Source organism: Trinickia symbiotica, from assembly GCF_003028655.1.
Lineage (GTDB): Bacteria > Pseudomonadota > Gammaproteobacteria > Burkholderiales > Burkholderiaceae > Trinickia > Trinickia symbiotica_A.
The window spans coordinates 55208-112878 of sequence record NZ_PYUC01000014.1 but is presented as its reverse complement, the minus strand read 5'-3'; the positions used below and the strand labels follow the sequence as shown (position 1 = coordinate 112878).

At 63.4% G+C, this 57671-nt stretch carries 48 protein-coding genes (2 of these 48 running past the window's edge); 39 read left to right on the top strand and 9 right to left on the bottom strand.

What is annotated here, in order from left to right; genetic code table 11:
- The 4 genes from C9I57_RS25000 to C9I57_RS24985 form a co-directional block, all read right to left on the bottom strand.
- Positions 1-496: the start of a methyl-accepting chemotaxis protein gene (locus C9I57_RS25000; protein ID WP_107153271.1), read on the bottom strand. The gene continues 1061 nt to the left of window position 1, outside the view; 496 of the gene's 1557 nt are visible here — the first part of the coding sequence; it begins with the start codon at positions 494-496; the stop codon falls past the left edge of the window.
- A gap of 103 nt (positions 497-599) precedes the next feature.
- Positions 600-1889, bottom strand: coding sequence for an MFS transporter (locus C9I57_RS24995; RefSeq protein WP_107153319.1), 1290 nt, complete (start codon positions 1887-1889; stop codon positions 600-602).
- Between the two features lie 111 nt (positions 1890-2000).
- On the bottom strand, positions 2001-5033 hold the full coding sequence (locus tag C9I57_RS24990; protein ID WP_107153270.1) for an FAD-binding and (Fe-S)-binding domain-containing protein: 3033 nt from the start codon (positions 5031-5033) through the stop codon (positions 2001-2003).
- A 55-nt stretch (positions 5034-5088) separates the two neighbouring features.
- Positions 5089-6309, bottom strand: coding sequence for a pyridoxal-phosphate-dependent aminotransferase family protein (locus C9I57_RS24985; RefSeq protein ID WP_107153269.1), 1221 nt, complete (start codon positions 6307-6309; stop codon positions 5089-5091).
- A 149-nt stretch (positions 6310-6458) separates the two neighbouring features.
- On the opposite strand from C9I57_RS24985, the gene C9I57_RS24980 reads away from it, so the two are divergent.
- The 16 genes from C9I57_RS24980 to C9I57_RS24905 all read left to right on the top strand — a co-directional run bounded on the left by C9I57_RS24980 (position 6459) and on the right by C9I57_RS24905 (position 28303).
- Complete coding sequence (locus tag C9I57_RS24980; protein ID WP_107153268.1) at positions 6459-7181, top strand: GntR family transcriptional regulator; 723 nt, start codon at positions 6459-6461, stop codon at positions 7179-7181.
- Positions 7182-7393: 212 nt separating this feature from the next.
- Positions 7394-8164, top strand: a complete 771-nt coding sequence (rfbF, locus tag C9I57_RS24975) for a glucose-1-phosphate cytidylyltransferase (protein ID WP_107153267.1) — start codon at positions 7394-7396, stop codon at positions 8162-8164.
- Positions 8161-9240: a CDP-glucose 4,6-dehydratase gene (rfbG, locus tag C9I57_RS24970; protein WP_107153318.1), complete on the top strand. Its 1080-nt coding sequence runs from the start codon at positions 8161-8163 to the stop codon at positions 9238-9240. The genes rfbF and rfbG overlap by 4 nt, the downstream gene beginning before the upstream one ends.
- Complete coding sequence (gene rfbH / locus C9I57_RS24965) at positions 9219-10562, top strand: lipopolysaccharide biosynthesis protein RfbH (protein WP_219909909.1); 1344 nt, start codon at positions 9219-9221, stop codon at positions 10560-10562. Before rfbG ends, rfbH begins: the two co-directional genes overlap by 22 nt.
- Positions 10563-10579: 17 nt before the next feature.
- On the top strand, positions 10580-11749 hold the full coding sequence (locus C9I57_RS24960; RefSeq protein ID WP_107153266.1) for an NAD-dependent epimerase/dehydratase family protein: 1170 nt from the start codon (positions 10580-10582) through the stop codon (positions 11747-11749).
- 7 nt (positions 11750-11756) lie between these two features.
- Positions 11757-13565, top strand: a complete 1809-nt coding sequence (locus C9I57_RS24955; RefSeq protein ID WP_107153265.1) for a thiamine pyrophosphate-binding protein — start codon at positions 11757-11759, stop codon at positions 13563-13565.
- A 50-nt stretch (positions 13566-13615) separates the two neighbouring features.
- Positions 13616-14836 carry a UDP-4-amino-4,6-dideoxy-N-acetyl-beta-L-altrosamine transaminase gene (pseC, locus tag C9I57_RS24950; RefSeq protein WP_107153264.1) on the top strand — a complete coding sequence of 407 codons (1221 nt, stop codon included), beginning with the start codon at positions 13616-13618 and terminating at the stop codon, positions 14834-14836.
- Entirely contained in the window at positions 14833-15993 is a 1161-nt protein-coding gene (gene pseG / locus C9I57_RS24945) for a UDP-2,4-diacetamido-2,4,6-trideoxy-beta-L-altropyranose hydrolase (protein ID WP_107153263.1), read from the top strand. Before pseC ends, pseG begins: the two co-directional genes overlap by 4 nt.
- Complete coding sequence (pseH, locus tag C9I57_RS24940) at positions 15990-16562, top strand: UDP-4-amino-4,6-dideoxy-N-acetyl-beta-L-altrosamine N-acetyltransferase (protein WP_107153262.1); 573 nt, start codon at positions 15990-15992, stop codon at positions 16560-16562. The genes pseG and pseH overlap by 4 nt, the downstream gene beginning before the upstream one ends.
- Positions 16559-17626 carry a pseudaminic acid synthase gene (pseI, locus tag C9I57_RS24935; RefSeq protein ID WP_258187809.1) on the top strand — a complete coding sequence of 356 codons (1068 nt, stop codon included), beginning with the start codon at positions 16559-16561 and terminating at the stop codon, positions 17624-17626. The genes pseH and pseI overlap by 4 nt, the downstream gene beginning before the upstream one ends.
- Positions 17627-17935: 309 nt before the next feature.
- A complete protein-coding gene (gene pseB / locus C9I57_RS24930; protein WP_107153260.1) occupies positions 17936-18979 on the top strand; it encodes a UDP-N-acetylglucosamine 4,6-dehydratase (inverting) in 1044 nt (347 codons plus the stop codon).
- A gap of 55 nt (positions 18980-19034) precedes the next feature.
- Positions 19035-19997 carry a glycosyltransferase family 2 protein gene (locus tag C9I57_RS24925; protein ID WP_181321945.1) on the top strand — a complete coding sequence of 321 codons (963 nt, stop codon included), beginning with the start codon at positions 19035-19037 and terminating at the stop codon, positions 19995-19997.
- Between the two features lie 213 nt (positions 19998-20210).
- Complete coding sequence (locus C9I57_RS24920) at positions 20211-21917, top strand: glycosyltransferase family 2 protein (RefSeq protein ID WP_107153258.1); 1707 nt, start codon at positions 20211-20213, stop codon at positions 21915-21917.
- On the top strand, positions 21907-23934 hold the full coding sequence (locus C9I57_RS24915; protein ID WP_107153257.1) for an O-linked N-acetylglucosamine transferase, SPINDLY family protein: 2028 nt from the start codon (positions 21907-21909) through the stop codon (positions 23932-23934). Before C9I57_RS24920 ends, C9I57_RS24915 begins: the two co-directional genes overlap by 11 nt.
- Entirely contained in the window at positions 23931-26324 is a 2394-nt protein-coding gene (locus C9I57_RS24910) for a tetratricopeptide repeat protein (RefSeq protein ID WP_107153316.1), read from the top strand. The genes C9I57_RS24915 and C9I57_RS24910 overlap by 4 nt, the downstream gene beginning before the upstream one ends.
- Positions 26321-28303: an O-linked N-acetylglucosamine transferase, SPINDLY family protein gene (locus C9I57_RS24905; protein WP_107153256.1), complete on the top strand. Its 1983-nt coding sequence runs from the start codon at positions 26321-26323 to the stop codon at positions 28301-28303. The genes C9I57_RS24910 and C9I57_RS24905 overlap by 4 nt, the downstream gene beginning before the upstream one ends.
- A 4-nt stretch (positions 28304-28307) precedes the next feature.
- Here C9I57_RS24905 and fliT read toward each other — a convergent pair whose 3' ends face one another.
- The 3 genes from fliT to C9I57_RS24890 all read right to left on the bottom strand — a co-directional run bounded on the left by fliT (position 28308) and on the right by C9I57_RS24890 (position 31121).
- Entirely contained in the window at positions 28308-28607 is a 300-nt protein-coding gene (gene fliT / locus C9I57_RS24900) for a flagellar protein FliT (protein ID WP_107153255.1), read from the bottom strand.
- A gap of 18 nt (positions 28608-28625) precedes the next feature.
- The gene (fliD, locus tag C9I57_RS24895) at positions 28626-30095 is read right to left on the bottom strand and encodes a flagellar filament capping protein FliD (protein ID WP_107153254.1); all 1470 of its coding nucleotides are present in this window, start codon (positions 30093-30095) and stop codon (positions 28626-28628) included.
- Positions 30096-30290: 195 nt separating this feature from the next.
- Positions 30291-31121 (bottom strand): flagellin domain-containing protein, encoded by an 831-nt coding sequence (locus tag C9I57_RS24890; RefSeq protein WP_107153253.1) that lies wholly within the window; start codon positions 31119-31121, stop codon positions 30291-30293.
- Positions 31122-31661: 540 nt separating this feature from the next.
- Here C9I57_RS24890 and rpsU point away from each other — a divergent pair.
- Positions 31662-31874 carry a 30S ribosomal protein S21 gene (rpsU, locus tag C9I57_RS24885; protein ID WP_018441477.1) on the top strand — a complete coding sequence of 71 codons (213 nt, stop codon included), beginning with the start codon at positions 31662-31664 and terminating at the stop codon, positions 31872-31874.
- Between the two features lie 255 nt (positions 31875-32129).
- Here rpsU and C9I57_RS24880 read toward each other — a convergent pair whose 3' ends face one another.
- The gene (locus C9I57_RS24880) at positions 32130-32732 is read right to left on the bottom strand and encodes a DNA-3-methyladenine glycosylase I (protein ID WP_107153252.1); all 603 of its coding nucleotides are present in this window, start codon (positions 32730-32732) and stop codon (positions 32130-32132) included.
- 251 nt (positions 32733-32983) lie between these two features.
- Between C9I57_RS24880 and C9I57_RS24870 the strand changes: the two genes are divergently transcribed.
- From C9I57_RS24870 to C9I57_RS24860, 3 genes are all read left to right on the top strand, one after another.
- Entirely contained in the window at positions 32984-33907 is a 924-nt protein-coding gene (locus C9I57_RS24870) for a BadF/BadG/BcrA/BcrD ATPase family protein (RefSeq protein ID WP_107153250.1), read from the top strand.
- A gap of 40 nt (positions 33908-33947) precedes the next feature.
- A complete protein-coding gene (locus tag C9I57_RS24865; protein ID WP_107153315.1) occupies positions 33948-34769 on the top strand; it encodes a Cof-type HAD-IIB family hydrolase in 822 nt (273 codons plus the stop codon).
- 333 nt (positions 34770-35102) lie between these two features.
- The gene (locus C9I57_RS24860) at positions 35103-35414 is read left to right on the top strand and encodes an H-NS histone family protein (protein ID WP_107153249.1); all 312 of its coding nucleotides are present in this window, start codon (positions 35103-35105) and stop codon (positions 35412-35414) included.
- A gap of 77 nt (positions 35415-35491) precedes the next feature.
- Here the strand turns inward: C9I57_RS24860 and C9I57_RS24855 are convergent, their stop codons facing one another.
- Positions 35492-36559 (bottom strand): glycosyltransferase family 4 protein, encoded by a 1068-nt coding sequence (locus tag C9I57_RS24855; RefSeq protein ID WP_107153248.1) that lies wholly within the window; start codon positions 36557-36559, stop codon positions 35492-35494.
- Between the two features lie 577 nt (positions 36560-37136).
- Here C9I57_RS24855 and flhD point away from each other — a divergent pair.
- The 19 genes from flhD to C9I57_RS24760 all read left to right on the top strand — a co-directional run.
- Positions 37137-37457 carry a flagellar transcriptional regulator FlhD gene (gene flhD, locus C9I57_RS24850; protein ID WP_258187808.1) on the top strand — a complete coding sequence of 107 codons (321 nt, stop codon included), beginning with the start codon at positions 37137-37139 and terminating at the stop codon, positions 37455-37457.
- A gap of 186 nt (positions 37458-37643) precedes the next feature.
- Complete coding sequence (gene flhC, locus C9I57_RS24845; protein WP_018441485.1) at positions 37644-38201, top strand: flagellar transcriptional regulator FlhC; 558 nt, start codon at positions 37644-37646, stop codon at positions 38199-38201.
- A gap of 193 nt (positions 38202-38394) precedes the next feature.
- Positions 38395-39255 carry a flagellar motor stator protein MotA gene (motA, locus tag C9I57_RS24840; protein ID WP_018441486.1) on the top strand — a complete coding sequence of 287 codons (861 nt, stop codon included), beginning with the start codon at positions 38395-38397 and terminating at the stop codon, positions 39253-39255.
- Between the two features lie 57 nt (positions 39256-39312).
- On the top strand, positions 39313-40320 hold the full coding sequence (motB, locus tag C9I57_RS24835) for a flagellar motor protein MotB (protein ID WP_107153247.1): 1008 nt from the start codon (positions 39313-39315) through the stop codon (positions 40318-40320).
- A 7-nt stretch (positions 40321-40327) separates the two neighbouring features.
- Positions 40328-40699 (top strand): response regulator, encoded by a 372-nt coding sequence (locus C9I57_RS24830; protein WP_018441488.1) that lies wholly within the window; start codon positions 40328-40330, stop codon positions 40697-40699.
- A gap of 20 nt (positions 40700-40719) precedes the next feature.
- A complete protein-coding gene (gene cheA / locus C9I57_RS24825; RefSeq protein ID WP_107153246.1) occupies positions 40720-43056 on the top strand; it encodes a chemotaxis protein CheA in 2337 nt (778 codons plus the stop codon).
- A 27-nt stretch (positions 43057-43083) separates the two neighbouring features.
- On the top strand, positions 43084-43614 hold the full coding sequence (cheW, locus tag C9I57_RS24820; protein WP_018441490.1) for a chemotaxis protein CheW: 531 nt from the start codon (positions 43084-43086) through the stop codon (positions 43612-43614).
- 76 nt (positions 43615-43690) lie between these two features.
- Positions 43691-45679: a methyl-accepting chemotaxis protein gene (locus C9I57_RS24815; RefSeq protein ID WP_107153245.1), complete on the top strand. Its 1989-nt coding sequence runs from the start codon at positions 43691-43693 to the stop codon at positions 45677-45679.
- A 98-nt stretch (positions 45680-45777) separates the two neighbouring features.
- Positions 45778-46758 (top strand): CheR family methyltransferase, encoded by a 981-nt coding sequence (locus tag C9I57_RS24810; protein WP_107153244.1) that lies wholly within the window; start codon positions 45778-45780, stop codon positions 46756-46758.
- Entirely contained in the window at positions 46755-47534 is a 780-nt protein-coding gene (gene cheD, locus C9I57_RS24805; RefSeq protein ID WP_107153243.1) for a chemoreceptor glutamine deamidase CheD, read from the top strand. The genes C9I57_RS24810 and cheD overlap by 4 nt, the downstream gene beginning before the upstream one ends.
- 5 nt (positions 47535-47539) lie before the next feature.
- A complete protein-coding gene (locus tag C9I57_RS24800; protein WP_181321944.1) occupies positions 47540-48616 on the top strand; it encodes a protein-glutamate methylesterase/protein-glutamine glutaminase in 1077 nt (358 codons plus the stop codon).
- Between the two features lie 95 nt (positions 48617-48711).
- The gene (gene cheY / locus C9I57_RS24795; RefSeq protein WP_018441495.1) at positions 48712-49107 is read left to right on the top strand and encodes a chemotaxis response regulator CheY; all 396 of its coding nucleotides are present in this window, start codon (positions 48712-48714) and stop codon (positions 49105-49107) included.
- 1 nt (position 49108) lies between these two features.
- On the top strand, positions 49109-49825 hold the full coding sequence (gene cheZ, locus C9I57_RS24790; RefSeq protein WP_107153241.1) for a protein phosphatase CheZ: 717 nt from the start codon (positions 49109-49111) through the stop codon (positions 49823-49825).
- Positions 49826-50046: 221 nt separating this feature from the next.
- Entirely contained in the window at positions 50047-50556 is a 510-nt protein-coding gene (locus tag C9I57_RS24785; RefSeq protein WP_107153240.1) for a DUF2844 domain-containing protein, read from the top strand.
- 181 nt (positions 50557-50737) lie between these two features.
- Positions 50738-51850, top strand: a complete 1113-nt coding sequence (locus C9I57_RS24780; RefSeq protein WP_258187807.1) for a DUF3443 domain-containing protein — start codon at positions 50738-50740, stop codon at positions 51848-51850.
- A 368-nt stretch (positions 51851-52218) separates the two neighbouring features.
- On the top strand, positions 52219-53457 hold the full coding sequence (flhB, locus tag C9I57_RS24775; RefSeq protein ID WP_258187806.1) for a flagellar biosynthesis protein FlhB: 1239 nt from the start codon (positions 52219-52221) through the stop codon (positions 53455-53457).
- The gene (gene flhA / locus C9I57_RS24770) at positions 53454-55556 is read left to right on the top strand and encodes a flagellar biosynthesis protein FlhA (protein ID WP_258187805.1); all 2103 of its coding nucleotides are present in this window, start codon (positions 53454-53456) and stop codon (positions 55554-55556) included. Before flhB ends, flhA begins: the two co-directional genes overlap by 4 nt.
- Complete coding sequence (gene flhF / locus C9I57_RS24765; protein ID WP_107153237.1) at positions 55553-57607, top strand: flagellar biosynthesis protein FlhF; 2055 nt, start codon at positions 55553-55555, stop codon at positions 57605-57607. Before flhA ends, flhF begins: the two co-directional genes overlap by 4 nt.
- Positions 57600-57671: the 5' portion of a MinD/ParA family ATP-binding protein gene (locus tag C9I57_RS24760; protein WP_107153236.1), read on the top strand. Its footprint extends 801 nt past the window's final position; 72 of the gene's 873 nt are visible here — the first part of the coding sequence; its start codon is at positions 57600-57602; the stop codon falls past the right edge of the window. The genes flhF and C9I57_RS24760 overlap by 8 nt, the downstream gene beginning before the upstream one ends.

Genomic DNA, 57671 nt, shown 5'->3' with positions numbered 1-57671 from the left:
CCTTTTCGTAGCCGTTATAGAGAAAGGGCAGCTTATGCGACTGCAGTTCCAGGAACGTATTGCGGTCTCCCGCTTTCAGCGCGGCCATTGCAGGCTCGACGCCGTCATGCAGGAGCGCATCGCGCTTGTCCTTCATGTCCTGCAAAAGACGCTGCACATTATCGTCGTCGCCCGCGATGCTCACATAGTGAGCAAGCAGCTTGTTCGACAACTGCAAGTACTTATCGAATCGCGTCAGAACCGCTTCGGCGCCCTTCTGATCGTTCAAATCGGTTAAAGACGCGTAAGTCGCAAGGGCAAGCCGCAGGCGCAGCAGCTGCCCCGCGCTGCCCTCCAGATCGGCGACGGCGGGGGTATCGATCGTGTACATCTGCTGTAGCGACTCGTTGCTCGCGCGCAGCGAGAGCAATCCCGCTGCGGCCCCGATCAGCAAAACGACCGCAAAAAAAGCGACTAACGCCGTCAAGCATGCGCGAATCGACAGCTTCTTCAACATCGGTTATCTCCCGTAATCTCTCAGTGGCCCCGGCAGGAAACAGTGCCTCATGAATTACGGCAGATTCAGGAAAAACTTAACCGAGTTAAGGAATTTCCTACGATTACACGAGCTTGCGCACCCCTTCGGCTTTAACGTCGCGCTCCTCGACATCGAGCGTCCGATTGGGCTGCATCGTGAACGAAAGGACGATGCCGAGCGCCATCAATGCCATCGAAATGATGAACGGCAGATTCCAGTTCCCGGTGCGGTCGATGAGGAAGCCGCCCACGACGGGGCTCACGATCGCCGCAAGCGCCGAGCCGGTGTTCATGACGCCGCTCGCAATTCCGGAGTGCTTCGGCGCGATGTCCATCGGCACTGCCCACATCGGCCCGATCGTCATCTCGTTGAAGAAGAACCCCGCGCTCAGGCAACACGCGGCGAGCGTGATCGACAGATCGGACACGAACATGATCGGCGCGAGCGAGAGCAGGGTGAGGAACATGCAGATGCCGACCATCAAATTGCGCGCCATGCGCACGTTGCCGCTCTTCTTGAGGATCGCGTCGGTGAGCGAGCCGCCGAGCCAATCGCCGAGCACGCCGGCGAAAAAGACGCCCGAGGCGAAGAGCGCCGACTTCGTGAGCTGCATGTGATAGTTGTGCAGGAAGTACTGCGGAATCCAGCTCAGGAAGAGCCAGAGCACCCAGCCGTAGCAGAAGTAGACGGCAGTGACGGGCGCCATACGGGCGAAGAGACGCCGCCACGGCGTCGCTGGCCGATCCTTCGCGCCCGAGTAGGTCGGCAACGCGGCGCATTCGTCTTCGGTGATGCGCGGATGCTCGCGTGGATTGTCGCGGAAATACCAGATCCAGACGACCGCCCAGAGGAAGCTCAAGATGCCGGTGATGATGAACGCGCCGCGCCAGTTCGTCGCGACCATAAGCCAGCCGATGACCGGCGGCGCGACGGCATTGCCGATGCGCGACGCCGCGTGCGTGATGCCCTGCGCCATCCCGCGCTTCTCGGGCGGCATCCAGTTCGACATCGCGCGCGTGGCGGTCGGGAACGTCGCCCCTTCGCCAAGACCAAGCAGCAAGCGCGCGACCAGCATCGAGGCGAGGCCGCCCGCGAGCCCGGTCAGCACCGTGGCGCCCGCCCAGATGATGCCGCACAGGGCGAGCGTGCGGCGCGGGCCGAACCGGTCGCCCACCCAGCCGCCGATGATCTGGAACACGAGATACGGATAGGCGAACGCGGAAAACACGAGGCCGATCTGCGTATGCGAGAGGCGCATCTCCGGACCGAACGCGCTCGCCGCCGTGCTGACGTTCACACGATCGACGTACGTGATGAAGTACATCACGCATAGAAGCAAGAGCACTCGCATCGTGGCACGACGAAACATCATGGTCTCCTTGCTAAATAGTGCTGCGTTCATGAGCTTCAATTCGAACTGCCGAATTCGACTACGACTGCTTACTACTTCTTTCGCTCCGCTCGTCGCCGTGCGGGCATTGGTTCAATCGTCCCGCAACGCCTGCGCCAGGACGCGCGCCACATGCAGTGCCTCTCTTTGCGCTCCGTCGGCGATTTGATGACGACAACTCGTGCCATCGGCGACGACGAGCGCATCGCCCGCTTCACGCACGGCCGGCAACAGCGACAGCTCGGCCATTGCCATCGATGTTTGGTAATGCTCGGCCTCATAGCCGAAGCTGCCGGCCATTCCGCAACAGGACGATTCGATCGTCGTGACTTCGAGCCGGGGAATCCAACCGAGCACGACCTCGACAGGACGCAATGCATCGAACGCTTTCTGGTGGCAGTGGCCGTGAACGAACGCTTTCGCATGCGAGAGCGGCTTCAGATCGAGCGTGAGGCGCTGCGCGGCCTTTTCGCGTACGAGGAACTCCTCGAAGAGAAACGAGGCGGCGGCAAGACGCTTCGCCACGTCGCCGAAGCCGTAAGCGAGGAACTCGTCGCGCACCGTCAGCAGGCAAGACGGTTCGAGACCGACGATCGGCATGCCCCGATCGATGTAGGGCATGAGCGCGTCGAGCGTGCGTCGCGCTTCAGCCTTGGCCTCGTCCACACGCCCCGCTGAAAGGAAGGTCCGCCCGCAGCAAAGCGGGCGCTCGCCGTCTCTCGTGTTGAAGTGCACCGTATAGCCGGCCGCCTCGAGCACACGCCGCGCGGCCCGCGCATTGCCGGGCTCCATATAGTTGTTGAACGTGTCGACGAAGAGCAACACCTCTTTGCCGCGGCTTACCGGCCGATTGCTTAGGACTGCAGACGAAAGGAATGGGCGAGTGAAGCGAGGGAACGCCCGCATCGGAGCGAGGCCCAGCCGCCGCTTGACGGCGCGCGCGAATGCCGGCGCTTTCTCAATCGCGGCGAGGAGCGCGGGCGCGCGGCTCGCGAGCGGCGCATAGCGCGGCAGGAACGCGACTAGCCGGTCGCGCAGCGTCGTGCCGTGCTCCGCATTCCATGCGGCACGCGCCTCGATCTTGAGTCGTGCCATATCGACGCCGGTCGGGCAGTCGCGCTTGCAGCCTTTGCACGAGACACAGAGGTCCAGCACTTCCTTCACGTCGCGGCTCGCGAGCGCGTTGCGCCCATCGTCCGCGAGTTGGCCCGAGAGCGCGAGCCTTAGCGTGTTCGCGCGGCCGCGCGTCAGATGCTGCTCATCGCGCGTCACGCGGTAGCTCGGGCACATCGTGCCCGCGTCGAACTTGCGGCAATGGCCGTTGTTGTTGCACATTTCGACGGCTTTCGCGAGGCCGCCGGTCGCGTCGCCGCCTGAGCCGGCCGGACCTTCGTCGCCCGTGAGCGGATCGCGCGTGACGTTCCAGCGCGACCAGTCGAGCCGCGGCTGCCATGCGCGTTCGCGATAGCTCGGCGAAAAGCGAAAGTTGACGGGATCGTCCATGCGCGGCGGATCGACGATCCGGTTCGGACTCATCCGGTTCTCGGGATCGAAGAGCGCCTTGATCTCGCGGAACGCCGCGTTGATGCGCGGCCCATATTGCCAGGCCACCCACTCGCCACGGCACAGCCCGTCGCCGTGCTCGCCCGAATACGCGCCCTTGTACTCGCGCACCATCGCGGCGGCTTCTTCGGCGATCGCGCGCATCTTGTTCGCGCCGTCGCGACGCATGTCGAGAATCGGCCGCACGTGCAGCGTGCCGACACTCGCATGCGCATACCAGGTGCCTTCGGTGCCGTGCTTATGGAAGACTTCGGTCAGCCGGCGCGTGTACTCGGCCAGATTTTCGAGCGGGACGGCGCAGTCTTCGATGAACGAGACGGGCTTGCCGTCGCCCTTCATGCTCATCATGATGTTGAGCCCGGCCTTGCGGACTTCCCACAGTGCCTTTTGCTGCGCGGCGTCGGGCATCTCAACGACCGAGCCCGGCAGGCCGAGATCGCCCATCAACTCGACGAGGCGCGCGAGCTTCGTCAGCTGCACGGCTTTGTCATCGCCGGCGAACTCCACGAGAAGGATGGCTTGCGGCGAACCCTTCAACGCTTTTTCGATGACGGGGCGGAACGCGGCGTTCGACATCGACAGGTCGATCATCGTGCGGTCGACGAGCTCAACGGCCGACGGCCCAAGCTTCACGATGTGCTGCGTCATGTCCATCGCCGCGTAGAACGTCGGGAAATTCACGACGCCGAGTACTTTGTGCGTGGGCAGCGGAGCCAGTTTCAGCGTGAGCTGCCGGCTGAACGCAAGGGTGCCTTCCGAGCCGACGAGCAGATTCACGAGATTCGGCTCGCCGTCGCGGGTGTAGGGCAGCGGGTTCTGGCAGTCAAAAAGATCGAGGTTGTAGCCCGCCACACGCCGTAGCACTTTCGGCATGCGCTCGCGCAACTCGTCGCGCTCGCGCTCGGCGATGCGGCGCACCCCTGCGATCAGCTCGCGCGTGCGTGCATCGTTCGACATCTTCGAGAGCGCGGCGAAGCGCGTCTCGTCACCATTGGCCAGCACCGCGTCAATCGCTTCGACGTTGTGCACCATGATGCCGTACTCGATGGAGCGGGAGCCGCATGAGTTGTTGCCGGCCATGCCGCCGATCGTGCATTGCGCGCCCGTCGAAACATCGACGGGAAACCAGAGTCCGGAGGGCTTGAGCCACGCGTTAAGATGGTCGAGCACGATGCCGGGCTCGACGGTGACGGTGCGCGCGTCTTTGTCGAAATCGACGATCCGGTTGAGCCATTTGCTCGTATCGACGACGAGCGCTTCGCCGACCGCTTGACCGCACTGGCTGGTTCCGGCGCCGCGCGCGAGCACGGCGGCCTTGCTGTCGCGCGCGATTTCGAGCGCCAGGCGCAGGTCTGCCTGGTCCTTCGGCACGACCACGCCGATCGGCATGATCTGATAGATCGACGCGTCGGTCGCATAGCGGCCGCGCGAGGCGCGGTCGAACAGGACATCGCCCCGCAGTTCTTTGGTGAGCCGAGCCGCGAGCGGCGTCAACGCGGCGCGCGCGGAGGCGGGCATCAGTCGGATCGGTTGGACGAGTCCCGGCGAATGATCTTTACGCATCGATATCGCGATCGGTTGAGTCAGGCGAGGGCCAGCTCGATGATGGACATGACGATTACGCCGCGACCTTCAGCTTAGGCTTCGCGACATGCTTCACGAGGTAATCCATCGCCGCGGCCAAGCCGCTGCCGGCGAGCTTCACGCCGGCCAATTGCAAGCCCATTTCGCAACCGGAAAGCGTGGCCATCAGCGTGAGATCGTTGCATTCGCCGAGATGGCCGATGCGGAACATGCGGCCCTTGACCTTGCCGAGCCCTGTGCCGAGCGACATGTCGAAGTGCTCGTAGATGAGCTTGCGCACGGCGTCCGCATCGACGCCCTCGGGCATCACGACGCCGGTCAGCACGGGCGAATAGACAGCCGGATCGGCGCACTGGATATCGAGCCCCCACGCGGTGACGGCCGCGCGGCATGCCGCCGCGAGCCGCTGATGGCGCGCGAAGACGTTCTCGAGCCCCTCCTCGAGGATCATGTCGAGCGACTCCGACAGCCCGTAGAGCAGGTTCGTGTTCGGCGTGTAAGGCCAATACCCCTGCTGGTTCATTTCGATGATTTCGGACCAGCCCCAGAACGCACGCGGCAGCTTTGCGGTGCGGCTCGCTTCGAGCGCTTTCTTCGATACGGCGTTGAAGCTGATGCCGGGCGGCAGCATCAATCCTTTTTGCGAGCCGGACACGGTTACGTCCACGCCCCATTCGTCGTGGCGATAGTCGGCCGATGCGAGGCCCGAGATCGTATCGACGAGCAAAAGCGCCGGGTGCTTCGCCGCGTCGATGGCGCGCCGCACGGCCGCGATGTCGGAGGTCACCCCCGTCGACGTCTCGTTGTGCACCACGCAGACCGCCTTGATCGCGTGCGCCGCGTCGCCTTTCAGCCGCGCTTCGATCATGTCGGCCTGCACGCCTCGACGCCAACCCTCGATGCCAGGCAGCCCGAGAAACTCCGGCTTCAATCCGAGGTTTTCAGCCATCTTCTTCCATAGCGTCGCGAAGTGGCCGGTTTCGTACATCAGCACCGCGTCGCCAGGGGAGAGCGTGTTGCAAAGCGCCGCTTCCCACGCCCCTGTGCCCGAGGCTGGATAGATCACCACGGGCTGCGTCGTCTTGAAGATCTTCTTGATGCCTTCCAGGACTTTCAGCCCTAGAGCGCCGAACTCCGGCCCGCGATGGTCGATCGTCGGGTAGCTCATCGCCCGCAGGATACGGTCCGGGACCGGGCTCGGACCGGGAATCTGCAAGAAGTGGCGGCCCGCGGGATGGAAGTCGAGCTTCAGCATGGTGCAAGATCCTTTGAATTTTGCATGCAAAAAACTTTAGCCTACGATTGAGGGGAAGGAAAGCGATGTGTGACCTAGGGAAATCCCTGCCAGCGTGCCCGTACCGGCCGGTGCGTAAAATCGGGATCAAAGTAATCGCGGAGTAATGTATGCAAGAGGCGGACACGCCGCGCGGCAAGGTCGTGGTGCCCTTGTTGCCGAAAGTCGAGCGTCAGCGTCTCCACGACATGGTGGTCGAGCATCTTCGGACCTTCATCGTCGAAGGCGTGCTCGCGCCGGGGATGAAGCTCAACGAGCGCGAGCTCTGCGAGCGGCTCGGTATTTCACGCACGCCACTGCGCGAGGCGCTGAAGGTGCTCGCGGCCGAGGGGCTCGTCGATATCTCACCGAATCGCGGCGCCTCGGTATCGAGGATGTCCGAGGGCGAGATTCGGGAAATGTTCGAGCTGATGAGCGGTCTGGAGGCGTTTTCGGGTGAGCTCGCTTGCGAGCGGATCACGGCCGCGGAGCTTGCAGCCATCAAGGCGCTTCATTACGAAATGCTTGCTTGTCGTGAGCAGAACGATCTTTCGGGGTACTACGCGCGCAATCAGGCCATTCATGATCGGATCAACGAGGCGGCGCGCAATACGGCGCTTCGGCAGGTGTATGTATCGATGAATCGGCGGTTGCAGGCGCTACGCTTCCGGTCGAACTTTTCGACGGCGAAGTGGGACAGCGCGATTCATGATCATGAGGAAATGATTCGGGCGCTCGAGGCCCGGGATGGGAAGCGGATGGGCGCCATTCTGCGCGCGCATTTATTGGCCAAGCGGGATGCGGTGTTGGCGCAGGAGGCGGGGGAGCAAAAGGGGGCTCGCGCCCTGGACTGACGGCGATTCGCCACTCGATCTCATCTGCCACGTGAGAGGGGGGCACTCAGGCCGGACCTTCGATCCGGTCACGAATAGAACAATCAACCTTCACTGTATCGCGCTGCCGATACGCCGGAATTGAGGCCCAATCGGGGCGCTGATCGATGAATACCGGCGCGCCGCCCCCTCATAGAATCGCGAGATCGAAACTGGAATGGCGAAGGTGGCTCGTGAAAGCGGTGATTCTGGCGGGCGGGCTTGGGACGAGGCTAATGGAGGAGACGACGGCAAAGCCGAAGCCGCTCGTCGAGGTCGGCGGCAAGCCGGTACTCTGGCACATCATGAAGGTCTATGCAGCGCACGGTATCCACGAATTCATTGTTTGCGCCGGCTATAAGGGCTACCTGATCAAGGAATATTTCGCCAATTACATGATGCATAACGCGGACGTTACGTTCGACATCGCACGCGGCGCGTTTGACGTCCATCATCACACCGCTGAGCCCTGGAGGGTCACGGTGGTCGACACCGGCGAGAAGACGATGACCGGGGGGCGTCTGAAGCGCATTCGTCCGTATCTCAATCGCGATGACTTCTGCATGACCTATGGCGACGGTATTGGCGATATCGACATTTCTTCGCTCATTGACTATCACCGCGGGCATGGTTGCGACGCTACTGTTACGGCTGCGCAACCTCCCGGCCGATTTGGTGCCCTCCATCTCGACGGTGAGCAAGTGGTCTCCTTCAAGGAAAAACCGCAGGGCGATGGCGGCTGGGTCAATGCAGGATTTTTCGTGCTCAATCCGCGGGTTCTCGACTACATCGACGGCGACGACACGCTGTGGGAGCAGGAGCCGATCGAGCGCCTCACCCGCGAAGGTCAGCTACGCTCGTACTTTCACCATGGCTTCTGGCAGCCTATGGACACGCTGCGCGACAAAACGATGCTGGACACACTTTGGAGCAGCGGGTCCGCACCGTGGAAGTGCTGGACATGAGCGCTACGTCGTTCTGGCGCGACAGACGCGTCTTCGTCACGGGGCACACGGGGTTCAAGGGGAGTTGGCTCGCGCTTTGGCTCGGCTTGTACGGCGCCCGGACGACAGGCTACGCCCTTCCGCCACCGACGACACCCTGCCTGTATGACCTCGCGGGCGTCAGTCGGCATCTGCACTCGATCATCGCCGACATCAACGATGCCGAACAATTGGCCAAAGCGGTTCGCACCGCCGAGCCCGAAATCGTTTTTCATCTGGCTGCCCAGCCTCTTGTTCGCGACAGCTATGCGCATCCGGTCGAGACGTTTGCCACGAATGTCATGGGCACCGTTCGTCTGCTCGAAGCGGTGCGCTCGATGCCGTCCGTGCGAGCCGTGATCGTCGTGACGACCGACAAGTGCTACAGGAACGAAGAATGGGTCTGGGGATACCGGGAAACCGACGCACTTGGCGGACGCGACCCCTACAGCGCGAGCAAGGCGGCTGCGGAACTGGTGGCCCACGCGTACCGCTCATCGTTTTTCGGACAAGGTCCTATCGTCGCGACCGCGAGGGCCGGGAATGTATGCGGCGGCGGGGATTTCGCTCGAGACCGGCTATTGCCTGACTTCGTCCGTGCGATCGAGAGAGGCAGCAGTCTGGATATCCGCAACCCCGAGGCCGTGCGCCCGTGGCAGTTCGTCCTCGAACCGTTGCGCGGATACCTAGAAATCGCAGAGCGCGCCTGGCGCGGCCAGACGGAAGTTGCGGAAGCCTGGAACTTCGGTCCCGATGAACAAAGTGCGCGTTCGGTGCGCGATGTAGTCGAAATCTTTGCCTCGCTGTGCGGTGAACACCGTCCTGCGGATATCCGCTTTGACGCCTGCGGGCCGGGGCCGCATGAAGCGACGTTGCTGAAGCTTGACACTGCGAAGGCTCGTGCGCGCCTGGCGTGGCGGCCCTGCCTCGACTTCGAGACCACGCTCGCACTTACGGCGCGCTGGTATCGCGGCTACCTCGAGCGTGATGATTTGCGTGCCCTCTCGGAGCGACAACTCGAACAATACATCCGCCAATCAGACCGACGCGAGAAGTGAACTTGACGAACGAACAACACGCGCTGCGGCGCGAAATCCTCGAATTGGTGGATCGATATGCGCAGCTCAGTTGCGCGCCCAAGCCGTTCGTGCCTGGCGACAGCCCGATTGCCCCGGCGGGCAAGGTCATCGGCGCGAGCGAGCTCAAGAACATGGTCGAGGCCTCGCTCGACGGCTGGCTTACTACGGGTCGTTTCAACGAGCAATTCGAGGCCGAATTGGCACGCGTGACCGGCGTCCCGTATGTGTCTACGGTCAACTCGGGCTCGTCGGCGAATTTGCTGGCATTCTCCGCGTTAACCTCTCCTCGTCTCGGCGACCGCGCGATACGCCCCGGCGATGAAGTGATCGGTGTCGCGGCCGGGTTTCCCACCACGGTGAATCCCATCCTGCAATTTGGCGCGGTGCCGGTGTTCGTCGACGTGGATATCCCAACCTACAACGTCGATTCATCACTCATCGAGGCGGCGATTTCCTCGAAGACGAAGGCGATCATGCTCGCCCATACGCTGGGCAATCCGTACAACCTGAATGTAGTCACCGATCTTTGCAGGAAATACGGACTTTGGCTCATCGAAGACTGTTGCGACGCTCTTGGTGCGACGTACGATGGCCGGCGCGTCGGAACATTCGGTGATATCGCCACGTTGAGCTTTTATCCAGCGCATCACATCACGATGGGAGAGGGCGGTGCTGTTCTTACGCGTGACCCTCAATTGAAGGCCATCGTTGACTCGTTTCGCGATTGGGGGCGTGACTGCTACTGCCAGCCGGGGCGGGACAATACCTGCGGCAAGCGCTTTTGCCAGAAGCTCGGCGAGCTACCCGCCGGCTACGATCATAAATACACCTATTCGCATCTGGGCTACAACCTCAAGATCACCGATATGCAGGCTGCATGCGGACTGGCGCAGCTTGACCGACTGCAAGGCTTCATCGAGCGCAGACGGCGCAATTTCGCGTTCCTTCGCGAGCGTCTCGAGAATGCCGAGGAGTTTCTGGTTTTGCCCGAACCCACGCCTGGCAGCAATCCGTCGTGGTTCGGTTTTCCCATCACGTTGCGCGAGAATGCACCGGTGACGCGCGCCGATCTACTGATGTATCTCGACCAGAAAAAGGTCGGCACCCGCTTGCTTTTCGGTGGCAATTTGCTCAAGCAACCCTACATGAGGGGCCGAAACTATCGCGTCGCGTCCGCATTGACTCAGACCGAAGTGGTGATGCATCGGACCTTCTGGATCGGTGTCTATCCTGGACTCGACGAGTCCATGCTCGACTATTCGGCGCTCGCGATCGAGCAGTTTCTCGGTGTCACATTCTGACGGAAGGTTGATGCGCAATGACGAGGCGCCAATACTCCAGCCCGCTTACGGATGACGTCGCGCCTGTCCTGCGCGACAGCGAACCGCTGTGGCGCCTACTGGACGGTGCATATGTGCTGATAACGGGGGGTACGGGTTTCGTTGGTTGCTGGCTGCTTGAGACGGCGCTCTGGGCACGCTCGCGATTTGGCATCGAACTTCGAATCGACATTGTCGCTCGCCGCCCGGAGCGGCTCACTGCAGTCGCTCCTCATCTCGCGGCTAATCCGGCCGTTGGCCTCGTGCGCGGCGATATTCGTAGTGGCGACCTGCCGCGGAGCGCAGGATACGTTGGCAAGCCGCACGGAACGGATGATCGCCGCGACGGCAATTACACCCACGTGATTCATGCCGCCACCGAAACCAATGTCGCGCTTGACAACCCGCCCCCGCTAGCCGCGTTCGATGCAAGCGTGACCGGCACGCGCCATGTGCTCGACCTCTGCGATCGTGAGGCGGTTCAACGTTTTCTCTTGATCAGTTCGGGGGCGGTTTACGGGCGCGGCCATGACTTTGGCCGGCCGCTCAGAGAAACCGACCCGCTGGCCGGAGTGCGAGGGGATTTGGCGGGAGCCTACGCCTTAGGCAAAGCTGCAGCGGAATTTCTCGCGATGGCCTCCGGCACCGCCCAAGGATTCACCGCCGTTGTGGCGCGTTGCTTTTCATTTATCGGCCCGTACCAGCCATTCGACTCGGGATTTGCCGTGGCCAACTTCATCCGCGACGCACTTGCGGGCAAGCCCATCCTGATCAAGGGCGACGGTACGCCGATGCGCTCCTACCTCTATGGCGCGGACATGGCTCTCTGGCTCTGGACCATCTTGTTGCGCGGCCAGCATGGCGAAATTTTCAACGTCGGGTCAGACAGGCCGATGTCGATTGGCGATTTAGCGCGGCGGATCGCTCACGAAGTCGCGGCGGCATTGCCGGTCCGCGAGCACCCGGTGGTGGTCGCCGGTGCGCCCACCGGTCGCCCGCCCGAAATGTTCGTGCCTGACGTGGATCTCGCCCGGACGCGCCTCGGACTAGAGGTGCTCACGCCACTCGACGTCGCGATCCGTCGTACTGCCCATTGGGCCACCTGTGAAGGTGTGCCGGATCACGCGAAGTCTTGTGCTTTGCGTCCGTTGCCCCCTCCGAACCCGTGAAACGCTCATGAAACTTTCTGACTACGTTATGGACTACCTCGCGTGCCAGGGCACGGACGCGATTTTTACGGTTACCGGCGGCGGGATTATGCATCTGGTCGATTCGCTTGGCCGCAGCGAGTCGATTCGTTACGTCTGCAACTATCACGAGCAGGCGTGCGCAATTGCAGCGGAATCATACGCGCGCGCGACCGGACGCCCTGGTGTCTGCCTTGTGACGACTGGTCCGGGCAGTACCAACGCCCTATCGGCCATTGCCGGCGCCTGGGTCGATTCGGTGCCGGTCATCGTCATTTCAGGGCAGGTCCGACGCGAGCTAATTGCCGATTATTCGTGCGTTCGGCAGATGGGGCCGCAAGAGATCAATATCATCGACATGGTGCGACCGGTCACTAAGTATGCTGTGACCGTCATGGACCCGTCGGCCATTGGGACGGAACTCGACAAGGCATTCTCTATTGCATCGAGCGGCCGACCGGGCCCTGTTTGGATTAATGTCCCGCTCGATGTGCAGGGCGCGCCGGTGAACCTGCCCGCGCCGCAAAAACTTGCTCGGGTAGCAGGCGTCGCGCCCAGTGAAGAAGATCTGCGACGTGTTGTCGACTTGCTGTGCAAAGCATCGCGGCCTGCGATCGTATTCGGCAACGGGATTCACTACGCAGGGGCTGAAAAAGAGGCTCTTACTCTGGTCGATCGGCTAGGCATCCCGGTGCTCACGACGCTGGGCGGCCTCGATATCATTGGTGACGACCATCCGCTATTTGCGGGACGCTTTGGCCCGGGCGGACAACGCCACGCCAACTTTGTGGTCCAGACCTGCGATCTGCTGCTGACGATTGGCGCTAGCATGTCGGTTACCAACATAGGCTTCAACACGGACTCGTTTTCACCGAATTCGACCAAGATCGTAGTCAATGCCGACGTCGACGAGATCCGTAAGATGCGGCCTACGCCTGACGTGGGCGTCACGGCCGACGCAGGCAGCTTTATCCGTGCGTTGCTCGAAGCGTGCGCGAACCGGAGATTGGACGTCGATCCCGACTGGCCTGCCGCTTGTGCTGAATGGAAGCGGCGCTACCCAACCGTGACACCCGAACAGCGTGCTGACCGGGAGTACGTGAACAGCTATCTGTTCGTCGATCGCCTGTCGGACCACTTGCGCGCTGACGATTTCGTGCTGACGGGTAACGCGCTCGACGCTGCATCGGTGATTCAGGCGTTCAAGGTCAAGCTGGGCCAGCGCGTATACACGAATATCAACTACGGTGCGATGGGGTGGGACTTGCCTGCGGCGGTTGGTGCGGCAGTCGCGCGGCGGTGTGTCCGGGGCTCCCGCACGATCCTTGTGACGGGTGACGGCAGTATCCAGTTCAACATTCAGGAACTGATGACAGTCGGCCTGAACCGGCTCAACATCAAGATTTTCGTGCTCAACAATGACGGCTACCAATCGATCCGCGCGACCCAGACGAATCACTTCGCGGGTCACCTCGTCGGTGCGGACTCGAGTTCGGGCGTCGGCAATCCGCGCTTCGAGAGTCTTGCGGCGGCCTATGGCCTCAATTATTGCCGCATCGAAAATCACGATGAACTGGACGCAAGGCTGGAGGCCTGCCTCGCCGAACCGGGGCCGACGATCTGCGAACTCAATGTCTCGCCGAGCCAGCCACGTTCGCCGCGTCTGATGTCACGCCGCACAGCAGATGGAAAGATGGAATCGCCTGCCCTCGAGGACATGTATCCCTTCCTGCCGAAGGAAGAGATTCAACAGAACCTCCGGCGATTCGCAAATGCGTCCACTCGCAGCCCGGGCTGACGCAAATCGCTCATCAGCCTGCAGCGACCGGCAATGAAAAGGAGTAGTCAGTGATCCCATATGGACGCCAGGACGTCACGGCCGCCGATATCGATGCTGTCACGGAAGTACTGCGCTCGCCGTTCCTGACCCAAGGACCTGCCGTGCCGCGTTTCGAAAACGCGATTAGCGCGTATACGGGCGCGCAATATGCGGTCGCCGTCAACAGCGCGACCTCGGCGCTCCATATCGCCTGTCTCGCGCTCGGTCTCGGCCCGGGTGACCGGCTTTGGACTACGCCCGTTACTTTTGTCGCCTCTGCGAATTGCGGTCTGTACTGCGGTGCGTCCGTGGATTTCGTTGATATCGATCCTGCTACCTGCAACATGAGTCCGCAGGCGTTACGAATCAAGCTGGAACGTGCCCGCGAGCAGGCCGCGCTGCCGAAGGTCGTCGTACCCGTCGATCTTTGCGGCCACCCGTGCGACATGGCCGAAATCCGGGCGCTCGCGGACGAATACGGCTTCAGGATAATCGAGGACGCCTCGCACGCAGTAGGCGCCCGCTATCGCGGCAAGCCCGTCGGCTGCGGGGACTATGCAGACATTACGGTGTTCAGCTTCCATCCCGTCAAGATCGTGACGACGGCGGAAGGTGGTGTCGCGGTTACCAACGACGCGACGCTCGCACAGCGCATGGCGATGCTCCGCAGCCATGGCATCACGCGCGATCAGGGAGCGATGAGCGAGCCAAGTCACGGCCCCTGGTACTACGAGCAGATTGAACTCGGCTACAACTACCGAATGACCGAATTGCAGGCTGCGCTTGGTGCGAGCCAGCTCGAGCGCCTCGACGCCTACGTTGAGCGTCGGCATGACCTCGCGCGCCGCTACGATCGCCTCCTCGACGGACTTCCCGTCAGAACGCCGACCCGGCTCGACGAGGGCTATTCGAGCTTGCATCTCTACGTTATTCGCCTTGTACTCGACGAGCATCGGACTGTCTCAGGTTGCACGCATCGAGAAGTGTTCGAAGCGCTGCGCGAGGCCGGAATCGGCGTGAACCTCCACTACATCCCCGTTCACATTCATCCGTACTATCGAAAGCTCGGATTCAGGTATGGTGATTTCCCTGCGTCCGAACAGTACTATCGGGAGGCAATCAGCTTGCCGTTATTCGCGACGCTCAAGGAGACCGAACAGGATCAGATCATCGATGCGCTATGGGCGGTTCTTATGCCATCGGGTACACGTAGTACGTCGATAGGCGCCGGAGCTGGGGATTCCGTGTGAGCACGCCACGCGCAACGCGGGGTGCCGGTGCGTCGAGAACCGCGGCCGGGATTCGCATCGCGATTCGTGCTGACGCGTCGATCAGCATCGGCAGCGGCCATATCATGCGTTGTCTTGCCCTCGCCGATGGCCTGCGTGCCGAGGGAGCCGAACCACAGTTCATCACTCGCGCCCACGACGGCAATCTCGATGCGTTGATCGAAGCGCGAGGCTATCGCGTCCACTCCCTTCGAGGCGATGTCGGCGTGACGCGCAGCGAGCATGTCGCATCCGGCGAGCCACCTCACGCCGTGTTGCTCGGTTGCGATTGGCACAGGGATCTTGCCGACACCGCGCGAGTGCTTGAATCCATCGGAGGTGTCGATTGGCTCGTAATCGACCACTACGCGCTCGACGCTCGCTGGCATGAGCCTGTGAGGAAATTTGCTGACCGGCTCTTCGTCATCGACGACCTCGCTGACCGGGATCACGACGCAGATCTTCTGCTCGATCAGAACCTAGTCGAGCATTCGCAGCAACGCTACCATTCACGAACGGGACCGGGATGCGAGCGGCTGCTAGGTGCGCGGTATGCGCTGTTGCGGCCGGAATTCGCAGCACTGCGCAAGAGAGCCAAGCTTCACGTTATCGAGGGAAAGCCTCGCTTGCTGGTGTTCTTCGGCGGCGTCGACGCGACAGACGAAACCGGCAAGTTTCTCGACGCGTGGTCCGGTAATGAAGCGGCGCGCTTCGTCGCCGATGTAGTGATCGGCGCTCGTCACCCGCGTCGATCACTTCACGAGCAATGCAGGCGGCCCGGAGTGACCGTTCACGGTTACGTTCCTGCGATGGCCGAACTGATGGCGGGTGCGGACTATGCGTTCGGCGCATCGGGAACCAGCAACTGGGAGCGTTTTTGCCTAGGCGTCAATGCGGCTGTCGTCTCGATCGCCCACAATCAGACGGCCATTGCACGATACCTAGGCGAGCAGGGCTGGTTCGACAGTCTGGGCGATGCGCGCGACACCACGCCCGAAACGTACCGCAGGGCGCTGCTCACGCTCGATCCGGCTTCGCCGGCAGCGCTCGCGCGCCGCGAGCGGCTCATGCAGGCAGTCGACGGCCTCGGCGTGCAACGTGTGGTGCGACGCATGCTTGGCAAGCCGGAGGCCCTATGAGCAGGGCAACGCGCAGCGATAGTGGCGACAGCTTGCGCTTACTTCGAGAAGCCGACCTCGAGCAGGTTCTCGCCTGGCGAAATACACCCGAAGTACGTGCCGTCATGTACACGAGCCGCGAGATCGATTGGGCCGAACACGCGGCGTGGTTCGAACGTCTCCAGCGAGACCGGTCGAGATGTACGTGTGTCTTCATGGCGGACGGTGAACCGATGGGCGTCGTCAACTTCACTCACATCGATACGATGATCGGCGAAGCGCACTGGGGCTTCTACGTGCGCCCGGGAGCGCCGAAAGGCATCGGTATCCGACTTGGTCGGGTCGCGCTGGCACACGCATTCGAGCTCCTGAAGCTGAACCGACTGATAGGTGAGGTGCTGGCGTCGAACGAGGCTTCGCTTCGCTTCCATCGCAAGCTCGGATTCGAGCTCGAGCAGATTCTCGGCGCGCACCATCGTGATGGCAACACAGCGCAGGACGTCCACGTTTTCAGCCTGGCGCGCGCGGCTTGGCGGCGGGACCGCGCTACCGACAAGCGTGCCCCAGCATTTCTCGGAGAAACCCCATGAGTTCTAACGCTTCGCCGAAGATGCGAATCGCGGGCCGCGCGATTGGCCGCGAATATCCGCCGTACATCATCGCCGAGATGTCGGCCAATCACAACGGCAGTCTCGACAACGCGTTCAAGCTTATCGAGGCGGCGCGCGCGGCAGGTGCGGATGCCGTGAAACTGCAGACCTATCGAGCCGATACGATCACGCTAGACAGTGACCGCCCCGAATTCCAAATAAGCAGCGGGCTGTGGGCCGGGACGTCGCTGTATCGGCTCTACGAAAATGCCCATACCCCATGGGAGTGGCATAAACCGCTGTTCGAGAGGGCGCGCGCGCAAGGCATCACGATCTTCAGTTCGCCGTTCGACACGACGGCCGTCGACTTGCTCGAGGATCTCAATGCGCCAGCCTACAAAATTGCCTCGTTCGAGGCGGTCGATCTACCGCTGATCCGCTACGTCGCTCGCACGGGCAAGCCGATGATCATTTCAACAGGCATGGCAAGCGCCGAGGAGATAGCCGAGGCAATCGATGCCGCGTACTGCGGGGGATGCAAGGAAGTCGCGATCCTGCGTTGTGTGAGTGGGTACCCAGCGCCGGCGAGCGACTATAACCTGCGCACGATGTCCGACATGATGGCGCGCTTTGATGTTGTGACGGGCCTATCGGATCACACGCTCGATAATATAACGGCGATTAGTGCGGTCGCACTAGGCGCAGCGCTGATCGAGAAGCATTTCACGCTCGACCGTAGTGGCGGCGGCCCGGACGACAGCTTCTCGCTCGAGCCGGCTCAGCTAACGGCGCTCGTGCGTGACGCCCGCACCGCGTGGGAAGCGCTCGGCAGCGTGAGCTATGCGCGGAAAAGCAGCGAGCAAGGGAACGTACAGTTCCGCCGCTCGCTCTATGCGGTGAAGCCTATTGCCGCTGGCGAGCTTTTCACCGCCGAGAACGTTCGCAGCATCCGGCCTGGCTTCGGCCTTGCGCCCAAGCATCTGGACAGCCTGCTGGGACGGCCGTCGCCGGTGAGCTTCGAGCGAGGTGAACCCATCACCGAGAAAGCGCTCGGCGCCTCGTGAGCGACGGTCTACCCGAGAACATCGATCGACGGCCGCGGTATCCGAATGACCTCCGCATCCCCCGGCGCGACCGTTTCGCGAAAAGGCCTGCTCGAGCGATGCACACGCCTGAAATAGCGGGGAAAGTGGCTTTTTCTCGGGATTTTGATGTAGCCCGCGCCACGTAAACTGGTAGCCGTGAGAAACGGGGCTGCCCGGACCCGGCCGGGCGCCGACGATCTACCTCCCGCAAGGCAAGGCAAGGCAAGGCATGGCACGGAAACGTGGTAACCGCGGACGCAACCACCGAGAAAAAAGCAGCGAGACCCTATGAAGCCCTCTGCATACCTGAACAATAAGTCCATCCTGGTCACCGGAGGCACCGGCACGTTCGGCCGCGCATTTGTCGCGCGCCTTCTCAAGGAGTATGAGCCGCGCGAGATCGTGGTTTTCAGTCGAGACGAGTTCAAGCAGTTCGAAATGGCACAGCTTTTCCCGCCGAGCCGCTTTCCTGTGCGCTATTTTATCGGTGACATTCGCGACCGGGAGCGATTGCTGCGCGCGTTCAACGGCATCGATATCGTGGTGCATGCAGCTGCGCTAAAGCAAGTGCCCGCACTCGAAGCAAACCCGATGGAAGCGGTTAAGACAAACATCATCGGAGCCCAGAACATCATCGAGGCGGCGCTCGATCGTAACGTGAAGCGAATAATCGGAGTTTCGACGGACAAGGCCGTCAGCCCTTCCAATCTGTACGGCGCAACGAAGCTCGCAATGGAAAAGTTGTTGGTAGCGGCCAATACCTATACCCGCTATCGCGACATCGGTTTCAGTGTGGTCCGTTACGGAAATGTCACCGGAAGTCGCGGCAGCGTCATTCCTTTCTGGTCGGATCTGATCCGACGCGGCGAAACCACGCTGCCGGTCACCGACACGCGCATGACGCGTTTCCTCATCGATCTCGGCGGAGGCGTCGACCTGGTCTTGCGTGCAATCGAGCATGCCGAGCCTGGCGAGATCTTCGTACCGAAAATCCCAAGCACCAAAATGATGGATCTCGTCAAAGCCTTTCCTGGATCCCCGGAGGCGCGAGTTGTTGGCATCCGTCCGGGTGAGAAGCTGCATGAGGTTTTGATCAGCGAGGACGAGGGGCGGCACACCTATGACATGGGCACGCATTTTGTGATCGTGCCGGAGTTCGACGATCGCCGCTCTGAGCGGCACGCCGTCAAGGTCGGCCGCGCGATGCCGGACGGTTTCTCGTACAGAAGCGATAACAACGGTGACTGGCTCACTCACGATGCGCTCGTCGATTTAGTCAACGACGTGGGCGGTTTCCACGCGTTTTCGGCCCGCAGAGCCGTCGCAGCATAACGCGCCGCTGCGCAACCTTGGCCGCGCCACTCGCGACCGCCCGGAGGCTAGCTCAGTGACCACCGTCAGTATTCTTATCCCCGCGCACCGTTCGGAATTTCTCAGTGAGGCGATTGCGAGCGCGCTTGCGCAGACCTTTCAGGACATCGAGATTCTGGTAGGCGACAACACGCCAAACGGGGCGCTCGAACACATTGTGAGCGCGTTCGGCAGTCCGAAGTTGAAGTACTTCCACCACGGCTTCGACAATGGCGGCCAGAATGCAGCCGCCTTGTGGGACAAGGCGAACGGAAAGTACGTGAAATGGCTGTTCTATGATGACGTCCTGATGCCAACATCGGTTGATTCGCTCGTGCAAGCACTCCGGCTTTATCCGCAGGCTGTGATGGCGTTCCACGAACGCGCGGTGATCGATGCAAGCGGTGCGGTTTTGCTCGCGCCGCAGCGACTTCTGCAGGACGGTCATGCGGGGCTGATAGACCGAAGCTTCATCGTCCGCACCATGGTCCCCCGGATGAACAACTTCATCGGAGAGCCAAGCTGCATCATGCTGGACAAGGATCGCATCCACGCCGCCGAGCTGCGCCAATACAAGGGTTATGTCCCCGGGTTTCTGGGAGACGTTTGCGCTTACCTCGCGGTGGCCCAACAGGGTCCGATAGCGGCAGTGGGGGGGTATCTGGGTGCTTTCAGAAGACACGGCGCGCAGGAGTCGGCGGATGGCAGCCCTATCTTCTCGATGGGGCTCATCGAATGGGAAGTGTTCCTGCGCGGTGAGGCGGCAGACGGAAATTTGTCGCTCAACGAAATCCTCATGGCGAGGCAATATCTCGAACATACGTACTCCTGCTACGTTGCGCGTTTTCCCGAACTTCAGCGGTTCATTGAGGGCCTGTCCGACCTGACGGATGAGCTGCCGAGAAATTTATTCAGTTCGGAGAAATTCCAGGCAAATCTCACATACGCAAAAGAGGTCGTAAAGGCTCGCAACGCTGTTGTGCAACCGAGTGCGGCCTAACGAGCCGCGCGCTATCCGCGAATGCAGCGCTTCGCACTCGAGCCGCACGGATCGGCGTTCCGCGCTCGAGCGGGCTACAGGCGATCAAATTCAAGGAAATGGAGGTCGCCGCCGGCGGGCGACAAGTCTGTATTTTCTCGATTGTCTGCATGCAGCGTTGAGGCTCTGGCGCAGTTACTCTCGACCCATTAGTTCCAAGGAATAAACCGCCTCATGGCAACCGTCAGCATTCTGATTCCGGCGCGCAGAGCCGACTATCTTGGCCGCGCGCTGATGAGCGCCCAGCGCCAGACGTTCGGTGACGTCGAAATTCTCGTCGGCGACGATACGCCCGATGCGGCGTTGCAGCCGATCGTCGAACGCCTCGACGATGCTCGCATCAGCTATTTCCATCATGGCCCGGGCGAGGCCCTTCGCAACGAAGAAGCGCTGTGGGCACGCGCGAGCGGTCGCTACGTGAAATGGCTCGGCGATTCTGACATGCTGATGCCCGAGTCGGTGGAGCGGCTCGTCGATGCGTTCAGCCGCGCACCGGATTCGGCGCTCGCTTTTCACGGGCGGGTCTTCGTCGACGCCAACGACTCGGTCGTCGACACGCCCCGATCGCTCATGAAGGTGAACGAACTGGGCCTTGTCGGCCGTGATTTGCTCGTGAGGGAAATGGTCGGCGAGTTGCGCAACTTCATCGGCGAGACGTCCAATGTCATGATCGACCGGGAACGAGCCAGCGCCGACGATGTCTTTTCTTATCGTGGTTTCAAGCTCGACGGACTCGGCGACGTGGGGATGTACCTGAACCTCGCGGAACGCGCGCCGCTCATCGCCGTCGGCGGGTACTGGAGCATGTCGCGTCGCGATGCGAGCGAGCCAGCGCGTCGGCAACGGACGTACGAGAGCGCGGCCATTTATGAATGGGAGCTCTTCGTGCGTGGCGAAGCCGCATCCGGGCGCCTCACCGGAGCGGCTCTTGCCGATGCAGCGGCGCGCCTGCAGCGAATCTACTCAGCGCGGAAGGGCGATTTTCCGGAACTCGCTCGGCTGCTCGACAATCTCGGTGAGTTTGCTACTGCCGCAGCCCCCGAGCTATTCGATACGGAACGCTTTCGATCGGACTACGCCGCTGCCCGTGCCGCAGTAGCTGCCCGGGCATCGCAAACCGCATTGGGGGCCTCGCCGAATGCGCACGCAGCGGCCGCGATCGCACCGAGACACGCGGACCGTCCGACGTCCGTGACGGCCAAGCCGGTGCGGCTGGTCTGCGCGACGCGCGTTGCGCAGGAGCGCTTCATGAGCGACACGGCGCTCGGCCGTTCTTTGTTGGCGCATCGATACGAGCAGCCGCCGGAGTTATTGCTCTACGCCAACAACTCCACCGGACTGCCGACGCTCTACAACGCTGCCATCGAGCAATCGGCCTCTCATCCGGCCATCCTTGTCTTCCTGCATGACGATGTTTCGATCGTCGATTTTTTCTGGGCCGAGCGTGTTCGGGAGGCACTGCAGCACTTCGACCTCGTGGGCCTCGCCGGCAATCGGCGCCGCTTGCCGCGGCAGCCGGCCTGGGCATTCGGCACGCCGGATTTCAAGTGGGACGACGCCGCTTTCTTGAGCGGTTCCGTGGGCCACGGCAACGGCTTTCCGAGCCAGGTTTCGCGTTTTGGTCCCGCTGGTGTCGAATGCAAGTTGCTCGACGGGCTGATGCTGATCGCGGACAGCGAGCGACTAATGCGAGCCGGCGTGCGGTTCGATGAGCAGTTCGCGTTCCATTTCTATGACGTGGATTTCTGTCGCCAGGCAGAATCAAAAGGGCTGCGCATGGGCACCTGGCCGATTAGCGTCGTGCACGAGAGCGGCGGCGCATTCGGTTCCGCTGCATGGCGCGCCGGCTACGATCGCTATTTGCGTAAGTATGGCGAGTGACGGAAACGAGGCCCAAAAACGGCTCTGCATCGAAACGATCGATGCATTCGGTGCCAACGCCGAGGGCGTCGTTTCTTTGCGTCCGTCGCCGAAAGAGGAGGCGAGCATTCGGTTCGTGCCACCGCCGGCGGTCGGCGTTCGTCCCGCACCGAGCGCTCTCTCGACGCCTGCTTCGGCATCGATACCCGCGCATGACCCCGTGCCCACCGCTCCCGCGCCCATCGAAACCGGTCTAGCTCATCAGCAAGCCGGTCGCTTTGCGGAAGCAGCAGCCATCTACGAGCAGATTCTCGCGGTAGACCCCGATCACCCCGACGCCCTGCATTTGCTAGGTCTCGTCGCTTATCACCAGGGAGACTATCCCCGGGCGATGGACCTGATCATGCGGGCGCTTTCTCACCGCGAAAACGAAGTCTTCTACGGCAACCTCGGCAACGTACTTGCCGCGCGCGGCATGAAGGCCGCTGCGATCGAGAGCTTTTGCCAGGCGATCGTGCTCAAGCCGGACTACGTGCCCGCGCAAAACAACCTTGGCAACCTGTTGCGCGAAAGCGGTCAATTGGCCGCGGCCGTCGAATGCTTCAAGAGCGTGATCCGGCTTCAGCCCGACTATGCGGAGGCTCATAACAATCTGGCCAATGCGCTCGTCGATTTAGGCGAGCTCGACGCCGCGATCGCTCACTATCGTCGCGCGATCGAGCTGTCACCGTACCGCTTCGAGATACGCAGCAATCTGCTCTTCATCGTTGCCTACCGCGAAAACCTCAATCAGGCGGAGTATCTGGCCGATGCGATGGCGTTCGGTCGCGCCGTCGAGACAACGGTCCAGCCGCGCACCGACTGGCGCGTGCCGCTCACGCCCGAGCGCGCGGGGCCGCTGCGCGTCGGGCTCGTTTCGGGCGATCTCAAGGTCCATCCGACCGGCTTCTTCCTCGAAAGCATCCTCGAACATATCGACCGACGGCGTATCGAGTTTGTCGCCTATCCGACGCGGCGTTTCGAAGATTTCCTGACTGCGCGCATGAAGCCGCGTTTCGCCGAGTGGACGAATCTCGCCGGGCTTTCCGACGAGCTCGCCGCGCGCCGCATTTCCGACGACCGAATCGACATACTCGTCGATCTCTCCGGTCACGCAAATTTCAATCGCCTGCCGCTCTTCGCGTGGCGCCCTGCGCCTGTACAGGCGACTTGGCTCGGCTATTTCGCGACGACTGGCCTCGCATCGATCGATTACATTGTCGGCGATCCGCACGTATTGCCGCCCGGTTGCGATGATCAGTACACCGAAAGAATTTGTCGGTTGCCCGACAGCTATCTGTGCTTCACGCCGCCCGACTACGACGATGTAGCCGTCGGCGAGCTGCCGATGCTTGCGCATGGCCATGTCACGTTCGGTTGTTTCAACCACTTGATGAAGATGAACGACGGCGTCGTTGCCGTCTGGGCGCGGATCCTCCATGCGGTGCCGGACTCGCGGCTCTTTCTGAAGGCGAAGCAGCTCGGCGAAGAGAGCGCGCGCCAGTCGACGCTCTCGCGATTTGCGGCCGTCGGCATCGAGGCCGATCGCCTTGTCCTCGAAGGGGCTTCGCCACGCAAGGCGTACTTCGAGGCCTATCGTCACATCGACATCGCATTGAGTCCGTTTCCCTATCCGGGTGGGACGACGAGTGTCGAGGGGCTCTGGATGGGCGTACCCGTGCTGTGCCGCCGCGGCGATCGCTTTCTCTCGAACATCTGCGCGAGCATGCTGCACTCGGCAGGGCTCGAGGACTGGATTGCCGAAGACGACGATGAGTACGTGGCGAAAGCCATCGCATTCGCGAACGATCGCGATGCGTTGGCCGAATTGCGCCAAAGGCTTCGCGCGGAATTGATCGCGTCGCCTCTCTGCGATGCGAGGCGTTTCGCGCGCCATCTGGAAGCGGCGTTCGAGGGAATGTGGCGCGAGCGCATCGGCGAACTCTCGAGAACATCGGCAGCGGGCCCTGGTATTCCGCCATCGGAGCGGGTTCGATGAAGTCGCGAATCAATGCACAGCAACAAAGCGCGCGCGGTGCCGGAAGCGGTCCACAAGACGTCGCGCATCTTTTGAACGAGGCACTGGCCCATCACCAGGCGGGACGCCTCGTCGACGCCAAGGCGCTGTATTCGCGGATTCTTGCAATTGCGCCCAAGCATGCCGACGCACTCCATTTCATGGGACTGCTGGCCTGCCAGATCAAGCAACACGACGCGGGACTCGTGCTGATGCGCGAATCGATCGCGATTCATCCGAATCCGATTTACCACAACAATTTCGGCAATGCGTTGCGGGAGGCAGGGCGGCTGCCCGAGGCGATCGATGCGTATCGCCAAGCGGTGTCTCTCAAGGTCGACTACGCCGAGGCGCACAACAATCTCGGCAACGCACTGCGTGAAAAGGGCGAACCCCGAGCCGCACTCGAAAGCTGCGCGCATGCGATCGAGCTGCGTCCGGGCTATGCGGAGGCTTACAACAACCTCGGCAATGCGCTGAAAGACTTGGGCGAGCTCGCCGCCGCGGCCGAAAGCTACGGCAAGGCGATCTCGTCAAAGCCGTCATTCGCCGAGGCGCATCTGAATCTCGGCCACGTGCGCAAAGCGCAGGGCGAGCTGGAGGCGGCAGTGGCCTCGTACCGGGCGAGCATTGCCTGCGCGCCGAATCTCGCCGCCGCGCACGATAGTCTCGCGACGCTGCTTCTGCGCCGCGGCGATATAAACGGCGCCATCGAGGCGTATCGACGCGTCGTCGAGCTCGAGCCGACTTCGGCTGAAGCGCACAATACGCTCGGCAATGCGCTCAACAATGCGGGCCGCCCTGACCAGGCTGTGCCGTTCTACGAGCAGGCCATCGCGCTCAAGCCGGAATTCGCGGATCCTTACCACAACCTCGCGAACGCGTTACGTCGGGTCGGCATGCCGACGCGCGCCGTCGAGTTCGCCCGGCGCGCGATCGAGTTGCGCGGCGGCGACTCGCCGTCGTTTCACAACAACCTCGGAGCGATCCTCGCCGATCTGAATCAGTTCGACGCGGCGCTACAGGCTCATCGCAATGCGCTCGCGATTGACCCGGACTTCGGCGAATCGCACACTTGCGTGCTGTTCGGACAATCGTACATCGCGAACTGGTCGCCTCAGACCCATCTTGCCGATGCGCGTTACTTCGGCGAGCGGATGGCGGCACGCGCGCGGCCCTATACGCAGTGGCCGGCGCTCGAAGCCATGTATCCGGGCGAGCCGAACGCGCGCTTGGGGCCGAGTGCACCGCATCCGCGCGAGAGACGACCGCTGAAGGTCGGTTTCGTTTCGGCCGATTTCCGAAAGCACCCTGTCGGCTATTTCTTCGAGTGCGTGCTCGCGCAGCTCGACCGCACACGGATCGAGCCAATCGCATACTCGAACGGATTGCAAAACGACGAGCTGACGGCGCGCATCAAGCCGCGCTTTGCGACGTGGCGCCATGTCGCCGACACGGACGATGCAGCGCTGGCCGAGCACATCCATGATGACCGCATCGATATTCTCGTCGACCTCGCCGGCCACACGGGGCGCAACCGTCTGCCGATGTTCGCCTGGCGCCCCGCGCCGGTCCAGGTGAGCTGGCTCGGCTACTTCGCAACGACGGGCCTCGCCGAAATCGACTACGTGCTGGCGGACCGGCACGTTGTGCCGCCAGGCGAGGAAGGGCAATACGTCGAGCGGATATGGCGGCTGCCCGATTGCTATCTGTGCTTTACGCTGCCCAGCGACGTGGCGCCGGTTTCGCCGCTGCCCGCGTCGAAGAACGGATACCTGACACTCGGCTGCTTCAACAATCACAAGAAGCTCAACGACGGCGTGATTGCGGTCTGGTCGCGCGTGCTGCGTGCGCTGCCGGACTCGCGTTTGCTGCTCAAGAATCACCAGTTGAGCGAAGCAATGATTCGCGACGAGACGCTTGCGCGATTCGCCGCGCAGGGGATCGGGGCGGAGCGTTTGATCCTCGAAGGCCCTTCTTCGCGCGACGAGTATTTCGCGACCTATCATCGCGTCGACTTCGCCCTCGACCCGTTTCCCTATCCAGGCGGGACGACGAGCGTCGAAGGTCTCTGGATGGGCGTACCGGTGCTCGGCCGGCGCGGCAATCGGTTCCTCTCGCATCTCGGCGAGATGATCCTGCAAACGGTCGGTCTGCCCGAATGGATCGCGACTGATGACGGCGATTACGAAGCGCGTGCCGTCGCCTTTGCCGGCGATTTGCCGGCGCTCGCCGCACTGCGCGCGGGCTTGCGCGAGCGAGTGGTACGCTCGCCGCTTTGCGATGCGCCGCGCTTCGCGGTTCACCTTGCGCGCGCCTTCGAGCAGATGTGGGAGGCGCGCCTCGAACATGCCATGGAAACGAGCCGATGAGCGATTTCACGATAGAACACGGAAGCGTTGCGCAATTGTTCGAGGCTGGCGTTGCCCATCATCGCGCCGGCCGGCTCGACGAGGCGCGCGCGCTTTACGAGCGCACGCTTGCGGTGATTCCCCGTCATAGCGACGCGCTGCACCTGCTCGGCGTGATCGCGATCCAGCGGCAGCAGTACGCAGAAGCGTTCGACCTCATCTGCCGCGCCATCGAAATCAGCGAGCAGGCCATCTACTTCGACAATCTCGGCTCCGCACTCTTCGGCTGGGGCAAGCTCACGGCGGCCGCGGAAAGTCATCAGCAGGCTATCGCGCTCGATCCGCAGAGCTTTCGCGCGCACAACAATCTAGGGAGCGTGCTTCACCGGATGCGGCTGCCGGCTGCTGCCGCGGCGAGCTTTCGGACGGCCGTTGCCCTGAACGCGGATTTCGCCGAGGCGCACAGCAACCTCGGCAACGTACTGCGCGAACTGGGCGAGCCGCAGATGGCCGCCGAGCATTGCCGCAAGGCGATCGCGCTGAACCCCGAGTTTGGCGAGGCGCACAACAATCTCGGCAATGCACTGAGAACGCAAGGCAAGCTCGTCGAGGCCGCGGAGTGCTACCGTCGAGCGCAACGCCTGATGCCTGAGGAGGCACAGGTTCCGCTCAATCTTGGCATCGTCAACCGCGAGATGGGAAAGCCTGACGAGGGCATCGCGTATTTCAGGCAGGCCCTTGCGTTGCGCCCATCATGGGCCGAAGCGTGGAGCAATCTGCTGTTTTCGTTGAGCTTCGCGGAGAATGTGACGCCCGAAGTCTATCTGCGAGAGGCGCTGACCTTCGGTCGCATCGCATGCGAAACGGTTCGGCCATACGCAGCGTGGTCCATCGATGCGACACCCGGTGCACCGTTGCGCGTCGGCTTCGTCTCGGGGGATTTGCGATCGCATCCGGTCGGCTATTTCCTTGAAGGCGTGCTCGCGCATGTGAATCCCGCGCGAGTGCGGCTTTACGCTTATTCGACTCGACCCATCGAGGATGCGCTGACTGCGCGAATCAAGCCGCATTTTGCCGTCTGGCGTACGCTGGTCGGGCTGAACGATGAGCAGGCGGCGCGCGCGATACACGACGACGGCATTCAGGTGCTCCTCGATCTGTCAGGACACACCGACAGCAACCGGCTTCCCGTCTTCGCATGGAAACCCGCCCCGGTGCAGGCGAGTTGGATCGGCTATTTTGCGTCGACGGGCCTGGCGGCGATCGACTATGTCCTCGGCGACGAATGGGTGTTGCCGCCCGACGAGGCGGGCCATTTCGTCGAGCGCCCATGGCGTCTTCCGCACGGCTATCTCTGTTTTACGCCGCCCGAGCCGCCTGTCGAGATCGACGCATCGCGCCGGGAAGCGGACGCGGCGCCGACCTTCGGCTATCTGGGCGATTTTTCGAAAGTGAATGATCGTGTTGCGGCCGTTTGGGCGAAGATTCTTTCCCGTGTTTCGGGCTCGAAGCTCTTCCTCAAGGCATTCCAATTCGGCAATGAGGCCGAGCGCGAGGCGGCGCGCGCGCGCTTTGCCGCGCTCGGGATCGGCGCGGAACGACTGGTCCTGGAGGGGCCTTCGCCGCGTGCCGAGTATCTGGCCGCCTACAATCGCGTCGATCTCACCCTGAGTCCGTTTCCGTATCCGGGCGGCACGACGACCGCCGAGAGCTTATGGATGGGCGTGCCCGTGCTGTGCAAGCGCGGTGACCGATTCCTGGGCCACCTGTGCGAGAGCGTGGTGAGAAGCGCGGGGCTCGACGATTGGATTGCCGCTGACGAGGACGATTACGTCGCGAAGGCAATCGGGTTCGCGCAGGACCGGCGAGCACTCGCCGCACTGACCGGCACGCTGCGAGCGCGCGTGCTCGCGTCTTCCCTTACCGACGCTCCTCGCTTTGCCCGCACGCTGGAGGATGCCTTCGCGGCAATGTGGCGGGCTTACGAATCCGCTGCCTAGTGCCTTAGCGTAGCCTCTGTGTTTTCCGATAGAGGCGGGCCGCTTCGATGCCGCGCCGCGCCTCCGAAAAGCGCGAGGAGCACATGTCGCGTGCTTCGCGCGCCTTCTCGATGATCACGGCGTTCATCGCTTGAATTTCCCGGATCATCGCGAGGTTCTCTTCGCTCTGACCGGCGTCAAGCGACATCAGGAGCGGAGCGCGCTCCTTGGAAACGTCGGCCGCAATCTGCCAGTCGCCCGCCTCGAGGGCGGCAACGATGGTCCGGCTGAGTTCGTACGCGCGAGCAAGCGCTTCCTGAGACATCTCGTTCGGTCCTTCGCGTTACTTGCTGTTGAGCGAGCCCGAGAGGCCGCCGCCGCCGAAGAGCCGGTTCAGGTAGCTCGTTTCGTTCGTCGTCTGCGCCATCAGCGTATTCAACTGCGTGAACTGGGCCTGATACTGCGCGGTTAGCGTCTGCTCCCAGGCCGTGAGTGACGTTTGCGCCTGCGATTGCGCCGCCAGGTCGGAATTGAGCGACGACTCGCGCTGCGTGATCTGGCCCGTCGCCGAATCGGTGTACGAACTGATGAAGGCGTTCAACTGCTCGCCGAAGCCGTTCGTGCCGTTGAAGATCGCCGAGACCGTGGAAGGCGACGTCGCGAGCGTCGAATTGAGCTTCGACGTATCGAGCGAGAGCGTGCCGTCGTGATTGAGGTTGATGCCAATCTGCGCGAGATCGTATGTCGTGCCCCCCACCGTGATGCCGCTGCTCATGATCGACGATATGCCGTTCACGGCGGAGTTCAGCATGGCGTCGCCGAGCAGCGGTCCGGCTTGCGAGCCCTGTGCCGCGCTTGCGTTGAACGAGGAGAGCGACGTCTCGGTCGAAATCCACTGGTTGTACGCCGTCACGAAGCTTTGAATCTGATTCGAGATTGCCGTCGTGTTCTGGGCGATGGTCAGCGTCTGCGTCGTGCCGACGGATGCACTCGTGAGCGCCAGGTTGACGCCCGTCAGCGCATTCGTGATCGTGTTGCTCGCGCTATCGATCGAGGTGCCGCTGATCGTCAGCTTCGCGTCTTGAGCCGTGGTGACTTGCGTGAAGTTAGCCGTCGCCATGCCCGAATCGACGCCGGCGCCGCCCGATACCGTGACGGTGTTCGCGGCGCCCGTTTGCGTCGACGTGAGCACGAGGTGCTGGCCGTCCGTGCCGGTGACGACGGCAGCCGTCACGCCCGGGTTGCTCGACGAATTGTTGATTGCATTGGCGACGCCCTGCAGCGTGTTGTTCGTCGAGTCGAGCGTGATCGACATCGAGCCGCTGCCCACGCCGATCGTCAGCGTGCCCGTGCCGAGCGTGGCACCGCTCGCATAAGCCTTCGATGAAATCTGGTTAGCCGTTGCGATCTGCGTGACGTTGATCGAGTAGGTGCCCGCGGCTGCGCCCGTCGTCGTCGAGGCCGTGATGCCACTGCCGCTCAACGTCGCGCTGAGCGACTGGAAGATGGTGCCATCGACGAGGCTGCCAGCCTGGCCGGCCGTCGACGTTTGACCGGCCAGCGCGTTCAACACGGATGACAGCGCCGACTGCATGCTGCCGAGCGCCGAGAGCATCGTGTTGTCGCTCGAAATGGCGTTCGTGATCGTCTGCTGCTGCCCGGCGGTCTTTGCGGTCACGAGCGAGGAGACGAGCGAGCTTACGTCGAGTGTCGAGTTCGTCAGGCCGGACAGAATCGATTGCGCCGCTTGCTGGAGCAGTGTGCTCTCGCTGTTCGAAGTGCCGTTGACGCCCGTCGTCGTGATAGTGCTCATGTCATGCTCTCCACACGCTTCCGTTGTCTTTAGGGTTGAGTCAGTCCTTGCTTCGAGTCAGCCGATGCTCAATGCACAACGGGAGGCATGCCTCCCGGTGATCGGCCGACGATGGTGCGACAGGAGTTTAATCGCTGCTGGCGCCTGCCGCGCCGTGACGAACCGAACCTCGGTTCGTCACGCGAAGTGCGTAGCTTACTGCAGGAGCTTCAGCACTTGTTGCGGCAGCGAGTTGGCTTGTGCGAGCACCGAGATACCGGCTTGCTGCAGCACTTGAGCCTTCGACAGGTTCGCCGTTTCTTGCGCGAAGTCGGCGCCGACGATCTGCGATTCCGAAGCCGTCAGGTTCGTCGATTCCGTTTGCGTGTTCGTGATCGCGGCCTGGAACGTGTTCTGCGTTGCACCGAGCGTCGCCTGGAACGTCGAGATTTGCGTCAGCGCGGCATCGATCGCGGTGATGGCGTTTTGCGCACCCGACGTCGTGCTGACGTCCACGGACGAGACGCCGAGGCCACCCGCGTTCCACGTGGTCGTGCCGAAGTCCGCCGTGATCGTCTGGTTTGCGCTCGCGCCGACCTGGAAGCTCACGCTGCCGCTCGAGCCGAGGCCGCCGCCGAGCAGCGTTTGACCGTTGAACGACGTTTGCTGTTCGACGCGGTTGATTTCTCCGAGACGCGTGCCGACTTCCGTCTGCAGGTCAGCTTGCGCTGCCGTGCCGAGCGAGCCGTCGCCCGATTCGACCGCCAGCTGGCGGATACGCTGCAGGTTCGAGACGATCGACGAGAGGGCGCCGTTCGCCGTTTGAACCATCGAGATACCGTTGTTGGCGTTCATCACGCCTTGGTTCAGCGCGTTGATCGACGCGGTTTGCTGCGTGGCGATCGCGAGACCGGCGGCGTCGTCGGCAGCCGTGTTGATGCGGTTGCCCGACGACAGACGGTTGATGGCTTGCGACAGGGCGCTTTGCGTGCCCGACAGGTTCGTCTGCGTCTGCAGCGACAGGATATTTGTGTTGATGTTGAGCATTTCTTTCCTCGTGTGAAAACGTCCAGAAAACAAGGCCGTACGGGTTCGGCGTCGCGCTTCCACGATTGGCGCTGCCCGCCTGTCCTGGTTGTCGGCGAGGGCGGGAAGAAACTTTAGGGAAGGATTGAACGAAATAGCTGACGAATGCATTTCGCGCCGGTCGGATAGGCCGTCGCGACGGTGTGATGAGCGGCGCGCAGGCGCTCTTGCCGCGGGCCGATTACGGGCGCTTACTCCAGCCCTGGGACGGGCGAACCGTCGGCGCGAGGCCTGCGCCATTCTCGTCATCATTCGGTCATCATTGCGGACAGCTCCGGCGGAAATCACGGCGGGCTAGCAATCGCTCCCGAGTTCTGATACCATCCACCGTTTCGTCCGTGTCTCGACGCCGACCGAGCGGGTTTTCCCAAAGGTGCGGGGCATGGGGGCGCGGCCTGCAAGGGAACCCTAATGGGATCCTGCGAAGGGAACCGCCGCGCCGGCGGAAGCGGCGCGTGCCCGTCATGCCGCCCCACGCACTTGAACGTACCTGGAAAATAGATGACGACGATTTTGCTGAAGGAAAACGAGCCGTTCGAGGTGGCGATTCGCCGCTTTCGCCGCGCCATCGAAAAGAACGGACTGATCGCCGAGCTGCGCGAGCGCCAGACCTATGAAAAGCCGACGGCCGTGCGCAAGCGCAAGAAGGCCGCCGCGGTCAAGCGCTTGCACAAGCGCCTGCGCAGCCAGATGCTGCCGAAAAAGCTCCACTGAGCGAGCGTTGCCGCATGTCGGGCATGGCTCGCATGCGGAGGCTTCAGACAGATGGCGGTGCGCTCCGGAATGGAGCCGCGCCGCCGTTTTGTTTTGCGCGACGGATTTTGTGAGGGCAACGGCGTTTGCAGAGGTTGCCGGCACGAGCCGCGGTCCAGCGGCTTGGGTCACGGATCTGCTCGCTTTGGTTTTGGGTTGTTCAGGCTTTGCTGATATCGGCGTTGGTTATGCCGGCTTGTGTCACGCCGACTTGTGTCACGCCGACTTCTTTCTGCTGGGCTTCGCTTTGGCCAGCTTGGCGCACCGTGCTCGCCAGGCGCAACTCGTCTGGTGATCGTTGACCATGCCGACGGCCTGCATGAACGCATAGCAGATCGTCGAGCCGACGAACTTGCAGCCGTACCCCTTGAGCGCCTTGCTCAGCCCGTCCGATAGGGGCGTCGAAGCGGGCGCGTGCTCCTTGTACAGCGCCCAGTCGTTCTGAATCGGCTCCCCATCGACGAAAGACCAAACGAAGTTCGCGAGCGAGCCGTGCTCCGCCTGGATGCGCAATACAGCGCGCGCGTTGGCGACGGCGGCCTCGAGCTTGGCACGATTTCGCACGATGCTGGCATCGCTCATCAGCCGCTCGATATCCGCTTCCGTATAGCGGGCGACGGCTTCGACATCGAAATCGGCAAATGCGCGGCGATACCCTTCGCGCTTGCCGAGGATCGTCGACCATGAGAGCCCCGCTTGCGCGCCTTCGAGCACGAGCATTTCAAAAAGATGCCGGTCGTCGCGAGACGGGACGCCCCATTCGGTGTCGTGATACTGCTCGTCGGCCGGTGTTCTTACCCAATTGCAGCGCTCGGTCATTCGGAGGCTCCTCGTTTTGCGTTGGCGCCGGCGCGATTCGGATCGGTTTCGCCGTGCCTGGGCAAGAAGAATAACGGATCCGCGGTGCGCGGCAACTTGGCCGAATGGGAGATTGGCGGCGAACCGCGAAGCGGATACGCTTGCTCATCGGTGCCGTCCGCGAAGCGCAATCGAAAGACGCGATGCGTGCCGCGACCGATGCGGGACAAACGTCCAATCAGACTGGATATAGAGCGACATCGAGCACGTCTATGAGTATCGAAGAAGCAGCGCGAGCAGCACAGTTCCTCGTCGGTGTTGACGGCGGCGGCAGCGGTACGCGTGTCGTACTGGCGGACGCAGCGAGCGGCAATGAGCTCGCCCAAGCCACGGGCGGCGCGTCGGCGCTCGCGCTAGGCGCCGATCGTGCGTGGGCAGCAATTAGCACGGCCGTCATGCAGGCCTTCGAGCGCGCGGCGTTGGAGCTCGAATGGTCGCGCTGCGCACTCGGCGGCGGGCTCGCGGGCGTCAACAATCGCGAATGGCTCGCCGCATTCAAGGCCCAAGCGCCGCGGCTCGCCGCGCTCGCCGTGGAGAGCGATGCCTACACGACCTTGCTCGGCGCGCATGGTGGATCGGCAGGCGTCATCGTCGCGCTCGGCACGGGCAGCATCGCGGCCGTGCTCGCTGAAGACGGCAGTTGCCGAATCGCCGGCGGCTATGGCTTCCCGTCAGGAGACGAGGCAAGCGGTGCATGGCTCGGCTTGCGCGCGATCGTGCATGCGCAGCAAGTGCTGGACGGCCGGGCCCCGGCTGATGCGTTTTCTGATGCGCTGCTCGCGCAAACGGGCGCGCATGACCGCGATAGCCTCGTCGTCTGGCTCTGCGCCGCGAATCAAGCCGCCTATGCGAGTCTCGCGCCCATTGTGCTCGCGCATCGAACGCATCCGCTTGCGATGCGGCTGCTCGCCGAGGCGGGACGCGACATCGCCCGGCTGATCGACGCCCTGGATCCCGCCGCGAGGCTGCCCGTAGCGCTTTGCGGCGGCCTAGGGGAGCCGTTGCGCGCGCACGTTCCGAGCTCTCATAGCAACCGGCTCGTCGCGCCGCGCGCCGATTCCGCACATGGCGCGCTCGAGCTCGCGCGGCGAGCGGCCGGCGCGCGGCCGCCGGACCAAACGCACTCGCCACGTTAAAATGGCGGCCTCGCCGTTTCGGCCCGTTTGTCCTGAAGCCATGTATCAAGTCATCGCTACCGATCTCGATGGGACGTTGCTCAACAGCGAGCATCAGCTCGATCCTTTCACGGTGGCGACGGTGCGGCGGCTGGCCGAAGAAGGGATCCATTTCGTCATCGCGACGGGTCGCCACTACTGCGACGTCGCGGGCATTCGCGACGTGCTCGGGATCCGTCCGTACCTCATCACATCGAACGGCGCGCGCGTGCATGCGCCCGACGACACGCTGATTCACGGGCTCAATCTTCCGGCCGCGACCGTGCGAAAGCTCGTGCGTCCCGAGATCGCGGGAGAGCATCGGCGCGTCATCGTCAATCTTTTTGCCGATGACGCCTGGCTCATCGATCGCGATGCCCCGCATTTGCTCGCGTTCCATCGAGACTCCGGATTTCGCTATGAAATCGTCGATCCGCTCGAGCATGACGGGGACGATATTGCCAAAGTGCTCTATATCGGCGAGCCCGACGACCTTGCGTACGTGGCGGCGAATCTCGAGCGTGAATTCGGCGAAACGCTTTACGTGACTTATTCGCTGCCCGACTGTCTGGAAGTCATGAGCGCCGATGTTTCGAAAGGCCGGGCGCTGCAATTCGTATTGGCGCGCCTCGGCGCGGACAATGCGAACTGCGTCGCTTTCGGCGACAACATGAACGACATCGATCTGCTCGAGACGGCCGGCCACCCTTTCATGATGAACAACGCGAATCCACAACTGATGGCGCGGCTGCCGCGAGTGCCGCGCATCGGCAACAACTTCGAAGCCGGGGTCGCGCATCAGCTTCGCAAGCTCTTTTCGATCACCGACGAATTGACTTCCTGATAGCCGCGCCGGCCTCATTGGGCGGCTCAGTCGACTGCAAGCTCGCCCATGCTCTCTACGGCGGGGGAATTCGATGCATTCGACTTGCATCGGCTTCGAGCCATCCGGCATTACGCAGCGACTCGCGCAACGCTCAAGCGAATTAGTGAATTCCCTGAATGCGTCACGAACGGAAATATTTCATTGCGTTAATGTGGCATTACCCACGGTAGGCGCGGGCTCGAGAATTATCATATGATTGCCTGGTAAACCCAGGTGAATTGAGCATTGCCAGCTTTGCGCGTTCCGACTAACCTCCGGGCACGCATTGTTCTTTTATCCAGGGAGACCACGATGTCCCAATACGCAGAACTCAAGGCACAGATTGCGAAGCTGCAGGCGCAGGCAGACGAAGTAAGGCGTGCCGAGCTTGCCGACGTCATCGCCGACATTCAACAAAAAATCGCCGAATTCGGTCTGTCCGCGCGTGACCTCGGTTTCGCGGAAGCGCCTCGTCGTGGTCGTCCCCGCAAAGGCAGCGTTCAGAAAGCACCGCTGCCGGCGAAGTACCGGGATCCGAAGACGGGGGCGACGTGGAGCGGCCGCGGCCGGGTGCCGGGCTGGATGCAAGGCAAGAACCGCGACCGCTATCTCATCAAAGAGTGAGTGGGCTGTGATGCGCGCCGCCGAAGGCCTGCTTGCGAGCCGCCACTGGCGCCGCGCAACGACCGTCGCACATCACATCAACCCGCCGCGACGCTGCGCAGCGCGGGGCGCCGAGCGGTGCGCTCGATCAGCGTTTCGTACTTCTCGACATAGGCGCGCGCCATCGCCTGCGCGGTGAAGCGCCGCTCGAACTGAGCGCGGATTTCTTCGCGCGAGAGCTCGTCGAGTCGCTGTACGGCGGCAACAGCGCTATGCGTGTCTTCGACGACGTACCCGGTCACGCCGTGGTCGATCACTTCGGGCACCGAGCCGCGGTTGAACGCGACAACGGGCGTGCCGCAGGCCATCGCTTCGATCATGACGAGCCCGAACGGCTCGCACCAGTCGATAGGGAACAGCAACGCTTTCGCGCGCGAGAGGAATTCGGGCTTTTGCGTCTCGTCGATCTCGCCGATGAACTCGACATGGGCTTCGCCGAGTAGCGGTTCGATCTCCGTTTTGAAGTACTCGCGGTCGACCTTGTCGACTTTTGCGGCGATCTTGAGCGGCAACCCGCTCATGGCCGCGATGCGAATCGCGGTATCGACGCGCTTTTCCGGGCAAATGCGACCGAGGAACGCCAGATACTCGGGCTCCTCCTGCGTGCGCGGAGTGAGCAGTCCCGAGGGCAGCCCATGGTAGACGGTGCCGAGCCAATTGGCCTGCGGCAACGGTGTGCGCTGCGACTGCGATATCGAAATGACCGGTGCGTCCGTGAACGTGTTGAAGACGGGCTGCAGCTCGGGCAGGTCGAGCCGCCCGTGCAGCGTCGTCACGAACGGCGTTCCGGCGTTCGCGAAAAGGCTGAACGGCAGGTAGTCGAGATGGAAATGCAGCACGTCGAAGTCGGACGCGAGACGTCGCACTTGCTCAAGCAGCAGCATGTGCGGCGCGAGGGGATCGCGAATCGAGGGGTCAAGCCGCAGGGCTCGCGGCCACGCCGCTTCGAGCGTAGCCGAAGTCACCGAGTCGCCGCTCGCAAACAGCGTCACGTCGTGGCCGAGCTCGACGAGCGCTTCGGTCAGGTACGACACGACGCGCTCGGTACCGCCATAGAACTTCGGGGGAACGGCCTCGTAAAGCGGCGCGATTTGAGCGATTCGCATACGGGAATCTCCTTGCTTAAAAAGAGCGGCGCCGTTTTTCGCTGCTGCGCCGCATAAGGTCCTTGGTTGTCATTATCGGGAGCGGACGCGCTGTTGATTAGCGCATTTTCAAACCCTTAACCCTTGTTACAGCCCGAAACAGCGGGGGCGCGAGCGGGCGCGCCGACGCTGCGCGAGCTGTTCGCAAGGCGCGCGCAAGGTCTGCTCGGGGTCGCGCGGGCGCAAGCATTTATTGCAAAGCAGCGACCGCTCTCCCTATAATTGGCTTGGCTCCCGCCGCCCATCGCGCCATGGATTTCCCCCGCAGTGCCCCGCCCGGCGCGGGTTCGCACGCAGTTGCCCGTCTCCGAGAGAGCAAGAACGCGGCCCGATGTAGGAATAATTCGTACATGTTTTCCAGATAGTTCCGATACGCCCCGCGGTTCTTCTTCCGATTTCCAGTCTTTTTACAATTTGACACAATTGCGCCAGGCCCAAGAAGGGTCGGCTTGTGCGCGGCGTTTTCGCCGCTTCGGGCAAACGTTTCCGAATGACCGAGCACCGCATCGGAGTTGTGTGGCATCGAACGGGGGAAATCATGGACGCAACCAGCGAAACGCTCAGCGAGATCAAAGACGTCAATCTGTCGTATTTGCTGCTTGCCCAACGACTGCTGCGCGAGGACCGGGCAATGGGGATGTTCCGCATGGGCATCTCGGACCAGCTTGCCGACGTGCTGGCAAACCTCACGCTCGCGCAGACGGTGAAGCTCGCCGCCTCGAACCAGCTTTTATGCCGCTTCCGCTTCGACGATCACGCCGTGCTTTCGACGCTGGCCGATAAAGGCAAATCGTCGGCGCTCTCGCATTCGCATTCGGCCATCCTGATGGCGGGCCAGCCGGCCGAAACGATCGGCTGACCGCGCGAGCTCAAGCTGGAATGAGAATGAGACGACCCCCACGCTCACTATCGTTCGCTGCCCCCTCCCACACGGAGACTTCCTGGGCGCGCCTGCGGCGCACCTGCAGGTCGCGAGGGGGCTTCAGCCTCCCCCGGGGCGGAACCGGGGCCCGGAAGGAAGTCCCCTTGGGGACGGGAGGCTGATATGGCAACGAAGAGCGTAGTACTCGAAGTCAAGGAAATCACGCTGGCGATCGAGCTGATCGAACTCGGCGCGCGATTGCAGTTGCTCGAGGCTGAAACCAGCCTCTCGCGCGACAGGCTCATCAAGCTTTATAAGGAATTGAAAGGCGTCTCGCCGCCGAAGGGCATGCTGCCGTTTTCCACGGACTGGTTCATGACCTGGCAGCCGAACATCCATTCCTCGCTTTTCTACAATATTTACCGGTTCATGGCGCTGCATGGCCGCTGTGAAACGATTCAGAGCATCGTCAAAAGTTACCGGCTCTATCTCGAGCATGCGGCCTTGCATGGCGACGAGCCGCTTCTTTCGCTCACGCGTGCCTGGACCCTCGTGCGTTTTTTCGAGTCGGGCATGCTCCAGATGACCGCTTGCGTGCGTTGCAAAGGTCAATTCGTCGCGCATGCGCACGATCCACAGAACGGTTTCGTCTGCGGGCTCTGCCAGCCGCCTTCGCGAGCCGGCAAAACCAAAAAGTCCGCCGCCAAGACGGCCGTGACCAGCCTGGCCGAGGCGGCCTGAGCGTCCGGCCGCCTTTCGGCATGATTTACCCGCTTCGACGGAAGCTTTGCGTGTCGACGCACGTCCCGGTTCCCGCGGTGGACTGCTACCGCCGCAATACAGCCGTTTACGCGCATTCGTCCTCAAAGTTTCGGCCCGCCTGCCGTAAACCTGATCAACGGCGGTCTCCGCCGACCATTGTGAGGACCCGGCAGTGCTGATTTTCGTGGGAACACTCGTGACTGTGCTGTCCGTCTTCGGCGGCTATGCGCTGGCGGGCGGACATCTGGGCGCGCTCGTGCAGCCGGAGGAGGCGCTCATGATTATGGGCGCCGGGCTCGGGGCGTTCATCCTCGGCAATGGGCTCAAGACGATCAAGGCGACGGTCAAGCTGCTGCCGACGCTGTTCAAGGGCTCGAAGTACACGAAGGACGTGTACATGGAGCTGATGGCGCTTCTTTACGTTTTGCTTGCAAAGGCGCGCAAGGAGGGCACGCTCACGCTCGAGGCTGATATCGACGACCCCGAGAAGAGCCCTATCTTCACGCAATATCCGAAGATCCTCGCGGACAAGCATATCGTCGAGTTCCTGACCGACTACCTGCGGCTCATGGTGGGCGGCAACATGAACGCTTTCGAGATCGAAAGCCTCATGGACGAGGAAATCGAAACGCATCACGCCGAAGGCGAGGGGCCCGCGCACGCGCTGATGCGCACGGGCGACGCAATGCCGGCTTTCGGCATCGTCGCCGCGGTGATGGGCGTCGTCCATACGATGGCGTCGGCTGACAAGCCGCCCGCGGTGCTCGGCGCGATGATCGCGCAGGCACTCGTCGGCACGTTCCTCGGCATTTTGCTTTCGTACGGGCTCATCGGCCCGCTCTCGAGCCTCGCCGAGCAGCGCGTGGCCGAGTCCACGAAGATGTTTCAGTGCATCAAGGTCACGATCCTCGCGAGCTTGAACGGCTATGCGCCGGCGATCGCCGTCGAGTTCGGCCGCAAGGTGCTCTTCTCGACCGAACGCCCGTCGTTCGCCGAGCTCGAAGAGCACGTGCGCCGCGTGAAGGCGAAGTAAGGGCGGACGGCGAACCAACCTGGCAAGCGGCAAAGCACGACTCGAGGAAGCGCGCGGATGAGCAAGGGCAAGGACAAAGCGATCGTCGTCAAGCGCGTGGCGCCCGCAAGGAAGGGGCACCACGGCGGCGCATGGAAGCTCGCCTATGCGGACTTCATGACCGCGATGATGGCGTTCTTTCTGCTGATGTGGCTGCTGTCGGCCGCGACGCCGATCCAGCTCAAGGGCATTGCGGAATACTTTCAGCAGCCGCTGAAGGCGGCGCTCTTCGGCGGCGATCGCAGCGCTGATTCGTCGAGCATTCTGAAGGGCGGCGGCCGCGACATCTCGACCGATGCGGCCGGCGTCACGCGCCGCACCGAGGGCTCGACCGACAAGGCGACGCATACGACCGCGCAGAACGACGACCAAGCGGTCGATCCGCTCAAGGGCTCCCTCGAGCGGCGCGAGCAGGAGCGCCTGCACGATCTGCAGGTGAAGCTGATGGCTGCGATCGAGGCGAACCCGATCCTCCGGCAGTTCAAGCAGCAGATCCGCATCGATTCGACGCTGCAGGGCCTGCGCATCGAGATCGTCGACACGCAAAAGCGGCCAATGTTCGCCACGGCGAGCGACGACGTCGAGCCCTACATGCGCGACATCCTGCGGGCGATCGGCAAGACGTTGAACGACGTGCCGAATCATATCGTCGTGCAAGGCCACACCGATGCCGTGCCCTATGCCGGCAACGGTCGCGGATATACCAACTGGGAGCTCTCGGCCGACCGCGCGAACGCGTCGCGGCGCGAGCTCGTCGAAGGCGGCATGGACGAAGGCAAGGTCCTGCGCGTGCTCGGCCTCGCGTCGACACAAAACCTCAACAAGGCGGATCCGCTCGATCCGGAGAATCGCCGCATCAGCATCATCGTGCTTAACCGTAAATCCGAGGAAGCGGTGATGCGCGACGACAGTACAACAACGACGCTGTCCAACGACGCCGCCGGCGCGACTTCGTTCGCGCAGAAGATGCAGCCCCCGCTTCTGAAGGCGCCGGGCGAGCAGGCCGGATCGACGGGCAAGCAGTGAGGCACTCATGATCAGGGACATTTTGGCGATCGACGACTCGGCCGCGATGCGTGAAATCCTCGCCGCGACGCTGCGCGAGGCGGGCTACGAGGTGACCGTGGCGGCCGACGGCGACGAGGGGCTCGCGAGCGCGCTCGCGCACCCGCATCCGTTCGATCTCGTGCTGACCGATCAGTACATGCCGAGGAGAAGCGGCCTCGATGTGATTGCCGCGCTGCGCTCGCAGCCGGCCTACGAGGCCACGCCGATCTTCGTGCTGACGACGGAGGACGGCGATGCGTTCAAGGACGCGGCGCGCGCGGCCGGCGCGACGGGCTGGATCGCCAAGCCGCTCGATCTCGACACGCTGACCGAATTGATCGCGGCGCTGCCCTCATGATTCTTCGCGGTGACTGACGCATGACACTCGACATCACACAGTTTTATCAGACGTTCTTCGACGAGGCGGACGAACTGCTCGGCGAGATGGAGCAGTTGCTGCTGAATCTCGACGTCGGCACGCCCGATCCGGAGGACCTCGCGGCCATTTTCCGCGCGGCCCACTCGATCAAGGGCGGCGCGGCGACGTTCGGCTTCGCGGCGCTTACTGAAACGACGCACATTCTCGAATCGCTGCTCGATCGCGCCCGCAACAACGAGCTGACGTTGCGCAAGGACATGATCGACACGTTCCTCGAAACGAAGGACGTGCTCACCGATCAGCTCGCCGCCTATCGCGCCAGCGCCGAACCCGACGCCGCGGCAGCCGCCGCGATTTGCGCCAAGCTCGAGCGCTTGCGCGATGGCGAGCCGGCGCAAGCTTCGGCCCCGGCGGCCGCCCCCGCGGCGGCGGTCGCGTCGGCTCCGGCGCCGGTGCCCGCACCCGCGGTGCAAGCGAGCGCCGCCGGCGGCGCGGCCGAAGGCATGGCGCCCGATCATGTCGTCGACCAGGCGATCGATGCGACGCACGGCACCGCAAACGCTGTCGTGCCGGATGCGGCGCAGGCGGGCCCGGCTTCAACGGATGCAGGACCTCACCTGAAAGTGACGCTACGGGGGGTGGGGGAGAAGGACCAGGCGCTGCTCATCGAAGAACTGGGCAACCTGGGCCACATCGTCGAACAGGCGAAGAGCGGCGGCGACTTGATCGTCTACCTCGAGACCGACGTGCCGACCGACGACATCACCGCCGTGCTGTGCTTCGTGATCGACGAAAGCCAGATCGTGATCGGGCGCGGCACGGCGCCGGGCGCGCAAGGGGAGGCCTCGGCGGATGTCGCGGGAGCCGCAGCCTCGGCGCAGCCGGACGTTGCATCGGCTTCAGCCTCCGCGACCGCGGCGCCGCAAGCCGTGCCCGCACCTGCGCCCGCACCCGCGACGATGCCGGCCCCGGCCCGGGCCGCTCAACCGGACGCGCAGCCTGACGCACAATCCCAGCCGAAGCCGACAGTGCCGGCTACCGCACCGTCGGCTGCTTCATCGTCAACTTCATCGGCTTCTTCGCCTTCGTCCGCTTCCTCCGCGAGCGCCGACGAGCGCAAGGCGCGCCCGGCCGCCGCCGCGGCGACGAGCGAGGGCGGCTCGATCCGCGTGGGCGTGGAGAAGGTCGACCAACTGATCAACCTCGTCGGCGAGCTCGTCATCACGCAGGCGATGCTGGCCGAGACGACGAGCACGTTCGACCCGGCACTGCACGATCGACTCTTCAACGGCATGGCGCAGCTCGAGCGCAATGCGCGCGATCTGCAAGAAGCGGTGATGTCGATCCGCATGATGCCGATGGACTACGTCTTCAGCCGCTTCCCGCGCCTCGTGCGCGACCTCGCCGCGAAGCTCGGCAAGGAAGTGGAGCTCGTCACGTTCGGCCAGGCGACCGAGCTCGACAAGAGTCTCATCGAGCGAATCATCGATCCCCTCACGCACCTCGTGCGCAACAGCCTCGACCATGGCATCGAGACAGTCGAGGCGCGCCGCGCCGCGGGCAAGGATCCGACGGGGCAATTGGTTCTGTCGGCGGCGCATCACGGCGGCAACATCGTCATCGAAGTCAGCGACGACGGGGCCGGCCTGCGCCGCGACAAGATTCTCGCGAAGGCGGCCAAGCAGGGGATGCAGGTCAGCGACTCGATGACGGACGAGGAAGTCTGGAACCTCATCTTCATGCCGGGCTTCTCGACGGCGGACCAGGTGACCGACGTCTCGGGCCGCGGCGTCGGGATGGACGTCGTCAAGCGCAACATTCAGTCGATGGGCGGACATGTCGAGATCGCATCGCAGGCAGGCAAGGGCACGACGACGCGCATCGTCCTGCCGCTCACGCTCGCGATCCTCGACGGCATGTCGGTCAAAGTCGGCAACGAAATCTTCATCCTGCCGCTCAACTTCGTGATGGAGTCGCTGCAGCCGTCGGCCGACGATATCTACACGGTCGCGAACGGCGAGCGCGTCGTGCGCGTGCGCGGCGAATATCTGCCCGTGGTCGCGCTGCACGAGATCTTCTCGGTCGAAGGCGCGCGCACCGATCCGACGCAAGGCATCGTCACGATCATGCAGACCGAGGGCCGCCGCTTCGCGATGTTGATCGACGAGCTCGTCGGTCAGCAGCAGGTCGTCGTGAAGAACCTCGAAACGAACTACCGCAAGGTGCACGGCATTTCGGCGGCGACGATTCTCGGCGACGGCAGCGTCGCCCTGATCGTCGACGTGGCGGCGTTGATCCGCGATTCTCGCGCCTCGCATGGCGCAATGAGCTTTTAGTAATTCCCAACCGTGGTGGGGGCTAACGTGGCAGAACTCCAAGTCAGCAATACGAACAACGCGCTCGTCGCCGGCGGACGCCGCGACGCGCAGCAGGCCGACGCGAACGGACAGGAATTCCTCGTCTTCACGCTCGGCGCCGAAGAGTACGGCATCGACATCCTGAAAGTGCAGGAAATCCGCGGCTACGACAGCGTGACGCGCATCGCCAATGCGCCCGAGTTCATCAAGGGCGTCATCAATCTGCGCGGCATCATCGTGCCGATCGTCGATATGCGCATCAAGTTTCATTTGGGCCGCGTCGAATACGACCATCAAACGGTCGTGATCATCCTCAACGTCGCGCATCGCGTCGTCGGCATGGTCGTGGACGGCGTCTCGGACGTTCTGACGCTGACGCCCGACCAGATCATGCCCGCGCCCGAGTTCGGCGCGACGCTGACGGCCGAGTACCTGACCGGTCTCGGCACCGTCGACGGCCGCATGCTGATCCTGATGGACATCGAGAAGCTGATGACCAGCAAGGAAATGGCGCTGATGGACTCGTTCGCCGGATAAACACACGCGTCGCGCCCGTCATATCGCCGGGCGCGGCCGGTGCCGCGTTCGCCAGCAAGACACGGAGATTCGAGAAATGCTGCACAACTGGTCGATTCGCACGACGCTCACGGCGATGGGTGCGGTGTTCCTGGCGCTGACGCTCGCCGTCGGCGCGCTCGCGCTCACCGCGCTCTCGGGAGCGGGCCGCACGCTCGACGCGCTTGCGCTCGACGATTTGCCCGCGATTCATTCGCTCGACGATACGGGCGCCGATTTGCTGCGCTCTCGAATCGCGCTCGACCGATTTCGCGCGCTGACCGAAGCGAACAACGCCGACGAGGCGAAGAAGGTACTCGATCGGGCCCAGGAGCTTTACGGAAAGGCGGGTGAAGCGTGGCAGGCGTTCCAGAACGCGCCGAAGGCGGGGCTCGATTCCGCGCTTCTGTCCGAACTCTCGACGCGCTATGCCACGCTCATGCATGACGGCGTCGAGCCCGAGTTCGCCGCCCTGCGCGCGGGAGATCTGGCCGGCTACCAGGCGATCGCCAATATGAAGATCAGCCCGATGTTCGTCGCCTTCGGCCAGACGGCGAGCAGTGTCGTGAAGGCGCGCCAGCAGCATGTCGAGCAAATGCGCGCGGAGGCGGAATCCCAGATATCGCTGATGAAGTCGCTCATCGTCGGGATCGGTGTGTTCGCGATCGTACTCATCGTCGTCATTCGCCTGGCGCTGCGCGGCCTCATCGTCAAGCCGCTCGACGATGCGATCGAGCACTTCGAGCGCATTGCCGAAGGCGACCTCACGCGCCCCGTCGACGTGACGAGCAAGAACGAGGTCGGCCGCCTTTTCGCCGGCATCAGGAAGATGCAGGACAGCATCACGGCGATGGTGAAGGCGGTGGCGAGCGGCGCCGAGTCGATCGACGTCGGCGCGCACGAGATCTCGATGGGCAACACCGATCTCTCGCAGCGCACCGAAGAACAGGCGTCTTCGCTACAGCAGACGGCCTCGAGCATGGATCAGCTCACGGGCACCGTGCGCCAGAATGCCGAGAACGCGCGGCAGGCGAGCCAGCTCGCCGTCAACGCGTCCGATATCGCGATGCGCGGCGGCGAGGTCGTGAGCCAGGTCGTCACGACGATGCAGGACATCGCGACGAGTTCGAACAAGGTCGTCGACATTATCGGTGTCATCGAAGGCATCGCGTTCCAGACGAACATTCTCGCGCTCAACGCAGCCGTCGAAGCGGCGCGCGCGGGCGAGCAGGGCCGCGGCTTCGCGGTCGTGGCGGGCGAAGTGCGCGGCCTCGCGCAGCGCAGCGCGGCGGCGGCCAAGGAGATCAAGGGCCTCATCGGCGATTCGGCCGACAAGGTGGCGAGCGGCTCCGAGCTCGTCGGCCGCGCGGGCTCGACGATGGAGGAAATCGTTCAGGCCGTGCGCCGCGTGACCGACATCATGGGTGAGATCAGCGCGGCGTCGGAAGAACAGTCGACGGGCATCGAAGGCGTCAATCGCGCGCTCGTGCAGATGGACGACGTGACGCAGCAAAACGCGGCGCTCGTCGAGCAGGCGGCCGCCGCGGCGGCCTCGCTCGAAGAGCAGACGCGGCAACTGAAGGCCGAGGTGAGCCACTGGCGCGTCAACGGCAATGGGAATGCGCCCGCCAGCGGTGGCGGTAGGGCTTCGATGTCGCATGCGGCGCCGGCGTCGCCGGCGGCCCAGACGGCCACGGTATCGCGCAAGCCGGCACTGCCGTCTGCGAAACCCGCCCGCACCGCGTCGCGTCCTGCCTCCGCCGCGTCGTCGCGCGCAACGCATTCGGCTGTATCGGCCGCCAACGCATCGCACGATTCGACGGCGCCGAAGGCAAACGTTGCGCAGGCCAGCGCACAAGCCGCGCACTCGCATCACGAGTCCGACGCGACGCCGCCGGCAACGGCGAGCACCGCCTCGACGGCCGCGCGGCCGTTGCCGACGAAGCCCGCCAAGCCGAGCGTCGCCCAGCCCGCGAAGCCGGCGCCGGCCATGGCCGCAGCCGTGTCGACGAGCAAGTCCTCCGACGATGACTGGGAAACGTTCTGAGCACGAAGACGAAGACGAAGACGCAGCCGAAGAAGATGGCCTGACCGCCCCGACGAAGACACGAAGCGACGAAGTGACGGAACGAAAAGAGTAGGACCATGACGATAGCGCGCGCATCCGAGCGGCCCGATGGGGTCGAGCCAAGCGGCCCCGGCCTCGCCGAGCGCGCCGGCTTTGGCGATCGCGATTTCGAGTTTACGGCGGCGGACTTCGCGCGCATTCGCGAACTCATCTATCGGCGCGCGGGCATTTCGCTGTCCGACCATAAGCGCGACATGGCGTACAGCCGCCTCGCGCGGCGCCTGCGCGCGCGCGGGCTCGACAGCTTTCGGCGCTATCTCGATCTGCTCGAGTCCGAGCAGGACGCGGCCGAGTGGGAAGCCTTCACGAATGCGCTGACGACGAACCTCACGGCGTTTTTTCGCGAGGCGCATCACTTTCCGATACTGGCCGAGTTCGTCAAGCGCCGTCAGCAGCCGGTCTCGATCTGGTGCTCGGCGGCCTCGACGGGCGAGGAGCCCTATTCGATCGCGATGACGCTCGTCGAGGCGCTCGGCGATTCGGCCGCGCGCCAGGCGACGATCCTCGCGACGGATCTCGACACACAGGTGCTCGCGAAGGGCGAGGCGGGCGTCTACTCGCTCGACCAAGTAAAGCCGCTTTCGACGGAGCGCCTCAAGCGTTTTTTCCTGAAGGGCACCGGCCCGCATGCGGGCCTCGTGAAGGTGCGGCCCGAGCTGCGTGCGATGATCCGCTTTCAGCAATTGAATTTGACCGACACCGATTATGGATTGCGCACTCAGTTCGACGCGATTTTCTGCCGCAACGTAATGATCTACTTCGACAAGCCGACGCAGTCGCAAGTGCTCGCGCGCTTCGAGCCGCTCGTGAAGCCGGGCGGGCTGCTCTTCGCCGGTCACTCGGAGAACTTCACCTATGTGACGCAGGCATTCCGGCTGCGCGGGCAGACCGTCTACGAGCTCACGCGCGATACGGGAGCGGGCGCGCGCGCGCAGGCGACGGGACGCGCGGCGGCGGGCGGCAGCGCGGCAAGACGCGGGCAGGAGGCCGAGGTATGAGCAGCCTGCCGATCGCGACCAATCATTACTTCGACAACCACTTCAATCGCCGTGGCGTGAAGCTGCTGCCGAACGAGTTCTATACGACGGGCGACGACATGGTGCTCGTGACCGTGCTCGGCTCGTGCGTGGCGGCCTGCATCCACGACCGCACGGCCGGTATCGGCGGCATGAACCACTTCATGCTGCCCGACGACGGCGAGCCGACGCAGGCCGCGTCCGAATCGATGCGCTACGGCGCTTACGCGATGGAAGTGCTGATCAACGAGCTCATCAAGATGGGCGGCCGGCGCGAGCGCTTCGAGGCGAAGGTGTTCGGCGGCGCGGCGGTGCTCGCCGGCATGACGACCATCAACATCGGCGATCGCAACGCCGAGTTCGCGCGCCGCTATCTCGCGCTCGAGAAGATCCGCATCATCGCTGAAGACCTGCAGGGCGTGCATCCGCGCAAGGTCGCATTCATGCCGGCGACGGGCCAGGCGATGGTCAAGAAGCTGCGGCTGCAACAGGAGCCGAGCGTCGCCGAGCGCGAGCAGGAACTCGCGAAGCAGGTGGCCGAAGCGCGCGCGGCGCGCCACGCGCGCGCCCGAGCGAAAGAACATGCCGAGCTGTTCACGTCTCACGCCACGCCGGGTGCCGCGAAACCGCGCGCCGAGTTCGCGGGAGCGGCAACGGCGGCGGCGCCGGCCAAGCCGCGCATCGAGCTCTTCGGCGCGGTGGGCGGCGTGCGCGGCGGCGGGAATAGCAACAGCCCTAAGACGGTAGAGGAGGCCTGAGCGCTGTGCAGAAAATCAAGGTTTTGTGTGTCGACGATTCGGCGCTCATCAGAAGCCTCATGACGGAGATCATCAACGGTCAGCCGGACATGACGGTCGTCGCCACGGCGCCGGATCCGCTCGTCGCACGCGAGCTCATCAAGCAGCACAACCCCGACGTGCTGACGCTCGACGTCGAAATGCCGCGCATGGACGGGCTCGATTTTCTCGAGAAGCTGATGCGCTTGCGGCCGATGCCCGTGGTCATGGTGTCGTCGCTGACTGAGCGCGGCTCCGAGATCACGCTGCGCGCGCTCGAGCTTGGCGCCGTCGATTTCGTGACGAAGCCGAAGGTCGGCATCCGCGACGGCATGCTCGAGTATTCGGAAAAGCTCGCGGACAAGATTCGCGCCGCTTCGCGTGCGCGCGTGCGCCAGGCGCAGCCGGCCCGCGCTGGCGGCGCAGCGCCGGGCGCGCAGGCGCCGATGCTGAACAATCCGCTCGTCAGTACGGAGAAGCTCGTCATCGTCGGCGCCTCGACGGGCGGCACGGAGGCGATCCGCGAGCTGCTCGAGCCGCTGCCCCCCGACGCGCCGGCCGTCATGATCGCGCAGCACATGCCGCCGGGCTTCACCAAATCGTTCGCGCAGCGCCTGAACGGGTTGTGCCGCATCACCGTGAAGGAAGCGGAGCATGGCGAGCGCGTGCTGCCGGGCCATGCTTATATCGCGCCGGGCCATGCGCATCTGCTGTTGGCGAGAAGCGGGGCGAACTATATCGCGCACCTGTCGGACGATCCGCCCGTGAACCGGCATCGGCCGTCGGTCGACGTGCTGTTCCGGTCCGCCGCGCAGCACGCGGGCAAGAACGCGGTCGGCGTGATTCTGACGGGCATGGGGCGCGACGGCGCGGCGGGAATGTTAGACATGCGAAATGCGGGCGCATACACTCTCGCGCAAGATGAAGCGAGCTGCATCGTCTTCGGCATGCCGCGCGAGGCGATCGCGCTCGGCGCGGCCGAGGAGATTGCGCCTTTGTCGGAAATGAGCCGCCGCGTGATGGCGCGTCTGGCGGCGATGGGCGATCGGGTACAGCGCGTGTAGCTTCGGCCGACGGCCTGGCACCTGACGGGAGAGACGGGTGCGAGGCTCGACGCGGCGGCTTTCGTGCGGGCGAAATTGGGAACTAAGGGAACGAGATGGACAAGAGCATGAAAATCCTGGTGGTGGACGACTTTCCGACGATGCGACGGATCGTCCGCAACCTGCTGAAGGAGCTCGGCTATTCGAACGTCGACGAAGCCGAGGACGGCGCGGCCGGCCTGTCGCGCCTGCGCGGCGGCGGCTACGACTTCGTGATTTCGGACTGGAACATGCCGAATCTCGACGGCCTCGCGATGCTGAAGGAGATTCGCGCCGACGCTTCGCTTCAACATCTGCCGGTGCTGATGGTGACGGCCGAGTCGAAGAAGGAAAACATCATCGCGGCGGCGCAGGCCGGCGCGAGCGGCTACGTCGTGAAGCCCTTTACGGCCGCCACGCTCGACGAGAAGCTCACGAAGATTCTCGAGAAGTTGGGCAAGACCGGGAGCTGAAGTGGACCAGTCGACAAACCTCCTCAGCGAAGGCGCCGATCTCGCCGATCTGACGACCGATCGCATCCTCGCACGCATCGGTCAGCTCACGCGCACGCTGCGCGATTCGATCCTCGAGCTCGGGCTCGACAAGCAGGTCGAGCACGCGGCGCAGACGGTGACCGACGCGCGCCAGCGCCTCAACTATGTCGCCAATATGACCGAGCAGGCTGCTCAGCGTGTGCTCGGTGCGATTGAAATCGCAAAGCCGATGCAGGAGCAGATGCAAAGCGACGCGAAATCGCTCGATAGCCGCTGGGAGCAGTGGTACGACGCGCCAATCGAACGCGAGGAGGTGCGCGCGCTGCTCTCCGAGACGCGGACGTTTCTGGGGGGAGTGTCGGAAGCGACGAGCGCGACGAATGCGCAGTTGCTCGAAATCATGATGGCGCAGGATTTTCAGGACCTGACCGGGCAGGTCATCAAGAAGATCATGGACGTCGTCTACTCGATCGAGCAGCAGCTGCTTTCCGTGCTGATCGAGAACATCGCGCCCGAGCGGCGCGAGCAGTTCGCGCAGAACGCCGCCGCGCTCGCGGCCGAGCCCGGCACTTCGTTCAGCACCAGCAGCGATGACGATGGGCTTCTCAACGGACCGCAGATCAATCCGCAAGGCAAGGCGGACGTCGTGCAGGATCAGCAGCAGGTCGACGATCTGCTCGCGAGTCTCGGGTTCTGACGATTTCGGCGGCGATTTCGCAGTTTGTTTCGATTTTGAAACGGGCGGGCTTTGATGGTCCCGCCCGTATTGTCGTTGCGACTCGATGAACTTTGCACGATGCGACGCATGCGTGTTACGGAGTGAATCATCGGTGGCAAACGATTGCCGCGTAATGTAGTTTACAAGACCGAAAATCGAGATTTAGCGACATAACAGCAAATCGAGGGAGAGTCTTTCTCATGTTCATTCGTTCGATTCAGGGCACGTTGCCGGCTGTGGTTGCGGCTTGTGCGTTGCTCGCGGTCACGTCCCCCGCTCACGCAGCGCTCGGCGGCGAACCTATGCAAACGCCATCAGGGGCGACCGTCGATAGGATGTCGACAGTGGCCCATGCGGCCTCGTCAACTTCATCTTCCACGACGTCTACGAGCACCTATACGGTCAAGCAGACCACGCTCGAAACGGGCACCGTCATTCGCGAATACATCGGATCGGACGGCACCGTGTTCGGCATCGCGTGGCAAGGCGCTCAGATGCCCGACCTCTCGACGCTGCTCGGCAGCTACTTTCCGCAAGTGCAGAGCGCAGTCGCTGCGCAGCGGGAGCAGCGAGGCGGCGGCCGCGGGCCAACGAATGTCGAACAGTCGGGTCTCGTTGTGCATGTGGGCGGGCACATGGGTTCTTTCGTGGGCCAAGCCTATCTGCCGAGCGCATTGCCGAGCGGCGTAGCAGCCAGCGATATCCAATAAGCGATCGACGACGAGCGGAGAGATCATAGTGCGATCAACAAACAGATTTCTGCGCAGTTTCTGCGCAGTATGCGTCGTCATTGCGACGGCATTGCTCACCGGGTGCGGCGGGGGCGGGTCCAGCGGTTCCGGCGGTACTAGCAGCTCGAGTAGTTCCAGTAGTTCCAGCTCATCAAGTACGGTGAGCAATCAAGTGACCGTCACGGTCGCCAAAAGCACGGTGACCTCGACACGCACGCCCAATATTCCGACGGTGAGCGTGACCGTCTGTGCCCCCGGGACTTCGACCTGCCAGACCATCGACAACATTCAAGTCGACACCATGTCGTACGGCTTGCGGCTCGTAAATACGGCTGCTTCGACGGTGCTTGGCAGCCTGTCGGCGGAGACGGACAGCAGCGGAAATACGATTGCCGAGTGCACCGTATTCGCGGACGGCTATACGTGGGGCTCGGTGCGCAAGGCCGACGTAAAGATCGCCGGCGAAACGGCGAGCAACATTCCGATTGGAATCCTCGGTGATATGGACTCGACCATTTCGGCGCCGTCTAGCTGCTCATCGCAATCGACCGGCAGTTCCGAGAACACGGCGAGCGCAATTGGTGCGAACGGTATTCTCGGTATCGGCGTGGCGCCATATGATTGTCCGAGCTGCGTGAGCACCGCGAACAATGGCACGTATTACAGCTGCGGAAGCAGCACATGCAGCCAAACGGCGATGGCATTGACGAGCCAGGTTGCCAATCCGGTCGCGAAGTTCACGTCCGATAACAACGGCATTGTTTTGACGATGCCATCGATCGATACATCCGGCGTGGTCTCGGCCACCGGTACGTTGACATTCGGTATCGGCACGCAGTCGAACAACACATACTCAGCGTCGCAAAAGTTCGGAACGGATTCAGCGGGCAACGTGAACAGCACCGTGCTTTCATCGACGAGCGCTTCGACTTTCGGATTCTTCGATTCTGGCTCAAACGGCTATTTCTTCGACGACAGCACGCTTGCGCAATGTTCCGGCGGCAGTTGGTATTGTCCGACCTCGACGACGACGCGCAGTGTGACGGTTTCAAACAAATCCGGTTCGACGGCGTCCGCTACTGTGACGATGACCATCGCCAAGGAAAGCGCGTTGAGTACCAGCAACTATGCGTTCAACGATCTGGCCGGCACATTGGGCCTCTCCAACGTGATGGACTTCGGCCTCCCATTCTTCTACGGCAAGACTGTCTACTTCGGCTACGACACAGCCACGGCAGGAACGGGTAGCCAATCGCCGTTCGTGGCGTATTAGCCGAAGGTCGATACCTTTCCTTTCCTATCGCTTCGTGGCGGGCGGGTGATATCGCCGCCCACGAAGCGCTTCCCTTGGTCCGCGTGGCATTGGGCGGCGCATTCGGACTGCCGTCCGCCCCCTTTCTGTCGAATTACAGCCGTGCTGCCCGCCACGCTTTTTCAGCGGCTACAGAATTCGGTGCGGCGCCAACTCCGGCCTGTCGGACAGGATCAAACAGCGTCAGCTGCGGCCTTTCAGCCCCCTACCATCAAGCGAATTACACCCCTTTCCCCGCCCTTATCCGCCGATCGTCGATTGACGCCAGCGGGAATAATCCGTGTCAGTGAAAAGCGGCATTGCGCCGCGCGAAGAGCGGAGAAAGCCTGGTGGCAGAGGATAGCGACCTCGAGAAAACCGAATCAGCCACTCCCCGGCGCCTCGAGAAGGCGCGCGAGGAGGGGCAGGTCGCCCGCTCGCGCGAGCTCGCCTCGTTTGCATTGCTTTCAGCCGGATTCTTCGGCGTATGGGCGCTCTCGGGCCCGATCGGCCTGCATCTGCAGGCCATGATGCGCGGCGCGTTCACGTTCAACCACGCCTACGTCGTCGACACAAACCGCATGCTGATCGGCGCCGGCACGGCCGGCCGCGAAGGGGCCATCGCCGTCGCGCCCGTGCTCGCCCTGACCGCGCTCGCCGCGCTCCTCGCGCCGATGGCGCTCGGCGGCTGGCTGCTCTCGAGCAACGTCTTGCAGTTCAAGCCCGAGCGGCTTTCCCCCATCGCCGGCATCGCCCGCATCTTCTCGATCAATGGCCCCATCCAGCTCGGCATGTCGATCGCGAAGACGCTCGTCGTCGGCATCATCGCCGTACTCGCCGTCCTGCACCACAAAACCGAAATCCTCGCGCTGCCCTCCGAGCCCATGCTCAAGGCGATCGGCCATAGCCTCTCGCTCGTCGCCGTCTGCTGCGGAACGACCGTCGCCGGCATGTTCGTCATCGCGGCGATGGATGTGCCGTACCAACTCTGGTCGTTCCACAAGAAGCTGCGGATGACGAAGGAAGAAGTGAAGCGCGAGCACCGCGAGAACGAAGGCGATCCGCACGTGAAGGGCCGTATTCGCCAGCAGCAGCGCGCGATGGCCCGCCGCCGCATGATGGCGGCCGTGCCGAAGGCCGACGTCGTCGTGACGAACCCGACGCATTACGCCGTCGCGCTCCAGTACGCGGACGGCGAGATGCGCGCGCCGAAAGTCATCGCCAAAGGCGTCAACCTCGTCGCGGCCCGCATCCGCGAACTCGCCGACGAGCACAACATCCCGCTGCTCGAAGCGCCGCCGCTCGCGCGTGCGCTCTATCACAACGTCGACCTCAATCACGAGATTCCGGGCACGCTTTACAACGCCGTGGCCGAAGTGCTCGCCTGGGTCTACCAGCTGCGCCGTTTCCGCCGCGACGGCGGCGATGTGCCGGCCGCGCCGACCGAGCTCGAGGTCCCCGCCGATCTCGACAAGGGACCTGTCACGGACGAGGACGCAATCCAAGAAGAGGAAGAGGCACTGGCTCCCGGGACGACGCGCGCGAGCCGCGCAGCGGGGCGAGACGCCGGCACCGGAGCGTCGGCATGAACGCGCGCGTGCAAACCCTCTTCGGCAAGGGCCCGCAGATGCTGGCCCAGGCCAATCTGCGCAAGGTGGCAGGGCCGGTCCTGATCTGCATGATCCTCGGCATGATGATCCTGCCGTTGCCGCCGTTCCTGCTCGATCTGCTCTTCACGTTCAACATCGCGCTCTCGGTGATGGTGCTGCTCGTCAGCATGTACACGATGAAGCCGCTCGATTTCGCGGCGTTCCCGAGCGTGCTGCTGTTCTCGACGCTGCTGCGTCTCTCGCTCAACGTCGCGTCGACGCGGATCGTGCTGCTCGAAGGGCACACGGGACCGGCCGCAGCGGGCCGCGTCATCGAATCGTTCGGCCACTTCCTTGTCGGCGGCAACTTCGCGGTCGGCATCGTCGTCTTTGCAATCCTCATGATCATCAACTTCATGGTGATCACCAAAGGCGCGGGACGTATCGCCGAAGTGGCCGCGCGCTTCACGCTCGACGCGATGCCGGGCAAGCAGATGGCGATCGACGCCGACCTCAACGCCGGCCTTATCAACGAGGAAGGCGCGCGCAAGCGCCGCCAGGCCGTCGCGCAGGAAGCCGAGTTCTACGGCGCGATGGACGGCGCCTCGAAGTTCGTGCGCGGCGACGCGGTGGCGGGCCTCATCATCATGGTCGTCAACGTGGTGGGCGGGCTCATCGTCGGCGTCGCTCAGCACGGCATGGACTTCGCCTCGGCCGGCAAGACCTATACGCTGCTGACGATCGGCGATGGCCTCGTTGCGCAGATTCCGTCGCTCGTGATCTCGACGGCGGCCGGCGTCATCGTTTCGCGTGTCGCCACCGACGAGGACATCGGCACGCAGCTCACGGGCCAGCTTTTCACGAACCCGCGCGTGCTGCTGATCACGGGCGCCATCATCGGTTTGCTGGGCCTCATTCCGGGCATGCCGCACTTCGCGTTCTTGGTGCTCGGCGCGGGCTTGATCCAGCTTGGACGCCACCTCAAGAAGCGCGCCGAAGCCGCCAAGGCGAGCGCCGTGCTCGTCGAATCGGCACCGGCCGCGGCGCCCGTCGAGAACAACGAGGCGAGCTGGGACGACGTGACGATGATCGATACGCTCGGCCTCGAGGTCGGCTACCGGCTCATCCCGGTCGTCGACAAGAATGCCGACGGCGAGTTACTCAAGCGCATCAAGAGCATCCGCAAGAAGTTCGCGCAGGAGATCGGGTTCCTGCCGCCCGTCATTCATATTCGCGACAACCTCGAGCTGCGTCCGAACGGTTATCGGATCACGCTCAAGGGCGTCGAAGTCGGCACCGGTGAGGCGTATCCGGGTCAATGGCTCGCGATCAATCCGGGGCAAGTCACGGCCGCGCTGCCGGGCGCGCCGACGAAAGACCCGGCCTTCGGCCTGCCCGCGATCTGGATCGACACGAACTTGCGCGAGCAGGCACAGGTGTACGGCTATACGGTCGTCGATGCGAGCACGGTCGTCGCCACGCACCTGAACCATCTCGTCGTTCAGCATGCGTCCGAGCTGCTGGGCCGGCAGGAAGTTCAGGCACTGCTCACGCGCATCGGCAAAGATGCGCCGACGCTCGTCGAAGACCTCGTGCCGAAGACGTTCTCGCTTGCGACGCTGCAAAAGGTGCTGCAAAGCCTGCTCGAGGAAGGCGTGCCGATCCGCGACATGCGCACGATCCTCGAAGCGTTCGCCGAGCAGGCCGGCAAGCTGTCGGACGCGCACGATCTCACGGCCGCCGTGCGCCTGGCGCTCGGGCGCGCGATCACGCAGCAGTGGTACCCGGGCAGCGGGGAGATGCAGGTCATGGGGCTCGACGCGAATCTCGAGCGCGTGCTCTCGCAGGCCCTTTCGACGGGCGCGAACCCAGGTCTCGAGCCGGGGCTCGCCCATACGCTTCTCGCGGAGACGCAACGCGCGATCGTGCGTCAACAAAACACCGGGCTGCCGCCCGTGCTGCTCGTCCAGCACGCGCTGCGCGCGATGCTCGCGCGCTTTTTGCGCCGCAGCCTGCCGCAATTGAAAGTGCTCTCGTATGCCGAAGTGCCGGAGACACGCACGATCAAAGTCGTTAACCTCATCGGGGGTCTAGCTTGAATATCCGCAAATTCATCGGCGCGACGAGTCGCGACGCGCTGCGCCTCGTACGCGAGGCGCTGGGCGCCGACGCAGTCGTGCTTTCGAACCGGACCAACGATGACGGCAGCGTGGAAATCGTCGCGCTCGCCGATACGGATCTCGCCGCCATCGCGCCGGGTGCCGGTGACGGGGCCGGCAATAACGCTAACGCGAATGCAAATGGCCAAGGCGCCGCGGGTTCCTACGGCGCGGGCGCCGCCAGCCGCCTGCAAGCTGGGCAGGACGCCGACGGCGCGCATGTCTCGCTTGGCGCGCATGCCGCGGCGGGGTACCCGATGCTTTCGGCGTCGATGTCCCAGACTTCGCAGCCCGCTCCCATGCCTGGCATGATGCCGGCCAACCCCTACGCGAACGGCATGCCGGACGTGTTCTCGGCCGTGTTCGGCGCAAGCGCGGAAGTCGGAGCGACGAACGCGGAGGGTAAGCCGGTCGAGACGTTCGCGCCCGCCGCGATTTCCGATGTCGGTGCGTTGACCGCGGCCGCGGCCGCTCCCGCCGCGCCAACCGGCAAACTTGCGTCGCGCGAGCCGCGCGTCGAAATGAAGCCGTTGCATACGGCTGCGGCGAAAGCCGGAGCCACGAGTCCTGGAGCCACGCATTCCGCCTCGCCGGGAGCGGCGAACGGCGCGGCCGCGGCCGGTTCGTCGGCGTCGCGTACGCCCGAATCGTCGCCGACGATGGTCGAATCGCATCCGTGGCTCATCGAGCACGCTCATCGCATCGCTGCGCAGCAGCGTGCGGCGCACACGGCCAGCCCGACGAGGTCGCACGCGTTGACACCGTCAGCGGCTGCGGCGAAGGGGCTCGGCGCGCCGGGCAAGATCCTGTCGCCCGAGGAGCTGGCTTCCGCGGAAGTGCCGGACTGGGCGCAAGAGGCGGCCGAAGCCGCCGCGCGCCGCGTGATTCCGCGCATTGCACCGGCTTTTGAAGGGGTTGCCGCATCGACGAAGGCGCGCGGCGCCGATGGCGCCGGCACGTCCGACGGTGCCGCCGCCGTGGCCGACGCGGTCCGTGCGCGCATCGAGGAAGTCGTCAGCAGCACCGTGATGAGCGAGCTTTCCTCGCTGCGCGGAATGATGGAAGAGCAGTTCGCCGGGCTGCTCTGGGGTGACCGGCAGCGCCGCAGCCCCGTCCAGGGCACGCTGACGAAGCAGCTCTTCGCGGCCGGCTTCTCGGCGCAGCTCGTGAGAATGGTTATCGACAACCTGCCCGCCGTCGAGAGCGTCGACGCCGGCATGGACTGGATTCAATCGGTGCTCGCGGCCAACTTGCCGGTGCTCGAGAACGAAGACGAACTGATGGAGCGCGGCGGGGTGTTCGCGTTGATGGGGCCGACGGGCGTCGGCAAGACCACGACGACGGCCAAGCTCGCGGCGCGCTGCGTGATGCGCTTCGGCGCAAGCAAGGTGGCGCTGCTCACGACCGACAGCTACCGGATCGGCGGCCACGAACAGCTCCGCATCTTCGGCAAGATACTCGGCGTGTCCGTCCATGCGGTGAAGGACGCGGCCGACCTTCAGCTCGCGCTGGCCGAGCTGCGCAACAAACATATCGTGCTCATCGATACGATTGGCATGAGCCAGCGCGATCGGACCGTCTCCGATCAGATCGCGATGCTCTGCGGCGCGGGGCAGCCCGTGCAACGCCTCTTGCTGCTCAATGCGACGAGTCATGGCGATACGCTCAACGAAGTCGTCCAGGCCTACCAGAGCGCGGACGGCCAACCCGAGCTCGCGGGTTGCATTCTCACGAAGCTCGACGAAGCCACGAACCTCGGCGGCGTGCTCGACACGGTGATCCGTTACAAGCTGCCTGTCCATTACGTGTCGACGGGGCAGAAAGTGCCCGAAAACCTCTACGTCGCCACGAAAAAATTCCTGATCAAGAGCGCCTTTTGCATTCCGCGCGACGGCTCGCCGTTCGTTCCGCACGACGACGACATTCCCGCCTTGCTGTCGGCGCTCTCGACCCGTTCGACTGCCGAGCTGCACGAGGTTCGCTTTGGATAAGCACGTCACCGACCAAGCCGAAGGTTTGCGCAGGCTGCTCGCGAGGAGCGGCTCGCGCGTCGTT

Bases quoted from the DNA above. Each gene is read 5' to 3' on its own strand.
- C9I57_RS24995 (WP_107153319.1), bottom strand. From the start codon at position 1,889: ATGATGTTTCGTCGTGCCACGATGCGAGTGCTCTTGCTTCTATGCGTG.
- C9I57_RS24990 (WP_107153270.1), bottom strand. From the start codon at position 5,033: ATGCGTAAAGATCATTCGCCGGGACTCGTCCAACCGATCCGACTGATG.
- C9I57_RS24985 (WP_107153269.1), bottom strand. From the start codon at position 6,309: ATGCTGAAGCTCGACTTCCATCCCGCGGGCCGCCACTTCTTGCAGATT.
- C9I57_RS24980 (WP_107153268.1), top strand. From the start codon at position 6,459: ATGCAAGAGGCGGACACGCCGCGCGGCAAGGTCGTGGTGCCCTTGTTG.
- rfbG (WP_107153318.1), top strand. From the start codon at position 8,161: ATGAGCGCTACGTCGTTCTGGCGCGACAGACGCGTCTTCGTCACGGGG.
- C9I57_RS24960 (WP_107153266.1), top strand. From the start codon at position 10,580: ATGACGAGGCGCCAATACTCCAGCCCGCTTACGGATGACGTCGCGCCT.
- C9I57_RS24955 (WP_107153265.1), top strand. From the start codon at position 11,757: ATGAAACTTTCTGACTACGTTATGGACTACCTCGCGTGCCAGGGCACG.
- pseH (WP_107153262.1), top strand. From the start codon at position 15,990: ATGAGCAGGGCAACGCGCAGCGATAGTGGCGACAGCTTGCGCTTACTT.
- pseI (WP_258187809.1), top strand. From the start codon at position 16,559: ATGAGTTCTAACGCTTCGCCGAAGATGCGAATCGCGGGCCGCGCGATT.
- pseB (WP_107153260.1), top strand. From the start codon at position 17,936: ATGAAGCCCTCTGCATACCTGAACAATAAGTCCATCCTGGTCACCGGA.
- C9I57_RS24920 (WP_107153258.1), top strand. From the start codon at position 20,211: ATGGCAACCGTCAGCATTCTGATTCCGGCGCGCAGAGCCGACTATCTT.
- C9I57_RS24915 (WP_107153257.1), top strand. From the start codon at position 21,907: ATGGCGAGTGACGGAAACGAGGCCCAAAAACGGCTCTGCATCGAAACG.
- C9I57_RS24910 (WP_107153316.1), top strand. From the start codon at position 23,931: ATGAAGTCGCGAATCAATGCACAGCAACAAAGCGCGCGCGGTGCCGGA.
- C9I57_RS24905 (WP_107153256.1), top strand. From the start codon at position 26,321: ATGAGCGATTTCACGATAGAACACGGAAGCGTTGCGCAATTGTTCGAG.
- fliT (WP_107153255.1), bottom strand. From the start codon at position 28,607: ATGTCTCAGGAAGCGCTTGCTCGCGCGTACGAACTCAGCCGGACCATC.
- fliD (WP_107153254.1), bottom strand. From the start codon at position 30,095: ATGAGCACTATCACGACGACGGGCGTCAACGGCACTTCGAACAGCGAG.
- C9I57_RS24890 (WP_107153253.1), bottom strand. From the start codon at position 31,121: ATGCTCAACATCAACACAAATATCCTGTCGCTGCAGACGCAGACGAAC.
- rpsU (WP_018441477.1), top strand. From the start codon at position 31,662: ATGACGACGATTTTGCTGAAGGAAAACGAGCCGTTCGAGGTGGCGATT.
- C9I57_RS24880 (WP_107153252.1), bottom strand. From the start codon at position 32,732: ATGACCGAGCGCTGCAATTGGGTAAGAACACCGGCCGACGAGCAGTAT.
- C9I57_RS24870 (WP_107153250.1), top strand. From the start codon at position 32,984: ATGAGTATCGAAGAAGCAGCGCGAGCAGCACAGTTCCTCGTCGGTGTT.
- C9I57_RS24865 (WP_107153315.1), top strand. From the start codon at position 33,948: ATGTATCAAGTCATCGCTACCGATCTCGATGGGACGTTGCTCAACAGC.
- C9I57_RS24860 (WP_107153249.1), top strand. From the start codon at position 35,103: ATGTCCCAATACGCAGAACTCAAGGCACAGATTGCGAAGCTGCAGGCG.
- C9I57_RS24855 (WP_107153248.1), bottom strand. From the start codon at position 36,559: ATGCGAATCGCTCAAATCGCGCCGCTTTACGAGGCCGTTCCCCCGAAG.
- flhD (WP_258187808.1), top strand. From the start codon at position 37,137: ATGGACGCAACCAGCGAAACGCTCAGCGAGATCAAAGACGTCAATCTG.
- flhC (WP_018441485.1), top strand. From the start codon at position 37,644: ATGGCAACGAAGAGCGTAGTACTCGAAGTCAAGGAAATCACGCTGGCG.
- motB (WP_107153247.1), top strand. From the start codon at position 39,313: ATGAGCAAGGGCAAGGACAAAGCGATCGTCGTCAAGCGCGTGGCGCCC.
- C9I57_RS24830 (WP_018441488.1), top strand. From the start codon at position 40,328: ATGATCAGGGACATTTTGGCGATCGACGACTCGGCCGCGATGCGTGAA.
- cheA (WP_107153246.1), top strand. From the start codon at position 40,720: ATGACACTCGACATCACACAGTTTTATCAGACGTTCTTCGACGAGGCG.
- C9I57_RS24815 (WP_107153245.1), top strand. From the start codon at position 43,691: ATGCTGCACAACTGGTCGATTCGCACGACGCTCACGGCGATGGGTGCG.
- C9I57_RS24810 (WP_107153244.1), top strand. From the start codon at position 45,778: ATGACGATAGCGCGCGCATCCGAGCGGCCCGATGGGGTCGAGCCAAGC.
- cheD (WP_107153243.1), top strand. From the start codon at position 46,755: ATGAGCAGCCTGCCGATCGCGACCAATCATTACTTCGACAACCACTTC.
- cheY (WP_018441495.1), top strand. From the start codon at position 48,712: ATGGACAAGAGCATGAAAATCCTGGTGGTGGACGACTTTCCGACGATG.
- C9I57_RS24785 (WP_107153240.1), top strand. From the start codon at position 50,047: ATGTTCATTCGTTCGATTCAGGGCACGTTGCCGGCTGTGGTTGCGGCT.
- flhA (WP_258187805.1), top strand. From the start codon at position 53,454: ATGAACGCGCGCGTGCAAACCCTCTTCGGCAAGGGCCCGCAGATGCTG.